The following is a 57671-nucleotide window of genomic DNA, read 5'->3' on the forward strand; positions in this document are numbered from 1 at the left end:
GTACGACGCCGCACTGCTGGAGGTAGGTTCCGGCGGGGCCGTCGCGTGTGATGGACCCGGCCGGGGAGATGTGGTCGGTGGTCACCGAGTCACCGAGCATTGCCAGTACCCGGGCGCCGGTGATGTCGGTGACCGGTTGTGGTTCGCGGGTTGTGTGCTCGAAGTAGGGTGGGCGCCGCACGTAGGTCGACTCGTCGTTCCAGGTGTAGATCTGCCCGGCCGCGACGTCGAGCCCGCGCCAGCGGTCGTCGCCGGTGAAGACGTCGGCGTAGCCGTCGGTGAACATTTCCGAACGCAGGTTCGCGGCGACGATCTCCTCGATTTCGGCGGTGGTGGGCCAGATGTCGCGCAGATACACCTGGGTGCCGTCAGGGGCCGTGGCGAGCGGGTCGCGCAGCAGGTTGATGCGCATCGTGCCGGCCAGCGCGTAGGCGATGACCAGCGGTGGCGAGGCGAGGAAATTCATCTTCGTTTCCGGGTGGATGCGGCCCTCGAAGTTGCGGTTGCCCGACAGCACCGAGCACACCGTGAGATCGCCCGCGGCGATGGCGGTGCTGACTTCGGGGATCAGCGGGCCGGAGTTGCCGATGCAGGTGGTGCACCCGTAGCCGACGAGCGAGAATCCCAGCTCGTCGAGGTAGGGCGTGAGCCCGGCGCGGGTGTAGTAGTCGGTGACCACCCGCGAACCCGGCGCGAGCGTGGTTTTGACCCACGGTTTGCGGGACAGGCCCTTCTCGATGGCTTTCTTCGCCAGTAGCGCCGCGCCGATCATGACCGACGGATTGGAGGTGTTGGTGCAGGAGGTGATCGCGGCGATCACCACGTGCCCGTGGTCGACGGTGGTGGTGGTCTCGTCGGTGAAGGTCACCGACTGCGGCGCCGAAAGCCACCGGTGCGGGTGCTCGCATCGACACCGATCACTCGGATCCCGCGGCCTGTCGACGGCGCGGTCGCGGTCGACGGCGATGGGGTCGCTGGCCGGGAACGACTCACCCGATGCCTGGTCCAGCCCTACTGTCGCGGGTGCGGCGGGCGGTCCGGTCAGCAAGGATGCGACCGCGTGTGGGGCATCGGCCAGCGCGATGCGGTCCTGCGGGCGTTTGGGTCCGGCGATGGAGGGCTCCACGGTCGTCAGGTCCAGTTCGATCCGCTGGCTGTAGTCGGGTTCGTGGCAGGGGTCGTGCCACAGCCCCTGCTCCTTGGCGTAGGCCTCGACGAGGCGGATCTGGTGTTCGGGGCGTCCGGTGAGCCGCAGATAGTCCACAGTCACAGCGTCGATCGGGAAGATCGCGCAGGTGGAGCCGTACTCGGGGCTCATATTGCCGATGGTGGCGCGGTTGGCCAGCGGCACGTTCGCCACCCCGGGGCCGTAGAACTCGACGAATTTGCCGACCACGCCGGTGCGGCGCAGCAGTTCGGCGATGGTGAGCACCAGATCGGTGGCGGTGGTGCCCTCGGGTAACTCGCCGGTCAGTTTGATTCCGAGGACTTGTGGGAGCAGCATGCTCATCGGCTGGCCGAGCATCGCGGCCTCGGCTTCGATGCCGCCGACTCCCCAGCCGAGTACGCCGAGTCCGTTGACCATCGGGGTGTGCGAGTCGGTACCCACGACAGTGTCCGGATAGGCCAGCGGCGGCCCGCCGCCCGGGTCGTCACGGGTGAACACCACTCGCGAGAGGTATTCGAGGTTGACCTGGTGGCAGATCCCGGTGTCCGGAGGTACCACGGAGAAGCCCTCGAACGCCTGCTGCGCCCACCGCAGTAGTTGGTAGCGCTCCATATTGCGGGTGAACTCCAACTCCGCGTTGATCGCGGACGCGTCCGGGCGGGCGAAGACGTCGGCGATCACCGAATGGTCGATGACCAACTCGGTCGGGATCAGCGGGTTGATCCGGCCCGGGTCGCCGCCGAGTGAGGTCATCGCGTCTCGCATGGCGACCAGATCCACCACACACGGCACCCCGGTGAAGTCCTGCATCAATACCCGCGCCGGTGTGAACGCGATTTCGGTAGTACCGACTGCGGCCGGATCCCACGCGGCGAGGGCACGTACCTGTTCGGCGGTGACCAGGTGCCCGTCCTCGCGGCGGGCAAGGTTTTCCAGCAGCACTTTGAGGCTGTAGGGCAGCCGGTGCGCGGTCGGGATACGGTCGAGCCGGTAGATGGTGAACTCCCGGTCCCCCGCCGTCCACACGTCGCGGGCCCCGAAGCTGTTGCCGCTCATCACTGCGGCCCGTCGCCGGAGCCGATGTGCGCATCGGCCCGGTCGATCGTGTGGAGCGCCGGTGTGATGTCGTCGCACATCGCTCGGTCGACGTTTCCGAAGGCCTCGCGCACCTTCGTAGCGAGAACCCGGCGATGCGCGAGGATCGGTGTGGTAGCAAACGGATGCAGCGATTCGGTCATGTGATGCGCCTCCTGATCAGGTGCGACCGGCCATCAGGCCGGTGCGCCGACAACGTGGCCCACTGATTTCACTGTATGCCCATCCACCCGAGTGGTAACGGCGCGAGCGCCATCCGCAGCCACCGTCGATCCGCCGTGCCGGCTCGATCGACTCAGCCGAGTCTGCGACGCAACTCGTCGGGGTAGTCGCGGTAGGCGGCGGCGACTTCGTCGAGGTAGACCACGGCGGGGAAATCGGTAACCGGTTGATGATCGGCCAGGAACCGTGCAGTGTGTTCGACGATGCGCCGCTCGTCGCCTGGATCGAGGCCCAGTTCGGTCAGCACGTCGGGATCGACGACGAACTCCGATTCCACGGTGTCGCCGCCGTCGCCGATGCGGACGCGATATTCGTGATCGATGACCAACTCGACACTCAGCTGTTCGGGCATGCGTTTCAGTGCTCCGTATCGGTGACGGGTGACGGGTGTGTCGCGGCTGGTGGGATCCTCACCGGGGGTGCCGTGAGGTCGGCCAGCGGCACGCTGGGGTCGGCGAGCCGGTCGAGATCGAGCGGGGTGCGGTCGCGGATGAGCTGGTTGATCGGGTCGGTGACGTCCCAGGTGTTGACGTTCATCCCGGCCAGCACGCGCCCCTCGCGCACCCAGAACGCGATGAACTCGAGCCGATCGACCTCACCGCGTACGACGACCCGATCGCTGCTACCGGGCGGGACGTACCCGGTGTATTCCATACTCAGCTCGTACTGGTCGGTGTAGAAGTACGGCAGCCGTTGATAGGAAGCGGGCCGGCCGAGGATAGCGTCGGCGACGGTGGCGGGCTGGTTCAGGGCGTTGGCCCAGTGCTCTACCCGCACCCTGGCCCCCAGCAGCGGATGCTCGGCACGAGCGATGTCACCGGCGGCGTAGACGGCGGGATCGCTGCTGCACAGCGAGGCATCGACCAGGACACCGTCGTCGACGGCGAGACCGGCGCGGGCGGCGAGCGCAGCGTCGGGGACAGCGCCGACCGCAATGAGGACGGCATCGGCGTCGATCTGGGTGCCGTCGTCGAGCCGCAGCCCCACCACGGTGCCTTTGTGGGTGAGGATTTCGGTCGGGGACCGGCGGGTACGCAGGTCGACGCCGTGGCTGCGGTGCAGCTCAGCGAACACCTGCCCCATCTGCGGCCCCAGCACGCCGGTCAGGGGCACCGGTGCGCGGGCCACGCCGGTGACCGCAACCCCGGCCGCGACCGCGGCGGCGGCGACCTCGAGCCCGATCCAACCGCCGCCGACGATCGCGATCGACGACGCGGTCGCCAAGGTGGCGCGCAGCCGGTCGCTGTCGTCGACGCTGCGCAGATACAGCACGCCGTCGGCGTCGGCGCCGGGTAGCGGCAACCGCCGCGGGGTGACGCCGGTGCACAGCACCAGCCGGTCATAACCCAGCCGGTGCCCATCATCGAACACGACCTGGCGGGCGTGTGAGTCGATGTCGGTGACAGCGTTACCGGGGCGCAGGTCGATGTCGTGGCGGGTGTAGTAGTCGGGTTCGTGCACGTCGATGCTGTCGCGGCCAGTCTTGCCCTGTAGGTAGTCCTTCGACAGCGGCGGCCGCTCGTAGGGGCGATGGGTTTCGTTGCCGGCCAGGATGACGGCCCCCTCGAACCCGCCCTCACGCAATGCTTGTGCGGTTTTCGCGCCGGCCAGACCGGCCCCGGCGATCACGACTGTTCCGACTGCAGCCATGGTGGTCACCGCCTGGACCCGGCGAGGGCGACCGACAGTTCACCGGAGAGATGGTCCCAGGCGTCGTCGAATTTTGCGACCCCGTCGGTTTCGAGGGTGGCCACGACGTCGTCGTAGTCGATGCCGAGCGCGGTCAGTTGCTCAAGGATTTGGTGCGCCTGTGGGTAGGTGCCGTGGATGCTGTCACGCGGGATATGGGCGTGGTCGGCGACCGCGTGCAGGGTGGCCTCGGGCATGGTGTTCACCACCCCGGGTGCGACGAGGTCGGTGACGTAGCGGGTGTCGTCGTAACACAGGTTCTTCACCCCGGTCGACGCCCACAACGGTCGTTGCGGGCGGGCCCCCGCGCCCGCCAGTGCCCGCCAGCGCTCGCCCTCGTGGTACTGCTCGTAGAGCCGATACGCCAGTCGTGCGTTGGCGATCGCCGCGCTCCCGTGCAAGGCCGCGGCCGCGTCGGTGCCGATTTTGTCGAGCCTGTGGTCGACCTCGGTATCCACGCGGGAGACGAAAAAAGACGCCACCGAATGGATTCGGGAGACGTCGTGGCCGTTCGCGCGAGCTTGTTCGAGCCCGTCGAGGAATGCGTCGATCACCTGCCGGTAGCGGTGCAGAGAGAACATGAGGGTGACGTTGATGTCGATTCCCTCGGCAAGGCAGGCGGTGATCGCTGGTAGTCCTTGTTTGGCGGCGGGGATCTTGACCAGCAGATTGGGCCGATCCACCAGCCACCACAGCGCCTTGGCTTCGGCGACGGTGCGGTCGGTGTCGTGCGCCCACCGGGGGTCGACCTCGATCGACACCCGACCGTCCACCCCGTCGGTGGCGTCGAAGACCGGGCGCAGCACATCACACGCCCACCGCACGTCGTAGGCGGTCAACTCCCGTAGCGCCGCCTCGACATCGACCCGGCGCAGCGTGAGACGACCGATCTGGCCGGTATAGGCGTCGCTGCCGGTGATGGCCTTGGCGAAGATGGCCGGGTTGGTGGTCACCCCCGTCACATGCCGGTCGGCGACCAGGCGGGCCAAGCTGCCCTCGATCAGCCGCCCGCGGTTGAGGTCATCGAGCCAGATCGATACCCCGGCCTGGGTCAATGCGGTCAAAGGGTCGGACATGAGCATCTCCTTCCATGCGTTTGGCGAGTGCAGCCGTTTACCAGGTGTCGAGTTCGGCGCCCGACCGAGCATTTCGGTGCCGGCAAACCAGTTCCGACTCTGGGCACGAGGGCGGCGACCTCGGCGTGGATGGCCCCGAGTTCGGCGGTTGGAGCCCGGGGGTCTGGACTCGGATCCGCAGCGCGCAGGACACCTCGGTGTCGCCTCGACGTGGTCGAGGGCCAGGCCGCAGGCGAGTGACGCCACCCCGGAGAAGCCGGACCGGCCTGCGGTGATGCTGGAAGATGGCGATCGATGCGATGCCGGACGGGAAGCGAGGAGCGGTGATGGAGAAGTTCTCGGTGGAAGCGATGGCACGAGAACTGCTGCAGCGGGCGAACGCGGTCCCCGCGCGGCGGGCGGCGGCCACGATGTATGGCGGGCATGAGCATCGGCTGCGACAGACCGTGGTCGCGTTGGCTGCCGGCGCCGCGCTGGGCGAGCACGAGAATCCGGGCGAGGCGACGCTGTTGGTGCTGCACGGCCGGGTCCAGCTACACACTGCAGGCGCCTCGTGGGCGGGCCGTCACGGTGACCTGCTGATAGTCCCGCAGGCCCGCCACAGCCTCGAAGCGATCGACGATGCCGTGGTGCTGCTGACAGTCGCCAAATAGCCGGGACGGGGACGGGCGCACTGTCGACCTCGGTCAGGGCCCGGCGGTGCCGGGAGTCGATGGTAGGCGCTGCAGTGTCCGGCGGCCCCGGCGCTCTAGTCGGCATCGGACTCATCGGCCCGGTTCGATGGATCGGTGCCGTCCGCCTCAGCCGCGGTAACCGTGGCGCGGCCGGCGGCACCCCAGCCGGCGTGGGATTCGGCGCGCATCCGCTCCACCATGTGTGGGTAATGCAATTCGAATGCGGGCCGCTCCGAACGGATGCGGGGTAGTTCGTAGAAGTTGTGCCGTGGTGGCGGGCAGGTCGTCGCCCATTCCAGGGAGTTGCCGTATCCCCAGGGGTCGTCCACGGTGACGACTTGACCGTATCGATAGCTTTTGAACACGTTCCATACGAAGGTGATCATCGAGAACCCGAGAACGAACGACCCGAGGGTGGATACCGTATTGAGGATCGTGAAACCGTCGGCGGGCAGGTAGTCGGCGTAGCGCCGCGGCATGCCTTCGGCGCCGAGCCAGTGCTGCACCAGGAATGTCGCGTGAAAGCCGAGGAAGGTGGTCCAGAAGTGCAGGCGGCCCAGGCGTTCGTCGAGGAAGCGGCCGGTGAATTTCGGGAACCAGAAGTAGATGCCGGCGAAGGTGGCGAACACGATGGTGCCGAACAGCACGTAATGGAAGTGCGCGACGACGAAGTAGCTGTCGTGCACATGCCAGTCCAGGGGTGGGCTGGCCAGGATCACCCCGGACAGGCCGCCGAACAGAAACGTGGTGATGAACCCCAGCGACCACAGCATGGGTGTTTCGAACGTCAATTGCCCCTTCCACATGGTGCCGATCCAGTTGAAGAACTTCACCCCGGTCGGTACCGCGATCAGAAACGACATCAGGGAGAAGAACGGCAGCAGCACCGCGCCGGTGGCGAACATGTGGTGCGCCCACACCGCCGACGACAATGCCGCGATACCGAGAGTCGCGAACACCAGTGCGGTGTAGCCGAAGACAGGTTTTCGGCTGAACACCGGCAAGATCTCGGTGATGATCCCGAAGAACGGGATCGCGACGATGTAGACCTCGGGATGGCCGAAGAACCAGAACAGATGCTGGTAGAGGATCGGGCCGCCGGTAGCGGGGTCGTAGATGTGCCCGCCGAGGTGCCGATCCACCTCCAGGGCCATCAAGGCGGCGGTCAGGATCGGGAACGCCAGCAACACGAGAAAGCTCGTCACCAGAATATTCCAGGTGAAGATCGGCATCCGGAACATCGTCATCCCGGGTGCCCGCAGGCACACCACGGTGGTGACCATGTTCACCGCGCCCAGGATGGTGCCCACGCCGGATAATCCCACCCCCATGATCCACAGGTCGGCACCGACGCCGGGGGAATGGATGGCCGAGCTCAACGGTATGTATGCCGTCCACCCGAAATCGGCGGCACCGCCGGGGGTGACGAATCCCGCGGTCGCGATCGTCGCGCCGAACAGATACAGCCAGTAACTGAGCGCATTCAGCCGTGGAAACGCCACGTCGGGGGCGCCGATCTGCAGTGGCAGTACGCAGTTGGCGAATCCGAACACGATCGGGGTCGCATAGAACAGCAGCATGAGTGTGCCGTGCATGGTGAACAACTGGTTGTACTGCTCGTTGGACAGGAACTGCAGGCCCGGCCGCGCCAGCTCGGTGCGCATCAGCAGCGCCATCAACCCGCCGATCAGGAAGAACGATATCGCGGTGAAGATGTACATGACGCCGAGAAGTTTCGGGTCGGTGGTGGTGACGATCTTCCGGATCGCCGCGCCCTGGGGGCCCATCCGCGCGGGGAACGGGCGCTCGGCCTCGACGGCGGGCATGGTGTGCCCCGGTGCTGCAGACAACGGTGAATCCCCTCTCGGTTCGACATCCTCGACGGGTACACATGGCGGGTGGCGGACCCGGCCGTCACAGCATCGGGATCAGCCGACCCCTCGCCGCATGCGGCGGCGAGTGAGACACCGCGGTGAGACAACCGGTCCCTGTGTTGATGGTCGGCACCGAGAGATCCGGTGGGGTAGGTCACCCGCCGCTTAGTTTATACAAGATTTCGATGTATAAATAGAGGTATGGCGTATGTGATCGGCGAGCCCTGTGTGGACGTGATGGACCGGGCGTGTGTGGAGGAATGCCCGGTCGATTGCATCTACGAGGGCGGCCGGTCGTTGTACATCCACCCCGACGAGTGCGTGGACTGCGGAGCGTGTGTACCGGTGTGCCCGGTGGATGCGATCTACTACGAGCAGGACCTTCCCGCCGAACTCGAGCCCTATCTCGACGACAACGCCGCCTTCTTCACCGAAACCCTGCCCGGACGCGACCAACCGCTCGGATTTCCCGGCGGCGCAGCGAAACTCGGCCCGGTTGGGGTCGATACTCCGCTGGTCACCGCGCTGCCGACACGGAGTAGCCAGCCATGACACGCGAAAAAGCATCCGCCACCACACTGCCGCGCTCCCGTGCCACGCCGACCGGAGCCGGTGGTGGGCGTCGCGGCGACGTGCTCGCGGCATTGCGCGGTTCCCATGATGCGTTGAGCATCGTCGATATCGCCACGCAGCTGCGGCTGCACCCGAATACGGTGCGCTTCCATCTCGAGGCGCTGGTCGAGGCCGGGCAAGCCGAGCGGGTCGAACCCCCGCGCACCGGGCCGGGGCGCCCGCCGCAGATGTTCCGCGCTCATCGTGGGATGGACCCGGCCGGGCCACGTAACTACCGACTGCTCGCCGAGATCCTCACCGCTGGGCTGGCCGCCGACCCCGACCCGTCGGCCCGCGCCGCCGAGGCCGGGCGACGCTGGGGCCGCGAGATGGCCCGCGACATGGACACCGCGTCGCCGACCGCCGAGCAGGCGGTGGATGAACTGGTGCGGGTGCTCGACGAGATCGGCTTCGATCCCGAACCCGACACCGACGATGATCAGCCGAAGATCCGGTTGCAGCACTGCCCGTTCCTTGACCTGGCCGAAACTCGTGCGAGCGTGGTATGCCCGATCCATCTGGGCTTGATGCAGGGGGTGCTCGAAGGCCGGGCTGCACCGGTCGCCGTGCAACGGCTCGACCCGTTCGTCACCCCCGACCTGTGCCTGGCTCACCTCACCACGACCAGCACCGCCACGCCCGCGCAGGCACCGACCGGATCCGCGGCATGACCACCGCCGGGGCCGTTGTCACCGCGGTCGGTTTCTGCTGGCTCGGCATGGTGCTGGCGATCTCGTTCCTGGAGGCGCCGCTGAAATTCCGGGCGCCCGGCGTCACCGTGCCGATCGGGCTCGGAATCGGACGGCTGGTGTTCCGCGCCCTCAACGGCATCGAAATCGTTTTCGCGGCAGCGATTCTCGTCGCTATCGTCATCGACCCGCCCGCTACGGGCACCATGACCGCGCTGATCGTGGCTATTGCGGCGCTGCTCGTGCAGCTCACGTTGGTCCGGCCGCGGCTGACCCGCCGCAGCAATGCCGTGCTCGCCGGCCACGACGCGCCCCGATCGCGCGGCCACTACGAGTACGTGGTGCTGGAAATCCTGAAAATAGCCGCACTTCTCGTCGGCGCCACCCTGCTACTGGCCCACAGCGTGTCATGAACAACTCCCGGACCGCAGCCGGTCCCGCAGGAAAGACGCACCAGCCGTCCCCAGCGCGGCGGCCGCACCACGGTTCACCTTCACACACACCCGGGAGGAATCGACCGACAGAACAATCCAGCGACACAGCAGAGGAGGAGTAGCAGATGAGCGATCCCGTTTATCCCGCCGCGACCCACGACGTCGGCGCGCGGCGCCGCGAATTGGCCCCCGACATCCATCAGGCGTTCGACGAATTCAGCCGGCAGGTGTTCGCCGACGGGGCGCTGCCGCAAAAGACCAAGCAGCTCATCGCCGTCGCGGTCGCGCACGTCACCCAATGCCCGTATTGCATCGCCGGCCACACGAGGCTCGCGCACCATGCCGGTGCCGGCGACGCCGAGATCATGGAAGCGATCTGGGTGGCCGCCGAGATGCGTGCCGGTGGCGCGTTCGCGCACTCCACCATCGCCCTGCACACCCTCGCCGGATACGACCATGACCACGCCGGCTGAATCCCGCCCCGAACACCCGCGCCCATCCCGCGACCAGCACGACGCGGTGACCGAGCAGACCACACACCGCCGCGATCACCGCGGCCGGGCCCGCGCTCCGCTTATCGTCGTCGGCATCGACACCTCCGAGGCGTCCCAGCATGCGCTCGCCTATGCCGCCGGCGCCGCACGCCGCATGCATGCCACCGTGCTGGTTGCCTACATCAGCACGCTCGCCACGAGCGCCTACCCGACCAGCCTGGCGCCGATGGGCGCCGACCTCACCACCGCGCAGGTCACCGCCACCCGCGAGCTGGCCACCGAGATCCTCCACGACCTGCCCCTGCCCTGGTCGTTCACCGTCCGCTGCGGCGACCCCGCGGTCGAACTGGCGCGGCTGGCCGAGGACAACAACGCCGACAGCCTCGTCGTCGGCCGGTCGAGCAGCCGGCTGCACCGCCTCACCGGATCCACCGCCGCCCGGCTGCTGCGCCGGACCCACTGCCCGGTCACCGTGGTGCCATAACAGCGGGCCCGGCTCCACGACACCGATCCGGCTCAGCCGACCGGGTCCAGCACCAGAGCCTGGCGGCGTTGATGCACGGTCAGATACCGCAGACCATGCGCTCCCGCGGTGAACGCGCGCCGTGACCGGCGCGGCAGCCATACCAGCGCACCCGCCGCCAACTCGAGCTCACCCAGCTCGGTGGTAAGGGTGCCCGCGCCGTCGAGCACGTGGATCAGCACATCCAGATCCGGCCCGGTATGCGCCTCGATGCGCCCGTGCGGAGCAATGCGAATGATGTTGGCATCCAGATCGCGGCGGCGCACCAGCAACGTCCACACCGCCCCTGTCGTATCCGGATGTCCAGGCTCGAACATGGTGGTATCGGTCAATATCCGCGGCGGCGATGTCGAAGCCAGCTTCCCGATCCGCACCCGCCACACACGCGGCCCGTCCTCGACAACCTCCCAGCCGTACCCACCGGGATGCTCCACATCGAACTCGGCACGCAGATGCCGCGGATAGTGATTGTTCACCAACACGAACGACTCCCCGGCAGCCAGGGCATCGAACCGCGCGAAGATCGCCGGATGCTTGTCCGGTTTGCGCACCTCCCGCACATCCAATTCCGCCGGTCCCGTTTGTGCCAGGTCCGTGTCGGGCATGTGGCCCACCTCCTAGTTTTTACAATCTCTTATTGTATAAACTAATCCTGCGCGGCTCGCCAGCCAAGCCATCCCGGTTATGACGCCCGTCATCCACGGCCCGCTCGGCCGGGCCAGGCGGCGACTCGCAACTGTCCGTACCGGAGGAATTCGAGGAGAACGCGATGACCACCTCAATCCTGCCCCCGCCCCCCAGCCACCACCCGGTCGAGACTCCGACGCGTGCGATCAGCGTGATCCGGCGGGTGCAGGATGCGGTGTGCGCATTGCCCGCTCCCACATTCCCGCAGGACACGCTCAGGGCAACGACGGTGAACGACCTCGTTTCCACCCACGTCATCGACGCCCGCACCCTCGCCGTCGTCGCCCGTAGAGACCGCCACATCCAGCCGATCGCCGCGATGATCACCGAGCACCTGCTCGGCGTCACCGCCACCGTCGTCGGCAGCGCCATCACCGTCACCTTGGGCTGACCCATTCCGTCACCGCCCGCCGGCGCAGCACACCGCGTATCTTCTCCCGGCGGGGTCTCTCCGGCCGAAGCCAAGCAGGTATCGGACCGGGATCCGATTCGCACCGCTCGCCCGGTCCCTGTGTGCCGCCTCGCGGATTCAGTTCCCGCAACGAATCGAACGGTGCTCCACCTCATACACATCGGGAAAGCCGCAACAGCAGGGCAGGCACTCGACGACATCGTCGGGAGCCGAAGCCATCTCGGCGATCGAGTCCCGCGCTCGTGCCATCGATTCTCGCTACACCGACCGGTTGTCGATGCTGACCCCGAACAGCTGGAACGACATTGCTCCGAGCCTGCAGCAGCTGGCCGGACCGTGTGATGTCGAACTCGACTTTCTCGACCGTGTCCGAAGCCCTGGCAACTCGACGATGTTGCTGCCGTCGGGGTCACCCCTCCAATTCCGGATACCCGACACCTCAGTCGGTACACGACATCCCGACATCACGTCGGCTGCGGCGATCAGAGTCGGTCAGACAAGCAGCCGCAGCGCAACCTTCACGCGTTCTCTAGCCGCTGTCTGCGTGAGATTCCTTGCCAGACAACGAATCTTCGGAATCGAACAGAGCGACAGAGGGGCTTCCCAGGCTCGGACGCCCACGGCGATCGTCCGGCGATGCGACGTCACCGGCGGGCTGGGAATGGACAGCGAGGACGGGAAGGCCACAGTCGCCGGCCATGCGGTCGACCCAGCGGATGAACTCCAGTGCCGAGCCAGCGAACATGCGCCGTACCCGGTCCTGGAAGGCGCGCACGTCGTGGCCAGGCAGGAAGTCGCGGGTGCTGATCTCCCCGCACCCGCAGCCACAGGGCCGTTCGCGGAACTCGGCCTCTTCCGGGAGGTCGCAGTAGCCGACCGGGTTCTGCGAGGCGTTAACCACCGGATCCGGTTTTCCGATCCAGGCGTCGCGGACCGGGTGGCCTTCCGCCAGCGCCTCACCGTCGAGGGCGACCCGATCCTCATGGACAGACACGCCGCGGATCTCGGCGACGGCGCACACCCGGCCGTCACCGATGATCAGGGCGAACTTCTCCCGAGACAACCGTTCCTTGTTCACCTTCCATATGCCTCGGCCCGCTGTCCATGCCTCCCTTTCGGTCATGCGCGGAAAGTAACCGACGTAATCCCGATGCAGCGGGTCGTTAGTAATGGGTGAGTAGTAACCAAGCTTGAACCGAACAGCCATACAGGCCACTCCTCGTGTAGACCTGGCGCGGTCTCCATAGTGTTGCATCAGTTCAAATCAGATTGCAAACGATGAATCGCAACAGCTAAAACCGGGTGCGTGCCGTTACGGTTGATTCGGCGAGAACCGGGTTTGAGAGCGTGTTCGAACCGAACGACAGTTGTCGGAAAACGATCGTTTGCCGACAACCTGGCGTGAGCGGGTGAAACCCCAGGACGTGAGTGTCGGAAACCCGTGCCGGAAAACAATGTCGGCAAACCCGATTTCGGCTATTTTCGACACCATGTTGATCGGCTACGGGCGGGTGTCAACCGCCGAACAGAATCCTGCCCACCAGATCGACGCCTTGCGTCGCGCCGGTGTCGAACCTGCCGATGTCCATATCGATACTGCCAGTGGCGCGAAGGCATCGCGACCGAAACTCGATCTCGTGCTCACTCTCGCGCGCCGTGGCGACACCATCGTCATCACCCGCCTCGACCGGCTCGGCCGGTCGGTGCTGCACCTGATCACCCTCGGCGCGCAGCTGCGCGAGCGCGGGATCGGGTTGAAGGTGGTCGAGCAGGGCATCGACACCGACACCGCCGAAGGCCGCGCCATGTTCGGCATGCTGAGTGTGCTGGCGGAGTTGCAGCGGGAACTGATACTTGCCAACACCCACGACGGTCTCGAAGCCGCCCGCGCCCGCGGCCGCAAAGGCGGCCGACGGCCGAAACTCACCGCGCACCAGGTCGAACAGGCCCAACGCCTCTACGACGAGGGCCGCCACACCGTGCAGCAGATCGCCGATATCCTCGGCGTCAAACGCGGCACCCTCTACGGACACCTCGACAAAACCAAGATCGGCGCACGGCCCCACTCCGGTCCAGCCGGAACACCAGATGCCGAGGTGGCGGTGAGCTCCGCAGGGAACCCCACCGATGCCGTATCAGTACTCGCTGACGCTCCGGCTCCGGTATCGGTGATCGCAGAACAGGAAACCCGCAGGGCTACCGGCGATCCGGCCGACCTGTTCGATATCGCCAAGGCCGACCACGAACCGGCGTCGGCCCAGCCGAAACCTGCGGCCGTCACGACCGTCGACGACGACGATGAGCGGGACGAAACCAGCAACACCGCATTCGATTTCGCTCGCGAGCGGCCGAATCTGACGTGGCGGCTCAAGCAGACTGCTCAGCGGAACCTGCCCGAGGCTCCCGCGGTATGCCCGAACCCGATGTGCGGCTACAACAGCAGCGACACCTCCGAGCGGGGGCGGTTGCTCGAAGACATCCAGGTCGTCTGGCTCGAACCGGCCGACGACGGCGGCCTGGTCGAGCGGCGACACTGCCAACGGTGCCGTCCTCGCGACGTACCGATCACCGACATCGAATGTGCAGCCTGCGACTGCGGCGGCCCCCTGCTGACCGGTCCCTACGCCACCGAGCTGCTCGACACCGGGGAACTACCGATGCTGGTGCGCCGATGGCTCGCGGTCCGCCGGTGGCGCAGCACCGACGCGGGCTTGGTCTGCCCGGACCACCCGGCCCCGCAGTGAGCTCCGCCGTAGATTTCGGTACGTGATCGAAGACCGGCTCGACCAGCCCGGGGCCTGATCAAACCCGCCCACCTCCACATTCTGAGGTTCCCCGCTTCCTTGGAGGTGAGGTTCCCCTGTCCCGGGCCTCCAACAATGTGGCCGGCCGGACTCGACGGAATCTTGAACGGCTCGGCTCGATGGCACCCTCTGCCCTGAGGATGTGCCCTTGGCCGTACTGCTCAGCTGAGTCCCCCGATTTGTTGGGCGATGGTGGTGAGTCGGGTGTGGGCGGCCGAGATGACACCGCTGCGGTTTTTGTGCGTTTCCTCGTAGGTGATGATCGTTCGGATGTCGGTGGGTTCGGTCAGCTCCTTGACCGCGGTGACGGTCTGGTTGACGTTCAGCTCCTCGTAGTCGCCGATGGGTAGCTCGTCCGGGTCGAGGGGGCCGGTGGCGGTGCGGATCGAATGTAGGGCGTCGGCGGCGGTGGTGGCGCCTTCGCGACGGGTGACCTGCTCGGCGGTCTCGAGCGCGGCGTCGCGGGAGGCGGTGAGGGTTTTGACGGCGACATCACCGGCCTGGGCGCCTTGGGTGAGGAGTTCCCCGACCGCGGGTGGGGTGGCCCGGATGGTGTCGAGCAGTCGGTCCAGGCCGCGGGCGGACCAGGTGATCGGGAGGTTGGCCAGCTTCACCGTGGTCCCGGCGGCCGCCTGCAGGGGTGTGCGGCGCAGTGCGGCCGGCCCGCCGAGGGCGTCCTCGGCCAAGACGGTGGTCAACCAGTCCACGGTCGCGGTGTGCGCGGTGATCAACCGTTGCGCCAAGGCCACCACATCCGGTTGCCGGGCGGCGGTCGCCAACACCTTGAGGTAGCGGGCTCGGTCGAGGAGTTGGTGTTCGAGGGCGAGGTCGCCGAGCAGGGCCTCATCGAACGGCTGGGCCTGTTCGGCTATCGCCTTGACCACGGCGGAGACTCTCCCGAGGAGAGGGCCGGCCAGCGTCGGCACACCGCCGAGTTCTCGCAGGACGGTCTCGATGGCCTCGGCGCGGGCACGGGCGTTGTCGGCGTTCTCGGACAGTTCCCGGCGCACCGCATCGGTGCGGGCCTGCGCCATCCGGGTTTCGGCGATCTGGATCTCGGTACTGGTCAGGTCGAGGACGACGCGCAGTTGCGTTCGCAGGGTCGTGGTGTCGAGGGTACTCATACAGAACTTGTCCTTTCGTACGGTGAACGGCATCGAGGCGGCGCAGGGCACGCCGGTACCGCGACTACCCTCACCACCCACCGGTAACCCGATCCATGACATGTCTCCCCCGGCCGACATCGAGTCCGGCGTGTCAGCGGACGGTCGGCCAGCGGGGCTGCGAGCATGAGCGTCCATGACCAGGGTGAAGAGGAGGACCGCCATCCAGCGCATCTGGACTTCCATTCGTGCGGTCGGTGCGCAAACCTCGAGGCGAGATGGTGATCTCGTCACGGCGGTGCAAGTCGAGATCTGGCATCGCCGGTACCCACCGACGAGCGTGATGCAGGCCCTGAGTACTGAATGCGGATACCCGGTGCGTGGAGACGATAGGCGGGTATTCGTCGGGCTGGACATCTTGATGCGTGTCCGCGGCTGGCGTTTCATTCGGGAATATTCCGGTCCGGAAGTGCTCACCTTCGGTTACGGGCCATCTCAGGCCGGGTTCGATCACGCCGGCCACGGCCTCGGGCCTGCTACCACGGTCGTGGTGGTTCTGGATCGCTCATATCCGCGCCACATCGCCGCGGGGTGTGAGGTCGAAATTCTGCTCGCCGGCGCCCCGCACGGACACGCTCACCTCACCGACCTGCACGGCCTCACCACGCACCTGGATGTCCTCGAAACCCACCGCCCTGGCACCCCGTTCTCGGCCCCGTTCCCGATCGGCCGGGCCCGCGCCGGGAAACGTGCACACCGAACCGGTCCCGGAATCCTGAAGCTGTCAGGAAGTGCACCGTAGCTTCGGCAGGGGCGGATTCGGTTCAGCGGAGATGCCATGGGTTCAGGCGTGTAGCGCCTCCTCGACGCTGTGGTAGAGCGCGAGAAAATCCTCCAGCCCGGTGATCTCGATCGGATGAATCACGGGCCGGTTGTGGTCGACAGCGATACGCAGCGGCCGTCGACGGTTCTCGGCAGCCCTGGAAGCTTTGAGTAAGGCGCTGAGGCCGTGGCCGCCCAGGAATTGCACCGCGGTCAGATCCAGGACGCAGAACCCGCCGCGCGTCTGGTTCAACCCCGTGCGCACCGCCTGCATCAGCTGGTGGGCGGTTGTGTGGTCGACCGCCCCGCTCACCGCCACCACCGCGACCTCGCCGGCCATCCGATGCTCGATCGCCAGTCGGGCACCCGCCGACGCATCGTCGTCTTCAGGCACGTTACCGACTTTAGTCCTTGGGCAATCACCCGCGGGGCCGGCTGCGCCGAGACAAGCCACATGACCGAACCTGTCACAGGATCGTGCAGCAGCCCCGCAGTCCTCTCGCGGTTGGTGCCAGGGTTCTTCAACGCGGAGCCGTCGATGTTGCATGCGCTCCGGCCCGGGGCCGGTGAGCCGGGAGCGTCGACCCGTTCGGGCGGTTGTGGCGAGGGGATCCGAATCGGGCTTTACTCGGGTGTAACGATCGATGCCGCATTATGCACATGCGCGGTCATCACTGGCGATGGGCAATGTCACCGGAACGGTCACGCTGCGACTTCGTGCACCGCGGCATGGGCTCGCACCTCGAGAACGGCCTGCAGGACCGTTCGGGACACGGCTTCCAGGATGCGATGGTCGCTCGGATGTCGGCGTTCTCGGGCAGCTCCCGGCGCACCTGCATCGGTGCGAGGCCACCGCATCTTGGCAGTGGCCACCCGACATGTTTCGCCCGTCCCGGCTATGAATTGGGGCGTGGTGGTGGCTGTGTCGGTGCCGGGCGGTCGGCGAGGCCGAGTGCGAACATCACGTCGGGGTGGATCTCCAACGTATTCGCTGCGGTGCTGCGTTGGAGGGTGGGGCTGGTGCGGTGGATCGCGATGCGCTGTCGGGCCAGCATGCCGGAGGGGTCGACGGTGTAGGCGTTGGTGGATTCCTCGTGCAGGCCGAGGGAGTCCGGGAAGGGTTCCAAGACCTTGTTGCGGACGAGTTTGACCAGCTCAACCGCCTCATGCGGGCCCATGGGTATCCGGCGCATGCGCTGGTCGGTGAAGGCCGTGCGCAGGTCGTCGGGTAACACTGCGGTGCGGATGAGCACGGTGAGCCGGTCGTCGGTGGCCACCACCCGCAATGCGGTCGCTTCGAGCTGGTGGCCGAGAACGGTCAGCGCCTGATCGAGGCGCCGCCGCGACCAGCCGCTACGAGCCAGGAAATCCGCGATGCCGAGCCCGTCGTGGATCACCAGCAGCGCCAGCACACACCCCGCGTCCTCGGCTTCACCGCACCCGCTGCCGGGCGGCGGCCGGATATCGGCCGGGCCGCCGTAGATGACCAGGTCGTCCAGCGGCATGTCCAGTAACCGGCGCAGCCGGTCGAGAACGATCAGGCTCACCCCGCGCTGATCGGGGTCTTCTTCGAGTGTGCCGAGTCGGACCCCGAGGGCGGTATCGAGTTCTTTCGCGGTCAATCCCAGGTGCGCGGCCTTGCTGCGGATGGCGTCGTAGTGCAGCCGCGGCCCACTCGCCGGAACGCGGTGTTGTCCAGGTGCGGCCGCCGTCCGGCCCGGGCGGGTCACTGGGGGTTCACCCATGGCTGCGGCCAACGGGTCTTCACGGTCCAGTCGGTCTCGCGGTGCAGGCTCGGCCCGACCCACCAGCCCGCGATTGTGAGGTGCCAGTGGCGGTCGGCCGGCGCCGGTGGCGGCAGCGCGGTCCCGCATGCTGCCGCGGTTCCGTTCAGGTGCCGCGCCGCCGCGCCGACACCGGCGGTGAGCAGAGCACGATCCGGTGCGCCACCGCGCAGTTGGAGAAAGGCGCGGGCCGCGACCAGCAGCGGCCGGGCCGGCGCGGGGACGGCGAAGGCATGGCGTGTGCGGGCGCTGTCACCCCACTTCCGTGGTGCGCTGTCTGTGCCCAGGGCAAGTAGTGCGCCGTCGTCGGACAGGGCACCGATCGGGATCTGGGACAGATAGGCGGCCGGGAACCCGGTGAACAAGGCGGTCGCCAGTGCGGCAGCATGTACCGGGCTGGCAGTGCCCGACCGGATGCGGTCGATGACCGATTGCGTGACCGGTGCGCCGGTGAGCCCGGGGCCGGCGGCGGTGAACAGGTCGCGGGGTAATTCGATCAGTAGTCCGTGCAGTAGGCATCCGGCTTGGGCTCCGCGCAGTAGCGTGATGGTATGGCGGCGGGTGGGGCTATCGCTCACCAGTTCGGTGAGAAATCGCTGCAACTCGAAGGTGTCGTCGAAACGTTGCGGTAGTCTCACCCGGTCTCGTCGCCGGCCCACGCACAGCAGCCCAGCGGCCAGTGTGCGCAGGTCATGAGCGGAATAGCCGTTGACCAGCAACTGTGTGCCCACCGTGGTTTCGGTCGCGGACAATCCGATGGGCAGCAGAGACCGCAGATACTCCGCCGGTTCCTCGTCCGCGGTGATCGGCCCGGGATCGGGCATCGCGTGCATCCACCGGCACGTGGCAGCCATCCCGGTCGTATAGACCGCATCCACGCGGGCGAACTCCGCGGCCGGCAGACTCCGATACGCCTCGGCTCGGAAACCGGTGACCTCACCATCAGGAATCGGCGGGAACTCGGTCGGTGGGAACTCGGTCGGCGAATCCGGCGCCGCCCGTACAGGCTCAGTGCGGCGCGTGGTGCCGATCACCTCACCGACATCTCCGACCACCTGATGCGCGGTCCCGGCCGGTAACCGCTGGACCAGCCGATACGGGCCCTCACCGTGAATGACCAGCACCAGCCGGATTCCCGCGTACAGTCGCAGATCGACCAAGCGCTCCAGACCCGCCGCCGAGAGCCGGTGCGCGCGCAGCACGATCACCTGATCGATATTCAGCGCGGCGACCCAGGCTTTGACCGCCTGCCACGACGGAATCACTCCGGAAACCCGCTCCTGCGACGGCCGCGCCACCGCACACCCCAGCGCCGCCAGCAGATCATGGGCCAACGGCGCGGCACCGGTGGTGGCCGGGGTCGGATGCACCGTAACCCGGCCCGCCACCGGGTCACTGAACTCCAGCAGGACCCGGGTCACCGCGGCATCGTCGTCGTGGTCGGCCACGATCATCACCGGCGGCACCAGCCGGTCGGCCGCATATCCCACCGGATGGTCTTCCCAATCGTCGACCGGCACACCCGCGTCCGCCTCCGGTGCCCCGGTCATCCGGTGCGTCCGCTGAGCTTGGTGAACACCCAACCGAGCACATCATGGTCGACGGTGTCACGCTCCAGCCGCTGCAATGCCCGGTCCGCGTGCGCGGTGATCTTGGCCCACGACCGGAAATTGCCGTGTCCGGCGTGCGCGTCGGCGAACTCGATCACCTCCGGGTCGGCGTTCTCCCAGATCGGGTGATACGCCGGAATCACCCGCGCCACCTGCTCCCGGGTCATCCGCCGGAACTCCTGCCACACATACACCCGCGACGACAGCATCGGTTCACGACGCAGCACCTGATAGCAGTCCCCGCCGCCGACGAACACGATCGCGATATCGGTGCGCCGGTCATCCCACAAATGCCGCCAATACTCGAAACACTCCCGCGACAGCCACTGCGCCTCATCACACACCAGCACCCGGAACCGCTCGGACAGCACGTCTTTGAGGACGTGGTCGAACTCGATCGGCTTGCCCGGCGGACAACCGCTGATCGCCAGCGCGTCGAACAACACATGCCGGATATCGCGTGGTGTCGGCCGCGCCCGGAACTGCACCCGGCACACCATCCCCGGCGCCAGCCGCCGCAGCGACGCATTCACCGACAGCGTCTTGCCCAGCCCGGCATCCCCATGCACACACATCATCGCCTTCGCCGCGATCACATCGGCCAGATTGTCCTGCGTGAGTAGCAGCGAGTCGGTGGCCACGATATTCGCCCGCGGCAACCCGAGGAAATGATCGGCCTGCTCGTCACCGACGTCCAGGCCGGGATTGCGTGCACTCACCGGGTGCGGGTCCTTCCCTCGTCGTTGTCGCGATCCAGACCGACCGGCAGCACCCAGCCCGGCGCCGGCGGTGAGAGCGGGATCAGGTCCGGGCGCGACCAGCGCACCAGATCCTGGTCCCGCTCATCGGCGAGTTCGCGTTCGGCCTCGGCCACCGTCACCGTGTCCAACCTTTTCGCAGGTGTCGGGGTTGTGGTTGCGGCATACCGGGCACGGCGGGCCTTCTCCGCCGCGGCCAGGTCCGCGCGCAACTGCCGGGCCTTGCGGTTGCGGGCACGCCGTACCGCGGCCACCGTCTCCGGCGGCGCCTGATCAGCCAGCACCGCGGTCCCCAGGTACACACCGGATTTCGCGTCGAACACCTCCACCTCATGGGCGTGATGCGGCATATACCGCAACCGCACCGCCGTGCCGACCCGGCCCACCATCCACTCCGCCACATAGCGGCGGCCCCGCCCGAAACCGATCCCCTTCGTGGTGATCTTGCGCTGGCGGCGGTCATCTTCCAGAGTGAACATCCACAACTTCGCCGCATCCACGTCATGAACCGGTGTCGGATCATCCAGCCACGACTGCAACGGAGTCCGGTCCCCCAGCTCCCGGATCGTGTGCTCACCGTTCCACCACTCCACCCACCCCAGCAGCTCCGCGGTGAACGCCTCGAACGTCAACGCGGGCTGATCAGGATCCACCGGGACACCGTTGACCTGGGTCTGGCGGTGGGTATAGCGCGGCATCCCCGCGAACAGCATCTTCTTCACCGCCCCGTTCACCATCTCCACCGACCCCTTCCCGAACGGGGTATACGGCGCCAAGTCATTCACTCGCACCGCGAACGCCCCCAACGCCTCACGCACCGTCCGCGACAAGAAATCTTTGCCCTGATCGACACGCACCGCCCCGGGCAACCCCCCCGCCGGACCATACGGCGCAGACCGCAGCACCGCCGCCCGCAACGCCGCCAGGATCGGCTCCCGGCTCGGCGCCTGCGGCGTCACCGCCGTCCCCAAGATCACGTCATGCGCCGCGTCGACGAACCACGTCACCCACGGCTTCACCCACCGGCCATCCACCTCCACCTGCACCGACGCCTCGACATGATCGGCCTCCCACACGTCGTTCCGGAACGACGCCGGCCGAGTCAAGAACACATCGAAACGCCGCCGAGCCCGCTCACCGGCCCGAAGACCCGCCAGCTCCCCAGCCGTCAAATCGCGTTTGATCGCACGCTGCACCGTCCGCAGATCCGGCGCGGCGCGACCACCAGCCTTCTCGGCCTCGACCAGCTCACGATGCAACGCCGCGGCGTTTCCCCGCCAATACGCCAACCGCACCCGCAACCGCTCGTCGATACCGAACCGCTCACGCCGCACAGGAACAGCCTGCGACCGGCGCGCCCGCAGCCACCGCCACACCGTACGCTCGGCAACCCCCAGCGCCTGCGCCGTAAGCCCCACCAACTCACTGGTCAACTGCCCATGCTCATCCAACTGAACCAGCCGATCTATCGCCGCCTGGCAAAGCACGCGCATATGTTCCTCGACCACCAGCCCAGCCGCCCAATCCGCAAAGACTCGCGCCAGCCCAGCACGAGCATCCATCGCCGACTACCAGGCGATATTCGATCACGAATCAGATAGCCGGGAGACCGGATTCACTGACAAAATGGTGTCGCCTACATACTGACAATTGAGCGTCGTATCGCACGGAGCCCGGAGGGCCCCGAGTCGATCGAGGTGATCGATCGCCCGATCACCGGGCCCGGGCCCGGGCAGATCCGGGTTCGGGTCGCCGCCGCTGCCGTCAATCCCGTCGATCTCGGCGTCGCGAGTGGCTTCTTCCACGGGTTGGGCCTGGTTCATCAGCCGGAGTACACCGGGCTCGGCTGGGACTTCGCCGGTACCATCGCCGCCGCGGGTCCGGGGGTGAACCTGGCTGTCGGCACCCGGGTCGCCGGGATGATCGACGGCTTCGATCGGGACTACGGCACCTACGCGGAGCAGGTGACAGTAACCGCCGCGGATGTGGCGGTCGTACCGGATGAACTGGACCTGATCACCGCGTCCACCGTTCCGCTCAACGGACTGGCCGCGGCCCAGCTTCTCGATCTGCTGGGTGACGCGCCGGCCGGCCGGAACAGGCTGCTGGTCACGGGCGCGGCCGGGGCGGTGGGCGGATATGTCGCGGCGCTCGCGCCCGACCGTGGCTGGCGGGTCACCGGTCTGGCGCGACCGGAGGACGAGACGTTCGTCCGTGGCCTCGGCGCCGAATTCACCACACACGCCGGAGGGGGCTGGGACGCCGTTGCCGACGGTGCGGCCATGCAGGACCAGGCCCTGGCTCTGGTCCGCGACGGTGGTGTGTTCGTGGGTGTGCGACCGAATGCGGTCCCGGCTCCCGAGCGGGGAATCGCGACCACTGCCGTGGTGTCGCACCCCGACGGAGCGCGCCTGAGTGATCTGCTCGCCCTTGCCGCGAACGGCCTCCTGCCCACCCGGGTGGCCGCGGTGCTGCCGCTGGATCAGGTCGCCGATGCCCACCGGGCGGTCGCCGCGGGCGGTATCCGCGGCCGTCACGTTCTCACGCCCTGAGCGGCAACCCGGCAAGAAACCGGCCATCCATCGGACGCCGGCCCCGGCCTCGGGCACCCCTTCGGCACCGCCGACGCGCTGTGTTCCGGACCGTGCGGACGTAGACGCACGCTTATGGAGTCGAGACTGTGAATGCTGGATGGTGGGCGTCGTCTCCAGTTGACTTCTGATCATGAATACAAGCCCGTTTGTGATCTCGACTTCTCTCGCGGCCCTCGCGAGTGCCGGTGTCGGCGGAATGAACTACGTGTTCTCCACATCTGTGATGCGCGGACTGGACAGTACCGGCCCCATCACCGCCATCACCGCAATGCGCGGTATCAACGCGGACGCGAACACGAACCCGGCCTTCCTCCTCGGGTACTTCAGCGCGACAATCCTGGCATTGGTGGTCGGCGTGATCACGGTGGCGCGGCTGAATCAGGCCGGCAGCTGGTGGGTGCCGGCCGGTGTGATCTTCGTGCTCCTCGGTGCGGTCATCACGATGGTTTTCAACGTTCCGCTCAACAACCACCTGGACACCGTGAACCCCGATGGCCTGTCGGTGGCCGATGCCGCGCGCGAATGGCAGGCGTACTTCTCGACCTGGACAGCATGGAATCACGCGCGCACCGTCACCGGCTTCGTCGGCGCCGTGCTGCTACTGGCCGGCCTGCAGAACCGGTGACGCGCGCCGGCCCGAGTTCCGGCCTCGCGGGCGGCGGCGGGGTTGCGCCTGTACGGGGCCTTCGATCGGTACCGCCGCGGGTGCGAAGCAGCTATGGGGAATCGCAGGAACCTGCCTCGGCCGCCCATACCTATGGGAAATCGGCGATTGCCGATGTGTTGCGGCTACCTATCCGGCGATCGTCGACATGTTGGTGGTCAGCGGCCTCGGTGTAGCGGGATCGAGGGGTTCTTGCTCGTCGTGGTCACAAGCCACGCCGTGGCGCGAGACGGTGGCACCGACGAGGAGGCCGGTCGGTCGCTTCGAGCCGTACAGCCGTCCTCGAAGACCGGCCTCCGCACAGCCCGGCACACCGCCGCAACGAGTTCGCCGGCCACGACAGAAACTGCCCCGGTGGCCGGCGCATACAGGAATGGTTCTGCGATGACGGAAGTACTGCCGCCTACAGTGTCGACGGCGCAGATCGATGTCGTACACAGCACATGTGCCCGGCACCGGCTCGGCAACGACCTCCCCGCTGTCGAAGCCGGTCCGCGCGGTCATACCACCCTTCCCGCCGACCGGATCCCGGTCGAGGCGGTCCCGCGGCGCGACGTAGCGGGTCGTGTCCGGGGACAAGGGGTGCGGATGATCATGATCCGCCACGGGGCGACAGGCGATCACGCTCGTGACGATATACAAGGGCCCGGCGGCGGGCCGGGACTCTCGCCTCGCGGCTACCGTCAAGCCCTGGGCGTGGCCAACAGGCTCGTGATCGGACAGGAAGCGATCGGCGCGGTGTATTCGACGCCTCTCACCTCCGCGGTGCAGACCGCGCGACTCATCGCGACAGCACTGCACCTGCCCCTCTCCTACGACCTGCCCGCACCCGACCGCACGTCGCACTCGGACAGCGTCGAATCCCGGTCGGCGGAGGTTCGGCAGATGGGTGAGTGCCTGGAGCGCATCATCGAACGTCATCCGGGTGAAACGGTGATCCTGGTTTGTCACCGCGCCTCCATCATCGCAGCCGAGCTGTACTTCCGGCTTGCACCGCTCGAATCCGCGATCGGCGCGGTCGACCACGCCGGCATCACCGAATGGGAGTGCGTTCCCGTAGAAAACCCGGAGTCCCGGCTGCGGCGATGGCAGCGTCTGCGGCACAACGACATCGCCCACAGGATGTTCGAAGCGCTCGGGGAATGAATCCGCGGGCGCGGGTTCCGCCGGCCGACCACACCATCGACTGTCTCCCGAGCCGGAGCTCTCGACCGGCCGCCGGCGCTTCTCGATGCCGTGGGGCCTGGCGTGGAGCCGAGTCACCCGGTCCGTACCACCGGCGCCGCAGCCGGGAGTTCGGGGGCTGCGTCCGGAGACTCGGTCGATGCCGCTGGAGGGTGCGCCGTCGAGCAAGGGAATCCCGCCCTCGGCCACGGGAAGAAATCGAGAGCACCGAATTCGGGGCTCATGAGGATCTGCGCGCCGTGCGGGCTATCCAGTCGGCATTGGGCTCGATTGCGTAGGGGCGCGTCGAGTCCCGGTCGGTCCAGCTCGGCTCGAGGAAACCCACCGGGTCTGTGCACGAACGCCGGTAGAACCAGCAGTGATCCGCGCTGGTATCCACATCGGATCGCCGGACGATCACCCATCCGCTGCCGTCGCTGCGCAAACAGGTGTCGGCCCCCTCGTCGCATTCGCCCGGCGCGAAACCGGCGGCCTTGTCCAGTACCTGGCCGGTGCCGTTGTCCTCGTTCTCGCCGGCGACGACCCGCAGGCGGTCCTTCGGAAGTGTCGACGGCATCTCACCCGCGTAGCCGGTGGTCCACACCGCACGCACCCTCGGGTCGTGGTTCGGGGCGAGGTGGGCGACGGCGCCGCCCTGACTGTGCCCCCAGGCCGCGATACCCAGATCGCAGTCGACAGTGTCGAGCGCGCAGGCGACGGTGAGCAGACTGCGTGGCTCGGATGCGGAGAACAGGCACCGGGTCTGGTTGCGATGGTCGCTGAACAGCGCCGCGAGGCTGTTGTCGTAGTCGACTGTGAGCGCGACGAAGCCGCGGCGCGCCATCGCCTCGGTCACCGCCTCGGCCGCGGGTGCGTTATCGGCCGCATCGCCTCCGGCGGCCCTGCCGATATTGGTGCCCACGAAGTACAGGAACAATGGGCGCCGCGCGGTCCCGGCCGATTCCGGTTCGAAGCCGCGGGTGCGGAACTCCTGAGTGCAGGCAGCCCCGTTGTCCACGGTTCCGGTGTAGATGGGCGGTGCCGCGACCTCTCGGATCGCGTCCGACTCCTGTGCGAGAGACACGCCGGCGTGGCCGACGATGCCGACCAGCAGCACCGCTGCCAGCGAAAGAAGCCTCGTCCACGACGGGCGCCGGAAGCGGCTGCCTTGGGAGGAGAGCGCGGAAGTGCGGGGGAGGGAAATCGTGATGGCGGAACGCGGAACCCCGGGGATGGTGTGCTCCTCTACATCGGATTCGCCGATATCCGCTCGTACGCTGCGCGGCACCGGCCCGGAAATGAACGGGGCCGAATCATGACCCACCGCTGCGATAGTACGGAACAGCGGCGCCGGTGTTTCCCGGTCCGGTGGCGAACGGGCGATGACCGCCCGTGGTCGTCGCTAGGGTGAGGGCATGGGTGCGTGGGGCGTCAAGGCGCTGGAGAGCGACGAGGGTCTGGAAGTGCTGGCGCTGGTGGAGCGGATAACCGCCGGCCGGGAACGTGTGACGGCCGATGAGCTGGTGCACGCCGCTCACGGGGAGGGGTTGCTCGGTGGCGATCCCGCCGTGGACGAGTATCTGTACGACGTGACCGCCTTGGCGCTCGCCGAGATCCTCACCGGGGACACCGCACAGCTCGCGGAGCCGACATTCGGCGGGACCGTCTTCGTCCCGACTCCCGAGGGCAGTGCCGCGCTGATCACGTGGCTGACACAGCTGTGTGATGCGGGCGAGGATCGGGAGTTCCGCGAGCTGCGATCGAGCGACCCACACCACTTCACCCATCTCACCGCGGTGCTCGCGGCACTGAGTCGCACACAGGATGCTCGATAGCCCGCTTTCTGCCGTCGGCTGCTTCCCACGGGTGCCCGGAGTCCCTCTGTCCGCCGATCACGGCCGGCCGGTGGCGAAAGCCTGGACGGCGTCGAGGAACTCCGGTCCGCCCTGGACGTATCCGCCGATGGTTCCACCGACGAGCACGCCCACGGGGATGCTGACTCCCCAGATCAGGAAGAGGCATGCCCCGAGGAGGCCGCCGACGATGGCACCGCCGACGACGCCGGGCAGGTTCTTGTCGATCTGCTCCACGAGCCGGCTGTAGGAGCTGATGTCCTGCGCTTGCGCGCTGTCCACGGCCGTCGTGGCCGGGGTGAGCGTCAGGGTGTGGCCGTCCGCGCCGATGTGCTGCGCAATCGGGATCGAACGGCCGTCGGCGGCGAACCATTGCGGCATTTCGACGGCTGCCGCCGCGGCGCCGGTGCCGAGCACCACCGCGCCGTCGGGCGTGAGCTCGAACCTACCGTTCTCGACGGTGGCGACAACGACCCTGTCGACCGGCGAAATGGTTATCCGGTAGTCGATCCCGTGGTCGTTACCGGAAGTCGTAGCCCCCGCGGGCATTGCGGCCGGCTGCTCCGCGACGGCCGGCTCTGCGTGGGCGGTTGCCGCAGTGATGCCCACGGCCGAGATGGTCAAGAAAACGGAAGCAGTGGTTTTACCGAACTTCATTCTTCGAACCCCTCCACTCAGCAGCCCCGGATGGGCGGACCGGGTCAGACTCTAGGCGGTGCCGAATTCGATGGTGTGTACGCCACACAGCTCGAACGCCACACTCCGGTTTCCCAGGTGATCGGCGGAAGCGTAGTACACGCGCACGCGGTGCGAGACCTTCTGCAGGACAATGTCGTACGGGTGCATCCGGGGTCAGAAGTCGCAGGGCGTGCGGCCACAACTTCCCGGATCAGCGCCGCAGGAGGTCGCGAAGTGCCGCGGCGATATCGGCCGGCGCTTCTTCGGCCATGAAATGGCCCGAGGTGACCGTCCGGTGGTCCAAGTCGGGTGCCCAGTTCGCCCAGAGTGCGGCGGCCTCGTAGCCCAGCGCCGCACCCCAATCCTGCTGCAGTACGGAGACGGGCATGGCCAGCCTGTTCCCCGCGGCGCGGTCGGCGCGGTCGTGATCGACGTCGACGGTGGCCGAGGCACGGTAGTCGGCGACGATCGAGGTGACGGCGGCGCGGTCGGCGTCCAGGTAGGCCGCGCGAATATCGGCGGGGATCGCGGCCGGATCGTTGGTCCACCGATCGAGGGAATAGGAGAAGAACTCGTCGGCACTCGCCGAGATCATCTGCTCGGGCAGGCCGGGCGGCTGGGCCATCAGGTAGAGGTGGAAACCGACGGCCGCGTCGGCCCCGTGCATCACCTCCCACATATCCACGGTGGGCAATACGTCGAGGCAGGCCAGATGGGTGATCGTTTCGGGATGGTCGAGCCCGGCACGGAAGGCGACCAGGGCGCCGCGGTCGTGTCCGGCGAGTGCGAACCGGTCGTGCCCGAGGGCTTCGGCCATGGTGACGATATCGGCGGCCATCGTGCGCTTGGAATAGGTATCGGCCGACACCGCGGCAGGCTTGTCGCTGGCGCCGTAGCCGCGCAGATCGGGACACAGCACGGTGTGTTCGGCCGCGAGGTCGGCGGCGACATGACGCCACATCAGGTGGGTCTGCGGAAAGCCGTGGAGCAGGACGATCGGGGACCCCGATCCGGCCACGGCCGCCTCGAGGGCGACGCCGTCGGCGACGGCGACACGGTGGTAGTCGAATCCGGTCAGTGCGGGTTTCATCGGTGCGGTTCTTTCTTTCGAGGGTGTCCGCGAAGTACTCGGCGGATCGATGGCCAGACTGTGACGCGGCGATGAGCAACCGATGAACACGCACTACAGTGGGCTGATGCGGTTTCAGGTGCTGGGACCGGTGACCGTGCGCGACGATGACGGCGCCCCGGTCGTACTGCGCGGGCCGCGCTATCGCGCCGTGCTGGCCCGGTTGCTCGTGGCCCGTCGCCGCGTCGTTCCCGTCGGCCGGTTGGTGGACGATCTGTGGACCGATCCGCCCGCCGATCCGGTCGGCGCGATCCGGACCTTCGTCGCCCATCTGGACCCGCTCCGACGACCCCGCCCAGGCCGCACGGCTGGTCGCCACGGCCGAGCGGACACTGCGACGCCTCCCCGAACAGGACGATTCGAACCGGGCCCGGTTGTTGGCCACGATCGCGCTCGAGTCGCGCGGAACACTTCCACGCGACGCACCGGACGAACCCGGTCTGCGGCCCCTGCGAGCGGCCCGCCGAGCCGAGCAGATCGCCCGCCGCCTCAACGACCCGGCACTGCCGGCCTTCGCCCTCAACGGCGTGTTCATGCAAACGTTCCAGCGGGCAGGCCTGGCCCCGCGACGAGACGCCCTCGCCTCGGAAGTGCTGTCTGTCTCGACCCGCAACAACCTGACCACCTACGAAGTACTGGGCCACCTCATTCGCCTGCAGTCCCGCTGTGCGCTGGCCGACCTCGTCGGCGCAGACCGGCACGCCGCGGCCGCCGATCTGCTCGCCGCCCGGCACGGACTCCCACTGGTTACCGTGTTCACCACCTGGTATTGCGCCCTTCGGACGGCGACAACCGACACTCTCCCCGCCGCCGAACGCGCATACGAGTCGGCCGCCGCCACGTTGAACGGTGCGGGAATGCCCGGTCTCGAACACGGATTGGTGGCGTTGGCGCGACTGTGCCTGTACCTCTCCCATCGGGACACCGAACGAATCGCGACAATGGCGCCCGACACCGACTGGGGCCCGTACACGCCGTGGGTGCGCCCGACCCTCCTGGTCGCCCGCGGGCAGCTCGACAGTGCCCGAACCGCATTGCGCCGTCTCGAATCCCCACCCCGGGACCTGCTGTTCGAAGCCCTGTGGGCGGTCATCGCACACGCCGCGATCGCCGTCGACGACGTGGATGTCATGCGCCGGGCCCACAGCCGGCTCTCACCAGCGGCCACCGAGACCACCGCGCAGAGCGGATTGCTCGGATTCACCTCAGTAAAGACCCATCTCGACGAACTCGCTTCCCGACTGGCTCGGCACCAGGAAGCGCGGCAAGATTCGCCACGCCCTGCCTAGGAATCGACGTGGTGCCGGTTCGGCATCCTTCGCGCCGACGCGGCCACCACCGCCGATGACGCCCCCGGTGCGGACCCCGGCCCGCACGGCGAGACCGGTGGTGGTCCGTAGCTCCGACGGGACAGCGATACCCGCGCATCGGTCGATGCGTGCCGCACCCGATCCGAACGGTCGATTGTAGGGACTTCCCGACTGTTCATCCGCCCACGGAATCAACACACTTGGACTTCGACCCATTCGGGGCCGGCCGAATTCTATTGATGAACGTAGGTGGAACATGTCCCGTCACGACCCCGGCGCGCTGCCGAAAGAGACCGAGCCCGGACAAGCGAACAGACAGATCTCGTCCGGCGCATTCGGCGCAGCGGTGGCCGTCGAATCGCGCACTCGGGTACAGCACGCGGCCGACCTCGGGGAACACCGGGTACGAGAGGTGCGTGGCACGATATTCCCGGCCTCCACCGAGGAGGTGCGGCAGGCAGTCGTCTCGGCGGCTCGCACGAATACCCCGATTTTTCCCCTGAGTACGGGGCGGAATTGGGGAATGGGATCGCGGTCGCCGGTGAGCGACGGGTGTTCGATTCTGGACGCCGGCCGGATGACCGCGGTCCGGACCCTGGATCTGGACCGCGGGTACGCGGTGATCGAGCCGGGTGTGACGCAGCGACAGCTGGCCGGACTCCTCGAGGACACACCGTGGATGCTGAACGTGACCGCGGGCTGCGCCGATGCGAGCATCGTCGGAAATACGCTCGAGCGCGGCGACGGCACCCTGCGTCCCCGGATCGACGATCTCCTCGGAGTCGAAGTCGTGCTCGGTACCGGGCAGGTCATGACCACCGGCGGTCTGGACCGCAACGGCCGGTACGCCGGGACCGTGGCGGGCCCCGACCTGACCCGCGCCTTCGTCCAGAGCAACCTCGGTGTGGTCACCGCGATGGCGATCGGCCTCGTACCGCGGCCGCAGACGATCACCCTGGTACACGCCACCTTCGCCAAGGCCGCGCTCGCCGAGGTGGTGGAGGCGATGATCCGGGTCGGCCGAACGCGCAACGCGACCGACGGCATGCTGCGATTGAAGGACCTCTTCGTGGTGCCCGCGACCGGGCGCGCCGCGCTGCCCGCCACCGCCGATATCGATGCCGTCACTGTGCAGTTACCGCTGCTGGGCTCCCGCGCGGCCGTCGAGGATTCCGAGCGGACCGTGCGCGACATATTCTCCCGCGTCCGCGGACTCGTTTCCTACCGCTCGCTGGATACCTCGCAGACCGCCATCGACGACCCGCTCCATCCCCGCACTCTGTTCGCGCGCGGGATCCCGTCGTGCATCAATGTCCAAGACGGTCTCGGCGTCACCTCCTGCGCGCAGGTCGACCGGTCGACGATCGGCCGGTTGATGTTCCTGCCGGTGGTGCCGTTCGAGCGAGGGGATCTGAGCAGAGCGATCGAGCTGTTCGAGGCCGAGGCCCGGCGGTACGGCACCGCGGGCATGCTCGAATTCAATGTGGTCTCGCAGCGGTCCACGAATATGGTGGCCCAGATACCGTTCCTGCGAGACCCGGGCAGTATCGATCGCGCACACGAATTGCGCCGCGCGGCCCGCCGGTCCTTTCTGCGGGCCGGCTTTCCGCCGTATCGCTCCGATATCGATCACGAGCCGTCGGAACTGCCGGATCGGGCCGCCGATTACCTCGATGAGCCGCTGCACATGCTCAAGCGGATGTACGACCCGGCCGCGATCATCGCGCCCGGCCGTTTCCTGGCGTCGGACCGATGACCGCGTCCCGAATCTTCCCGGCCCCCACCGGCCCGGTGCTGGACTGCGTCGTCCGCGGTGCCGGAGTGGGCGGTGCGCTGCTGGCACTGTTGCTGGGCCGCCGCGGTCGTCGGGTACTGGTGATCGAACCCGGCCCCGAGGTGTCCCGGCGGGGCGCCGACATCCTCAAACCGCGCGGTATTCGCATCCTCGATCAGCACGGCCTGCTCGACCGGTTGATGCGCCGAGCGGCGCTACGGCGCAGGGTCATCGATTTCCACCACGACGGAACCCTGTTGTTCTCCTACGATTTCGCCGAGCACACCGACACCGGCTACTTCCTGACCATCCCGTACGCCGAAACAGTGGGAACGATCCTCGCCGCGTGTGGTGAGCTGCCGAGTATCGATATCCGGTTCGGAAGGCGGATGGTCGATGTGCGCGTCGCGGATTCCCGGGTCACGGAGGTGACACTCGATGACGGCACGGCGGTGCGCGCGCATATGTATATCGACTCGGCGGGAACTCGTTCACCACTGAGCGATTTCGTCGCCGCACCCCGGGAGGTGAGTTGCCACGATCACGTACTGCGGATGGCCACCGTGCCGGCCACACCCGGTGTCCTCGAACGCAATCGGCTCTATTTCGATTCCGGCGGCTGGTTCGCCTACTTCTATCCGGTGGGTAACGACCTGGCCAGAGTGTTCGTCGGACTACCGGAAGACCAGGACGGCGCGGTGTTTCGCGAGCGCAGTATCGATATGAAGGCGCGGCTGGCCGGCTTCGTCCCCCACCACCGGGACGCGCTCGACCGGCTCGACCCGACGCAGTTCTCCCGCGCAACCCTGTCCGTGTACCGCAGCACCCGGTATCACCGGGGAAATGTCGTCCTGCTCGGCGGCGCGGCCTTCTCACCACATCCGATGACCGGCCAGGGAATGAGTTACACCATGGAGGACGCCAGCGTACTGGCCGAAATCCTCGCCGAGGCATGTGACAGCCCGAAATCGGAGCGACTGATCCAGGAACGCTACCTACCCCGAGGTGCCGCGCACGCCGAGCTCATCGCCTACGGTGATGCCCTGGCCGGCTCTTTCCGCGATCGCGCCGCCTACCTCGACGCGCACCGGCCCGGCCTCCACGGTGGGGATCGCTGACGCCGCAGACCACCGGCCGGTCCGCCGGCACCGGGTCTCATCCATCCGATCCTCGGGCGTCCCGATAACCGGCGCTACCGAATTCCGTCCAGACCCCGCCACCTGCGTCACAGATCGAGGCCGGTGTGGTCAGCTTCCGCTGCCACCTCCGGTGTAGGCGCCGCCCAGGAGGCGACGTCGCCGGCGGCGGACTTCTCGGTCCGGCCGGGCCTGCCCGGCTTCGGGTTGCGCCTCGGACTGTGGCTCGGCCGGCGGTTCGGGGTTACGCGAGGTCTTGCGGAAGATTCCCATGTCGGGCTCCTGTTCGGTGGACGATTCGAGTGATATCCGGCGGCGGAACCCCGGCCGCCGGCGCGGGTTCCGGATCACGACGGTGTGTCCGGGTCCGCCGGTGACGCGGCGGCGACGATTTCCTGCAGGGCGGCGATATGGCCGGTGAAGGCGTCGCGTCCGCGCTCGGTCAGGTGGGCGCGGACCTTGCGGCGATTGCCGTCCAGGCGGCGTTCGGTGGTGACGTAGCCGGCGCTCTCCAGAGTGGCGAGCTGTTTGGACAGGGCCGAATCCGACAGCCCCAGACGGTCTTTGAGGAACGCGAACTCGGCCCAGTCGGCGGCTGCCAGCGTCGCGACCAGCGTGAGCCGGGTACTGGGGTGGATGAGTTCGTCGAAGCGGGCCTGCGTCACGCGCGGAACCACTGCCGCAGGACACGCAGGATTTCCGGGCCGCCGAAGCCGATGGTCGCCGCCACCGGCACCCCCGCCCATATCCCGGGGTGGCGGGCGCCGTCCGCGTGCAGGACCATCGCCACGCCGATGGTGAGTGCGACGAGCGCGCACAGCATGCCGATGACCACGAACGGCGTGCGGCGTCCGGCCACGGGCGCACTGACCTGCACCTGGCCGGTGCGGTGACGCCCGTCGAGCAGCCGCGAGGCGATGAACGAGTGCCCGGCGCCGAAGATCAGCGTCGCGCCGACGGCCGGCCACTGCGGCCCGAGATCCCCGATCGCGCAGAGACCGACCCAGCCCGCGGCCATTGCCCACCAGTATCCGCGCGGCAGGCCCACCTCCCGGGCCACTCCGCGACGCGCTTGCTCCACTGCGTCCAGCGCGGCGCGTGCCTGATCCGGAGCGACGTCGTCCATGGCCACCTCACTTTCCTGCCTGGAAAGTAAGAGTCCACTTTCCGGGCGGGAAAGTCAATAGGGGAACCGCTGGATCGTGTGTGGCGAAGTGGGCAGGTAAGGTGATCCAGATCACACGGAAGTTCTGTCACGTTCGCCGCGGCTGTTCTGTCCAATCCTCGACCGCGAAGCCGAGAGCGCTGGAGAACGCCATGAACACCACCGAAACCCACCACATCGTCGTCCTGGGCGCCGGCTACACCGGAATGCTCGCGACCCAGCGGCTGGCCCACCGGACCCGCGCCCTGGACGTGCGGATCACGCTGGTCAACCCGTCGGACCGGTTCACCGAACGGCTGCGGATGCATCAGATCGCCGCCGGGCAGTCACTGGCCGACCACCGGATCCCCGACCTGCTCGACGGGACCGGAGTCGAGTTCCACCGGGCGGCGGCGACCGCGATCGACCCGGTCGCCCACCGGGTGACCCTCGACAACGGCATCGTCCTGACCTACGACACCCTGGTCTACGCGCTCGGCAGCGCCACCGACACCTCGCGGGTGCCGGGCACCGCCGACCACGCCTGGACGCTGAACGATCCGCGGCGCGCCCGCGACTTCTCCCGCCGCCTGGCCGAACTCGCGCACTCCGGCGGCGCTGTCACCGTGGTCGGCGGTGGCCTCACCGGTATCGAGGCGGCCACCGAGATCGCGGAAAGTCATCCGGAGCTGACCGTCACACTGATCGCCTCGGCCGAGCCGGGTTCGATGATGGGTGCGCGTGCCCGCGCCCACCTGAATCGGGCGCTGGACCGGCTGGGTATCCGGAGGAAGGTCGGCGTGCAGGTGACCAAGGTATTGCCCGCCGGGGTCCGGCTGGCCGACGGGGACGTGCTGCCGTCGGATCTCACTCTGTGGACAGCAGGTGTCCGGGTGCCCGCCCTGGCCCGCGAGTCCGGAATCGCGACCGACGCACGGGGATCGGTGCGCACCGATGCCACGCTGCGTTCGGTATCGCACCCCGATATCTACGCGATCGGCGATGCGGCGGCGGTGGAGATGGCATGGGGCCGGATCCACGGCACCTGCCAGAGCGGCCTGCCCACCGCCGCCTACGTCGCCGATACCGTCACCCGGCGGCTACGGGACAAGAAGGTCACGCCTTTCCGGTTCGGCTACTTCCACCAGCCGGTGAGTCTGGGGCGCCGCGACGCCGTCATCCAGTTCACCCACGCCGACGACACCCCGCGGCGCTGGTACCTGAAAGGTCGCGCGGCCGTGTTCTACAAGGAGAGCGTGAGCGGCAGCCCGGTACCGATGTTCGCGCTGAGCAAGAAGATGAACGTCTCGGTGACGCTGTCCAAGGGCGGTCGCGCGACCAAGAGGAAAGCGTGAGGTCATGTCACATGACAAGGATGCGCCGGGACTGCCGATGCCGCCCGGTGCGGACCCCTTCCTCGAGCATCGGCGCCTGCTGTTCGGCACCGCCTATCAGATGCTGGGCAGCGTCGCCGACGCCGAGGACGTCCTCCAGGATGCCTGGCTGAAATGGCACGATATCGACCGCGACACGGTGACCCACCCGAAGGCCTATCTGGTGCGCACGGTGACCAACCTGTCGCTGAATCGACTCACCCGCGCCGCCGCCACTCGCGAAACCTATCTCGGCCCGTGGCTTCCCGAACCCGTGCTCACCGCACCGAACGCTGCCGAGGAGTCCGAAATGGCCGACGCGATCTCGACCGCGATGCTGGTCGTGATGGAAACTCTGAGCCCCGTCGAACGTGCGGTCTTCGTCCTCCGCGAAGTATTCGGGTATTCCCATGCCGAGATCGCCGGATTCATCGACAAACCCGAGGCCACCGTCCGCCAGATCGCCCACCGTGCCCGCAACCACGTCCAGTCCCGGCGGCCCCGCCACGATTCGGACTCCGACCGGCGCCGGCAGATCACCCGGCAGTTCCTGGACGCGGCCCACGGAGGCGATGTGAACGCACTGATGGAACTGCTCGCCCCGGACGTGACCCTCTGGAACGACGGCGGCGGCAAGGTCACCGCTGCTCGCCGGCCGCTGCACGGACCGGACCACGTGGCACGCTGGATGCTCGGCGTCATGGCCAAACCCACGTCGGTGGGAGCGCGGCTGGAACCGGCCACGATCAACGGCGAGCTCGGCCTGCTGGTCGTCCTCGGCGAACACCCCGTGGGCGCCATGACCTACGACCTGCTCGACGGTCGTATCCACCACCTCCGCTTCCAGGTCAATCCCGAGAAGCTCGGTGGTCTGAGCGGGTGGGCCGGCGAGGGGGAGTGAGCAGGACAGGTGCCGGGGCACCTGTCGAACGTGGACGAGCAGGCTCGGGCGACGGCGCTCGGCTGCCACTTCTCCGATATCGGGGCAGAATCGAGGGATGACAAAAGCAGTCGTGAACGGCGTCGTCATAGCCTCCAGCGACGACACCGTCATCGTCGAAGGCAATCATTACTTCCCGCCGGACTCGGTACGGCACGAGTTCTTCGTGCCCACCGACACGCATACGTTCTGTCCGTGGAAGGGCCGGGCCGGGTATTACACCGTGGAAGCCGGCGGCGGCCCGCCGCTGACCGACGCTGCCTGGTACTACCCCGAGCCGAAGACCAGAGCAGCCGAGATCAAGGACTACGTCGCCTTCTACGCGGACCGGGTCGACATTCTCGACGACTGACACCCCGGAGATACCGGCCACCCTCCGGAGCCGCAGCGCCGATCCTGCGCGAACCCGATGAGCCGATGTCCCAGGTGTCCGCCCGGCAGGGCGAGCGCGAAACGGAACGCCCGGGCACCGGGGAGGCGGCAGAGCCGCAGCGGCAGGTGGCTCGGATCGGCGCCGTATGCACCCGGGTGAAGCCGGGATGTGCTCAGCCCGGATCCCGGACGGCGGCTCCGGCCTCGCGCAACAATCGCTCCATCCCGAATATGCCGTAGGCGGCCGCGAGACCCCGAGGCGTCCTGCCCGTGCTGGTTTCGGATTCGATATCAGCACCCGCCGCGAGCAGTGCCCGGGCGATATCGGAATGCCGGTGCGGGACCGCGATGTGCAGTGCTGTCCAGCCATCGGGTGTCCGCGTGCCGGGGTCGGCGCCCGCGTCGAGCAGCATCCGTGTGATCGCCACGCGACCGCGGTCGGCAGCGATCAGCAGGGGAGTCCACCCGGTGCGGGTCCGTGCCCGGACATCCGCTCCGGAGTTCAGCAGGTCTCGGACGAGGTCCGCGTCGCCTCGGTCCACCGCCACGTGCAGGATGGTGGCATCCTCGCCGGTCGCGGCGTCGGCGCCTTTCGTCACGAGCAGACTCACGATCTCGTGACGTCGGCGGGTCATCGCGATCGTTTGCGGTGTCTCACCGACGGCATTCTTCCGCTCCGGGTCCTCGCCGGCCTCGACGAGAAGCCGTACGACCTCCAGTGACCGGTTTCGGGCAGCGGTATGCAGGGCGGTGTCACCGTCGGTGCCTGAGCGCGCTGCTTCCATCACCGAGCCGATCATCGTCGGATCACCGCCGGTGAAGACCCGCTCCAAGTAGGAGAATTCGTACAAGCCCTCGGGGTACGGCCGGGCGCCGGCGTCGAGCAGCAACCGGATGATCGGTAGATGGCCCGCGGCGTCGGCCAGTTCCAGTGGTATTCCATTCCGCGTCCTGGGGCGAGCGCCTGCGGCGAGCAGTGCCCGGACGATCTCGGGGTGCCCCCGCCGGGCGGCCGACTCCAACGGTGTGATCGACCTGTTCGCCCGGCCCCGGGGATCCGCGCCCGCGGCCAGCAACTCGTGAACGACGTCGGTTCGCCCCGCCTCGATCGCTACCAGCAACGCGGTACGACCGGCCTTCGTCGCCGTGTCCGGGTCCGCTCCCCGCCGCACCCACATGAGGATCTCGTCGAGAAACCCGCCCCCGATCGCATTGCGCAAAGGCTGGTCCGGCCGCTCCCGGCAACCGTCGGCCAGTATCGCGAAACAGCCGTCGAGTGGCGCACCCGACGCGCCCCGGGTGAAGTTCCCGTTCGGATCTTCTCGGAAGTGTGCGCGGGCGCCACCACGGTGCCGTCCGACAGTCCCACCACGTGCTCCTCGCCGCGGCACCGCACGCGCGCGGATTTTCGTAGCGCGGGAGCTACTCGGTCGCCCGGTGTCATGGACTCCACCTCGGTCTTCGGCGGTATGGGCGCGAACCACACACCCGTTCGTACTGCGGTGATGATCATCGAGCCGCAGGCCCGCGGTCAACTCGTTTCCCGCCGGTTGCGCGCGAAACCTGCGCACATACCCTCGATGGACAGCAGGTACTTGTCGGTGATCGGTTCCGGGACCGCGCTGTCGAATTCGGTCAGCCGAGCGGGTCGGGGCCGCCGGATTCCCTGTCCTGCAGTCCGAGCAGGCCGAGGGCGAAATCGGCGTAGTGGGCGGCGATCTGCTCAGGTGTCGCGGGACCGTCGGGACGGAACCACTGGGGCAGCGAGGTGCACATCGTGGCGATGGCGCGGCCGGCGATCCTCTCCCGGCCGGTGATCGGATTTCCCGCGCGTACGGCGGCGTCGATGTCCTCGTCGAGGAGGTACTGGATTCTGTCGCGGGAGGAGGTGATCCGGAGCCGGTTCTCCTCGGTGAGGCTGCGCATCTCGCTGGCGCCGATGAAGGCCAGTTCGCGGCGGTGGGTGTGGAAGAGGGCGAGCGCTTCGACGACATATGCGACGCGCGCCCGGCCGGGCCCGGCCTCGCGCCGCGCCGCGCGTACCCGCCAGTGCAATTCGTCCATGGTGAGGTCGAGTGCGCGGACCAGCAGTTGCTGCTTGTCGGGGTAGTGGTGATAGACGCCGGGCACGCTCATGCCGGCGCGGCGGGCGATGGAACGCATGGTGGCGCCGTGGTAGCCGGTTTCGACGAACGAGTCGATGGCGGCGGCGAGTACGGGGTCGATATCCAGCGGCGGGAATTCGCGCCAGGCGCGGCGTGGATCGACGTCCGGTCCGGAGGCGTTGTCACGGCGGACATCCGATCGCGCAGCGCCGGATGCGGGCGCATCCTGCTCTCCGATGAGCCAGGACACCGTGGTGCCGAGAAGTGCGGCCAGCTGCTGCACCCGGGGGATGGATATGCCGGTCTTGCCGTTCTCGACGGCGCTGAGTGTGGCGGGGCTGACGGCAAGGTGCCGCGCCGCCGCACGCAGCGAGAGACCGGCCGCGATCCGGGCCTGCCGCGCGCGTGCGCCCACCGCCTGCTGATGATCGGAGGCGTCCATGATGTTCAGGATAGCTGAACATGACTGCGGGTGTCGTATGGCGAATTGACAGCGATTATGGTCGCATGCGACTCTGCCTGGGAGTCAAAAGCCGAGCGATCGTTCGGCATACTGGATGGAGGAGTGGGCCTGTGGCGATCGATCTCTCCCTGCCGCCCGAGGTGCAAGCTCTGGTCGACCGGACCCGTGGCTTCATCCGTGAACACGTGCTGCCGCTCGAGGACGCGCACGACGGTGACATCACCGCGGCCGGTGGTGACCGGTTCCGTGTGGAACTGCAGCAGGCTGCCCGCGACGCGGGCGTGTTCGCGCCGCATGCGCCGGTCGAATACGGCGGTCACGGCCTGGGTATGTGCGACCGGGCGCCCGTCTTCGAGGAAGCGGGATACTCCCTGTTCGGGCCGACGGCCCTGAATATCGCCGCGCCCGACGAGGGCAATGTGCACATGCTCGCCCATATCGCGAACCCGGAGCAGAAACAGCGGTACCTCGCTCCGCTCGCGCACGGCGAGGTCCGCTCGGCGTTCGCGATGACCGAGCCCGCACCCGGCGCGGGGTCGGATCCTTCCGCGCTGGCCACCCGCGCGGTCCGCGCCGAGGGCGGATGGCGGATCAACGGCACCAAATACTTCATCACCGGCGCCGACGGCGCGGGATTCTTCATCATCATGGCGCGCACCTCGGGCGAGCCCGGTCAGCGTGGTGGGGCGACGATGTTCCTGGCACCGGCGGATACCCCGGGTATCCGGGTGGGACGCCACCTCGACACCCTGGATCGTTCGATGGTCGGCGGCCACTGTGAGGTGTTCTTCGAGGATCTGCTGGTCCCGGAGTCGGCGGTGCTGGGGGAGGTGGACCGCGGCTTCGAATACGCGCAGGTACGTCTCGGTCCCGCCCGGATGACCCATGTCATGCGATGGCTCGGCGCGGCCCGGCGCGGACACGATGTGGCAGTGGCCCATGTGGCGCAGCGGGAGGGTTTCGGCTCGCGGCTGGGAGACCTCGGCATGATCCAGAAGATGGTCGCCGACAACGAGATCGATATCGCCGCGACCCGCGCCCTGCTGACCCGTGCCTGCTGGGAACTCGACCGGGGCGAACCGGCCGCGAACGCCACCTCGATCGCGAAGACCTTCGCCGCGGAGGCGATCTTCCGCATCGTCGACCGCAGTATGCAGATGTGCGGTGGCCTGGGGGTCTCCGGTGACCTCCCGCTGGCACGGCTCTCGCGCGAGGTTCGCCCCTTCCGGATCTACGACGGTCCTTCGGAGGTGCATCGGTGGGCGATCGCCAAACGCGCGGTGGGCGCCGCCAAACGCGCGCTGCGGGAGCAGTGAATGAACCTGCCGGGAATGGATGTCGCGGCGCTGGAACGGTTCCTGCGCAAGCAGGGCGTCGAAGTGCGCGGTGCGCTGCGCGTGGAATTGATCAGCGGGGGCCGGTCGAATCTGACCTTCACCGCGTCCGACGACGTCTCGCGGTGGGTGGTCCGCCGCCCGCCGGTCGCCGGGCTCACCCCCTCCGCGCATGATATGGCCCGCGAGTTCACGGTGACCGACGCGCTCCAGCGTTCCGCGGTGCCCGTGGCGAAAACGGTCGCGTTCGACGCGGCGGGGACGGTTCTCGGCGCGCCGATGACGGTCGTCGAATTCGTCGACGGAGCCGTGATCCGGGACCGGGACGATCTCGCCGCCCTCGGTGACGAGAGTGTGGAGGCCGCCGCCACCGAATTGGTGCGGGTGCTCGCCGAATTGCACGCGGTGGATCCCGCGGCCGTGGGCCTGGCGGAGTTCGGCCGCCCGGAAGGGTTTCTCACCCGCCAGGTGAAACTCTGGGCGTCCCAATGGGAGCGGGTCAAGACCCGGGAGGTCGCCGACGTCGCGACTCTGCACGCGGCCTTGTCGGAGGCGGTGCCGCGGGAGTCGGCCGCTGCCATCGTGCACGGCGACTACCGCATCGACAACACCATCCTCGACTCGGCCGACCCCGGCCGGGTGCGCGCAGTCGTCGACTGGGAACTGTCCACACTCGGCGATCCGCTCACCGACGCCGCGCTGATGTGTGTCTACCGGACGCCGGTCTTCGACCTGGTCCTGGGCACCCGGGCCGCGTGGACCAGCGACCGGATGCCCACACCCGACGCGCTCGCGCACTCCTATGCCACCGCATCGGGACGCGATCTCGGCAACTGGGGTTTCTACCTCGCCCTGGCCAATTTCAAACTCGGCGTGATCGGCGAGGGCATTGCGCACCGGGCGCGCCACGGATCCGACGCCGGTTCCGCCGCCGAGCGCGCGGCCGAGGCGACCCCGGAATTCATGGCGGCCGGATTGCGCGCGTTGAAAGAAGGCGGGAAGTGAACGACAAGCACCCGAAGTCGGCCCTTGTCAGTGGTGCCAGCCGGGGGATCGGCCTGGGAATCGCCCAGCGACTGGCCCGGCGGGGATATGCCCTGACGATCACCGCGCGCGACGCCGACCGGCTCGATGTCGTCGCCGCCGACCTGCGCGCGGCCGGCGCTGCCGAAACGGTCTCCGTCGCCGCGGATATGGCCGATCCGCAGGGTGTGGAGCGGGTTCTCGCCCGGCACGCCGATCACTTCGGATCGATGTCCGCGCTGATCCTCAATGCCGGCGTCGGTACGGCCGGCGCGCTCGCCGATTCGTCGATGCGCCGATTCGACAAGACCCTCGCGGTGAATCTGCGCGCGCCTGTGCAACTCATCCAGGGCGCGCTGCCGATGCTGCGCGCGGGTGCGGCCACCGAGCCCGCGCACGGGGCGAAGGTTATCGCGCTCTCGTCGATCAGCGGTGTGTACGCCGAGGCCGGACTGGCGGTGTACGGTGCCGCGAAAGCGGCGCTCATCTCACTGATCGCGACCCTCAATGCCGAGGAATCGGGCAACGGCGTCACGGGTACCACGATCGCGCCGGGCTACGTCGACACCGAGATGAGCGAATGGATCCACGACCGGATCCCGCCCGAGCAGATGCTCACGGTGAACGACGTGGTGGAGATGGTCGACTCGTTGCTGCGGCTGTCGTCGCGGGCCGTGGTGCCGAATATCGTGATGTCGCGAGCCGGTACCGACGGCTATCGCGCGTAGCGCCGCCGGCCACTCGTTCCCGCTGCGGAGCGGATCGCTCGATCGACGGACGCCGACCCGGCGTAGTTCTGCTCATCGGGCCGCGGGCGGACCGGTGGGCAGAACGCGGCCCGACGGAGGAGGTGGACCTATTCGTCCGGTCGGGCGTTATCCGGCATCGTTGTACTCTGCGACGCTCTCGGCGAGGATCTCCCCGACCCCGTTGCTCTTTCCGGCAAGAACGTCTCGCCGCTGTCCCGAGGGCGACACCCCACCCAATTCGGGGTACGAGGCGGAGGGGATATCGAGACACGCAATATGGGGCACTAGCGGAAAACGTCTCATTTGTAGCAGACTGGGCGGACACCCGGCGCCCCGCGGAGCGCCCCGGTGGCAGAGCTCGAGGAGATGGCGAAACGATGAGCGACGACAGTGACCTACCGGCAGTCCCGCATGCCGTCGGTATCGATATCGAGCGGGTCACCGTCTGGTTCGCCGAGCACATTCCCGCGGCCACGCCACCCCTGCGGTTCGAGCTGATCACCGGTGGCCGGTCCAATCTCACCTACCGTGTCCACGACGAGTCCGGCGCCCGCTGGGTGCTGCGCCGACCGCCCACCGGACACGTGCTCGCGTCGGCGCACGACGTCGTCCGGGAATTCCGGATCCTCGACCTGCTCGCCGATAGTCCGGTTCCCGTCCCCCCGGTGCTGGGCTGCTGCACCGACCACGCCGTGACCGGCGCCGATTTCTATGTCATGGAAAACGTGGACGGTATCGTTCCCGACGATGCCGCGGCCGCCGCGGCGATCCCGCGGGAGAGCCGGGCCGCCGCCTCCCGCGATATCGTCGATACGCTCGCGGCCGTTCACGCCGTCGACACCGCCACGGGGCCCCTGGCCGAGTTGCGCAGACCCGGTGGCTACCTGGAACGCCAGCTGCGCCGCTGGCACCGTCAGCTCACCGCCGGCGGTGTCGGGCCCGGCCCGCTCTGGGAGGTCCACGACCTGCTCGCCCGGCGGATACCGGCGCAGCGGTGGACCGGGATCACCCACGGTGATTTCCGCCCGGGCAATCTGCTGATCGGTCCCGACGGAACCGTCCGGGCCGTGCTGGACTGGGAGCTGTGGACAGTCGGCGATGTGATGGCCGATATCGGCTGGCTGGCCGCCTCCTGGGCATCGGCCGAGCCGTTCGGCTGGGCACCCGACCCCGCCGAGGGCTACCTCGATATCGACACGGTGCTCTCCCGCTACGCCGACACCACCGGCCGGTCCCTCGATGATCTGCCCTACTACCGGGCATTCGCCCTGTGGCGGCTGGCGGCCATCGCGGAGGGAGTAGCGGCCCGTTTCCGCGCCGGAGTGATGGGTGACCAGGATATCGACGTGCGGGAGATGTCGGAGCGACCCGCTCGCCTCGCCGAATCCGCGCGCGCGGTACTCCTCGGCTGAACGACCCGGGGGTCCGCGCTCGCCGCGACGCCGGTAAATCGTCTGCGCCGCCGGCGGACCCGCCCCGTGCCCAACGACCGGACCCGCCACCCCGGGACGATCCACCACAGGTGGCCGTTCACCCGGTGGATGGCAGAGTTGTGGGATGACAGCTGCCACGAGCGCCCGTCACCGGAGGTTCTCGGCTTTCCTGGCTTCGCGCAGTGATGTCGAGCTCGTCATGCTCATGGACGCGGGCCGGTCCGAGACCGTGGGAGTGGGCGGCGGCTCGGTGGTACTCGACATCTCCGGTGTGCCGGTGTTCGCCAAGCGGATCCCGCTGACCGATCGGGAACTCGCCCACCCGGGCGTCACCGCCAATCTGTTCGACCTGCCGGTGTACTGCCAATACGGCATCGGCGGACCGAGTTTCAACGCATGGCGCGAGCTGGCCGCGAATATCGCCGTCACCGACGGCGTGCTGACCGGCCGAACGCAGGCCTTCCCGATGCTGTACCACTGGCGGGTCCTGCCCGGCCGGTCGCCGATCGCCGCCGAACACGCCGATATCGACAGAGTGGTCGCTGCCTACGGTGGCTGCCCGGCCGTGCGGGCCCGTCTCGAAGCACTGGCCGTCGCGGCATCCAGTCTCGTGCTGTTCTGCGAGTACATCCCGCATGCATTATCGGACTGGCTGCGCCACGACCCGTCCGGTAAGGCCGCGACGGTCGAACGGCAGCTCTCGGAGATCGTACGGTTCCTGGGGGATCGGCGGCTGTTGCATATGGACGGACATTTCGGCAACCTGCGCACCGATGGGCAGCGCATCCATCTCACCGATTTCGGGCTCGCCACCTCACCGCTGTTCGACCTGTCACCCGCCGAGCGTGAGTTCGCCGAACTCCACGTCACGCATGACGCCCGCTACGCCGCCATGCGGCTGGTCAACTGGCTGGTGACCGATGTCTGCGGCGTACCGATGCCGGCCGACGGTGGTCCCGTCGCCCGCAACGAGTACGTCCTCCGGTGCGCCGCCGGCCATATCCCCGACGACGTGTCGCCGGTCGTGGCGGCGATCCTGACCCGGCACGCTCCCGCCGCCGCGCAGATGAATGCCTTCTACTGGAAATTGTTCGGCGGCGACTACCAGGCGAAATACCCGGAGCGGTAGTCCGATTCGGCCCGGTGGCCTCGGCGTACCGCCCCGGTCGAGGGCCGCGCGTGCACGGCACCCGGCCGTGGAGAAAACCGACGGCAACCGGTTCACCGACGCTCGGGCGTGTACCGCCACGCCGACTGGCAGGAGCATCCGTGCACGGTTTTCGGCCGAGGTCCCCCGTTGCTCTGGTCGGCCGTCCGCCGGCGTACGGCGGCGGGAGCGCCCACGCCGCCGCGGCCACCGACACACCAAGGGCCGGCCCCGGGCACGTATCCGAGCAGCGACCGGTGGCAGGCAGGCCCATCGTGAAATCCACCCGTTCGTCCAGGAGGGCAGCCGCGGCATGGGCCCGTTCCGAAGCGGATGGGGGGAGCGCACTCCGGCCGACGATTCGGAGCGCGCACCGTGCCGTGGTGCGCGCCCCGTGGTCGGCCGAGATCAGCGGGTGGTGCGGCGGCGGAACTCGAGCGCGGTGGCGACCGCGTAACCGCTGCCGCCCGCGACGGCGAGCATCCAGAAGGGGCCGGATGCGCTGAAGCAGAGTGCGCCGGCCGCGACCAGAGCGAGCCATGCGCCGAGGCCGTAGTGCAGGACATTGCGGCGGACAGCGCCTTCACCGAGGTAGATCAGGCCGACGATCAGGCCGGAGCCGGCGGGCCAGAGTACGGATTGCAGATGGGGCAGGTTCAAGGTGGCGGTGAGGCCGGTGATGGCGACGGCGAGTGCGGCGAAACCCACGATCCAGGAGAGGCCGAGGAGTTTACCGCCGAGTGCCTCGGATTCGGGCGCGGCGCGTTGCGCGTTCAAGGCGGCGATGGTGGCGAAGACCGTGCCGCATGCGAGACCGATTCCGAGCAGGCCCATCGGTAGCCATTCGGGAAGGACGACGAGAGGGTCGGCGCCTCCGGAAATCGCCGCGGCTCCGTGGCCGAGGATGTAGGCGAGGCCGAAGCCGATGTAGGTGGCGCGGTTGTCTATCTCACCCGGGCGGGTCGCGGCGGGTGCGGTGGCGAGTGGGACGGTGACGGCGGCGGTCATGATGCTCTCCTGGGCTCGGTCTGGGTTCGGTGGCGGGGTGGGGCGGAGCGCTCGGCTCAGGCGCGGTCCGCGTCGGGTACGAGTACGACCTTCCCGGCGACGGTGCGGGATTCCGCCAGTGCCAGTGCCGCACTCGCCTCCGACAGCGGGAATTCCGCGGCGATCTGCGGGACGAGTACGCCGTCCGCGACCAGCCCCAGCACCCGCGTGAGATCCTCGCGCAGCCGGCTCCGGAAAGTATCGAGGTGGCGTTTGCCGGCCCAGAAGTTGTAGAAACGCGCGCTTTTGCCGTTGGGCAGGTAGTTCCACAGCGTCAGCCGGGCGAACAGTTTCAGCACCGGCAGCCGCGAATCGCCGTCGGTGTCCTTGGTCGCCGCGGTGCCGTAGGACACCAGCGTGCCGCCGCGGCGTAGCAGCCGCCACGATTCGACCACTCCGGCGCCACCGACGTGGTCGAATACCGCGTCCACGCCGTCGGGTGCGAGTTCCCTTATCCGCCGGTACATCCGGGGATCGCGGTAGTCGACCGGAATGGCGCCCAGGTCGCGGACGACCGCATGGTGGCGCGGGGAGGCCGTACCGATCACCGTGACGCCGTGGTGGCGGGCCAGCTGTACGAGCGTCGAGCCCACACCGCCGTTGGCGCCGAGTACCACGATTGTCCCGCCGGACCGCACTCCGGCGGTGCGATGCAGCATCTGCCAGGCGGTGATGCCGTTGACCACGACGGTTTCGGCGGCGGCCGCGGATACGCCGTCCGGTACCGCGACCAGATCGGCGGCGTCCAGGAGCAGAGCGTCGGCCCAGCCGCCGACCTTGGTGACGGCGGCGAAACGCCGGCCGATGAGGCCGGAATCCACCCCCGACCCGGTGGCGGTGACGGTGCCGACCACGTCGTAGCCGGGCACGAAGGGGAAGGGCGGCTGGTCGAAATATTTGCCGCGGCGCATCTGCTGCTCGGCGAACGAGACGCCTGTGGCGGCGAGGGTCAGTACGACCTGCCCCGCGGCGGGGGCCGGGAGTTCGCGACGGGTGACCCGGAGACCTTCCGGTGCGACCTTGCCCGGGAGGACTATCTCGGTGACGTGGGTGGTGACGGTATTGCCGGTCATTGCTGGGATCCGATCCGCTCAGTTGGGTTAACGTCCGTAAGGTTACGACCGTTAATTCGAAGGCGCAAGAGCTAACACGCGTAAGTTTTGTTCTGTAAGGTGACGGTATGCGAGACGAACGGACGGCCACCCGCACCCGCAACCGCCGTGGGGAGGGTGCCCGGCTGCGTGACGAGATCGTGGCGGCAGCGGTCGACCTACTCGACGAAACCGGCGAGGAAAGTGCCATCACCCTGCGCTCGGTGGCCCGCCGCGCCGGGATCGCGGCGCCCTCCATCTACCGGCACTTCCCCGACCAGCCCGCCATCATGCTCGCCGTCGTACGCAATGCCTTCGCCGAACTGGATCACCGGCTCCGCGCCGCCCGGGACGACGCGGCGGATTCACCGCGAGCTCGCCTGCTGGCCGTGTGCTACGGCTACCTGGAGTTCGCGCGCACCCGGCCCGGGCGCTACCGGGCCATGTTCGCCGGGGTCTGGATACCCGATCTGACCGCGGCGTCGGTGACGGCAGCGGATATGGCCACCCTCGGCCAGGAAACGCTGGGGTTGCTGACCGGGGCGGTCGAGGATTGTGTCGCCGCCGGCTGTGCGACCAGCAGTGATGTCGCGGCCGACGCCGTGGCGTTGTGGCTCGGCCTGCACGGGCTCGCCCATCAGCGCATGGTCTCCCCGTCGTTTCCCTGGCCACCGGATATCGCCGATCGTGTCATCGTCACGCTCGCGCACCTCACCGGCGAATGAGGCCCACCCTCCCGCGACGTGCGAAAGGGGCAAACGATCGGTCGCGCAGAGCAATCCCGACTTCGTTCTTGCTAGTTTGTCGGCGTAACGAATCCGGTCCGCGCCGCGGGCCGTTCCCACAGGACGGAAGAAGAGGTCGATGCCGGGAACGAACTATGCGACCGACCGCCATCTGGTCGGGCGCGGGATTGCCGACATCACCGGGGAGCCGGTCGAGGTCGGCATGCTCGGCTACGGCAAGGCCGATCAGCAGGCCACCGGGATACACCTCCGATTGCGCTCTCGCGCTTTTATTTTCGCCGACCCGCTCGTCGATCGGCGAGTGCTCCTCGTCGTGAACGATCTGCCGCTGATCTTCTCCAGCATCACCCAGGAGGTGTTGCGCCGCCTGGCCGAGCGTTTCGGCGACACCTACACCGAGTCCAATGTGATGCTCACCGCGACGCACACCCATTGCGGGCCCGGCGGCTATTCGCACCACCGCTTGTACAACGGGTCGAGCGGGTTCCGTCCCAAGACCTTCGCGGCGATCGTGGACGGCATCGTGGAAGCGGTGGAGCGGGCACACGAGGATCTCGCCCCGGCCACTCTGCGTCTCATACACGGTGAGTTGCGCGAGGCCAGTGTCAACCGCTCACGAGCGGCATTCGACCGGAACCCACAGGAGGACAGGGAGTTCTTCCCCGACGCCGTCGACCCGCAGACCACCCTGTTGCGCATCGATCGCGAGGGCGAACCGATCGGGGTCGTGAACTGGTTCGCCACGCACGGCACGTCGATGACCAACGGGAACACGCTGATCAGCGGCGACAACAAGGGGTACGCCGCCTATCACTGGGAGCATGTGGTCGAAGGTGTGAACTATCTGGCGGATCCGGACCCCGACTTCGTCGCGGCTTTCGCGCAGACCAACACCGGTGATATGTCGCCCAACCTGGACGGTGGGCCCGGTGCCGGTCCCACCGACGACGAGTTCGAGAACACCCGGATCCTCGGTATGCGCCAGTACGAGGCCGCGGCGAAACTCGCCGCGGGGTACATGCCGAGAATGGCCGGCAGCATCGATCACCGCCTCGTCCACGTCGATCTGTCCACGGTGACGGTGTCCGCGGAGTTCACCGGAGACGAGCGCGAACATCGCACCGGCCGGCCGGCGGGGGGCGCGGCCGCTTTCGCCGGCGCGGGGTACGACGGGCCCACCCATTGGAAGACCTTTCACGAGGGCCGTAATCCGGGCTGGGATCTGCTGTCGCGATGGGTGTACCGGTTCGCGCCCGCACTGCGGGATACCCAGGCGCCCAAGGCGATCGTCGCCCCGGGCGGACTGCTCAATCGGTTCGGGCCCTACGTGCAGGAGATCGCTCCGATCCAACTCCTCCAGATCGGCGAGCTGTACCTGATCGGTATCCCGGGTGAGGTGACGATCACCGCCGGTCTGCGATTGCGGCGCACGGTGGCGGCCGCCCTCGGCGCCGAATTGGCCAATGTCCTGGTCGCCGGATACAGCAACGCCTATATCCACTACGTCACCACCCCCGAGGAGTACGACGCGCAGCACTACGAGGGCGCGAGTACCTTGTTCGGTCGATGGGAGCTGCCCGCCCTGCAGCAGATCGCGGCGCAACTCGCGACCGCGATGCACAACGGCGACCCGGTGCCTTCCGGGACCGCGGCGCCCGATCTGACGGAGTCGCAGAAGCCGGTGAAAACCGCTTCGCCGGTGGACTTCCCGCCGGTGGGGCACGACTTCGGCGACGTGCTGGGCGAGCTCGAGCCGGCATATCGCGCGGGGGAGCGGGTGACCGTCGAATTCGCCGGCGCACACCCCGGCCACGACCTCCATCGCGGCAGCACCTACCTCATGGTGCAGCGGCGCGACGGCGAGCGCTGGCGCACGATCGCCGACGACGGCGACTGGTCGACCACCTTCAGCTGGTCGCGGGGCCCCGCCTCGAGCTCGCGAGTCACCATCACCTGGCACAGCCCCGCCGACGCGACACCGGGCAGCTACCGGATCCGGTACTTCGGCGACGCCGTGAAATCCGGTAGCGACCGCACCCCGATCAGTGGCACGTCGCCCGAGTTCCGGATCGACGCCGACGACCAGGACGACTGAGCCCGCGTTCCGGGCGTCGCCGGCGTGCGCTTCCCGGATGGACGGGGCTTCCGGGCGGCCGCGGGGAACTGGTCGGCGCCCCCGTGCCGGTCCCGATCTCGCGCCGCGCCCTGGATTCCGCCATCGGAGCGCGGCTGCGGGAGCTGCCGCGGAAATGGACGCGCGTGGAATTCCGGATCCCCGCCGGCGGGCCCGGCACGACGGTCGAGGACCGGACGAAGAACTAGCCGGCGAGGTGCCGGGCGATGACCAGGCGCTGGATCTGATTGGTGCCCTCGAAGATCTGGGTGATCTTGGCTTCGCGCATCAGCCGCTCGACCCGGAAGTCCACGGTGTAACCGTATCCGCCGAGTACCTGGACCGCGTCGGTGGTCACCTTCATCGCGGCGTCGGTGGCGACGAGCTTGGCGACCGAGGCCTGGCGCGAGTACGGCAGTCCGGCGTCGCGGCGGCGGGCGGCATCCAGATAGGTGGCGCGAGCAGACTCGACGGCGGCGGCCATATCGGCGAGCAGGAAGCCGAGGCCCTGGTGGTCGATGATCCGGCGGCCGAACGCGGTGCGTTCCTTCGCGTAGGCGACCGCCTCGTCGAGTGCCGCCTGCGCGAGCCCCACTGCGACCGCGGCGATACCGAGCCGACCGGAATCCAGAGCACTGAAGGCGATCTGCAGACCCTGCCCCTCGGCGCCGATCCGGCGTTCGGCGGGGACGAAGGCGTTGTCGTAGTGGGCGGAGGTGGTCGGCACGGCGTGCAGGCCCATTTTCTCCTCGGGTTTGCCGAAGCCGAGACCCTCCGTCTCCTTCGGCACCAAGAAGCAGGAGATTCCCTTGGAACCCTCGCCGGTGCGGGCGAACAGGTTGTAGAAGTCCGCGATTCCGCCGTGGGTGATCCACGCCTTGGTGCCGTTGATCCGGTACCCACCGTCGGCCGGTGCCGCCTTGCACGCGAGCGCGGCCGCGTCGGAACCCGCCTGCGGTTCGGACAGGCTGTAGGCGCCGATCGTGGTGCCACCCAGCATGTCCGGCAGCCACTGCTTTTTCTGCTCGTCGGTACCGAAGGCCAGCAGCGGATGACAGGCCAGACTGTGCACGCTGACCGCCACCGCGACCGCCGCCCAGCGTGCCGCCAGCTCCTCGAGGACCTGCAGGTACACCTCATAGGGCTGACCGCCGCCGCCCCACTCCTCCGGATACGGCAGGCTCAGCAGTCCGGCCTCGCCGAGTGTGGTGAAGACGCCCGCCGGATAGGTATGGGTCTTCTCGTGCTCGTCGACGATCGGCGCCAGGGTTTTGTCGGCGATCTCACGGGTGAGCTGGATGAGCTCCCGCGCCTCCTCGGTGGGCAGAAGACGTTCGACGGCCACAGGGCTCTCCTCGGGCGATACGGGTATCAGTACTCTGTTCCGACTCACAGTACTGAATGCCTACACGGTACTGCAAGGCATCCTTCAGTATCATCCGCGGTATGGAGCAGCGCCCGTCCTTCGCCACCGCCCGCCGTATCGAACTGTTCGACTCACTGGTCGCCCTGTTCCTGGCGGAGGGCTTCGCCCATCTCACCCTGGACGCCATCGCCGCCCGGCTCAAATGCTCCAAATCCACCCTCTACACACTGGCGGGCAGCAAAGAACAGTTGGTGACCGCCGCGACGGTGCACTTCTTCAAACGGGCCACCGAGCGGGTGGAGGCGACCGTCGCCGCCACCACCGGCCCGCGCGAACGGATCGCCGCCTATCTGGCCGCCGTCGGTGACGCGCTCGCCGGGGCCTCGGACCGGTTCATGGCCGATCTGGACGCCTTCGCGCCCGCTCGCGAGGTATACGAGCGCAATACCCGGATCGCCGCCGGCCGGGTCCAGGAGTTGATCACCGATGGCGTCACCAGTGGTGATTTCCGCGGCGTACACGCCGCCTTCGCCGCCGATCTGGTGGCCACGATGATGGTCCGGATCCAGCAGGGCGGGGTGCGTACGGTGACCGGCCTCGACGATGCGAGCGCCTACCGTGAACTGGCCGCCATTCTCACCACCGGTATCAGCCGGTGAAACCGTCGCCGCCGTGACCGGCGCGCCACGCGGAGCTCGGCCGTTTGAGATCCCGATTCCTTCGAGCAGGTCAGTGCGCTCCTGTATGCCGATCTCCATTCCGGATCGGCGGCTCGTGTCGCGGAGTTTCTTGCCGGCACACCCGCACGGTATTTCCGAATGAGCGCGCCCGTCTCGTCCGGTCCGGCCGTCCGGTCGCGCGGTCATCGCGCGACCGGACGGATTCTCGGTCAGGGCATTTCGTCGTATCAGACGCCGAACGCCGTGGGGTAGGTGATGGTTCCGCCGGGAACGGGGCGGGTGGCGTCGAGCGCGAGTGCCATCATCGCCTCGTCGGGGGCGTCGAAGGGTGCGTGGATGCCGAAGCGTGCGGCCGGGGTGAAGCCGAAGCGCGGGTAGTAGGCGGGGTGCCCCAGTACGACCACGATGTGCTCGCCCATCGATCGTGCGGCGTCCAGCGCTGCGCGGATCGCCGCGGACCCCGCCCCCGTACGTTGGGCTTCCGGTCGCACCGCACAGGGGGCCAGCGCCAGAGCGGGCACACCGTCGATATGGCAGCGGGTGAGCAGAGCATGGCCGACGACCTCGCCGGTGGAGGTGGCGGCGACCATGGACAGCCCCTCGATCCATGCCGCGGGATCGGCCCGCAGCGCGTCGACCAGGTCGGCTTCCTCGGCGGTGGGGAAGGCGGCGAGTACGACGTCCCGGATTGCCGGAATATCGCCGATGGTTTCGGGACGGGTGGACCAGGTGCTCATGGTTGTTCCGTTCTCGGTCGTTGTGGTGGGGTGGTCGCCGGGGCGCAGGATGTAGGCGGCGTAGTGGTAGTCGCGGCCGTGGCGCCGGCGCATGGTGATCTCTGTGCGCAGTGCGGCCAGCGCCTCGCCCATGCCCGGGCGGTCCGGGTCCATGTGGCGCATCCGGCGGGTGAGCGGGGTGTAGTACTCCTGCCACCAATCGGTTTCCGGTAGCGGCCAGTGCGCGTGCACCCGATAGCCGGCCGATCGTGCGGCCGCGGTGTTCGCGGCGTGGGTGCGCACCGGGTACACGGCGTCCCAGTAGTCACGGGCCGCGGCCGCGGGTTCGGGGGTGGACCATTCGATCTCGGTGATCGCCAGTACCCCGCCGGGGGCCAGCAGCCGCCGCCACGCGCGCAGCGCGGTGTCGAAGCCGATGGTGTAGACGGAGCCTTCGGCCCAGATCGCGTCGAAGCTGTGATCGGGAAACGGTAGTCGGTCCATCGAATGGTTCACCATCGAGACCTGTCCGATCAGCCCGCGGCGGGCCGCCGCTGCGGCCAATTCGTCGAGGAAGGGCTGGTGGATATCGACGGCGGTGACTCTCGCGCCGGTCTCGGCGGCGAGCAGCAGGCCGGCGCGGCCCGGGCCGCAGCCGGCGTCCAGGACGCGTGGGTGTGCGGGAAGCGGTCCGGCGGCCGCGAGCAGACGCCGCGTCGTCGCGTCCGAACCCGGCCCTTGTCTGGGCAGGCCGGCGTGCACGGCGAAGAGCGCTTCGGTGACCGCGTCCGGGCCGTGGCCCTTGCCGGACGCGTCGAACTCGGAAGAGTGAGAAGACAACGTGGAAACCCTTGAACGGGGGCCGGAAACGGTCCGTCCGCCGCACCGGTGAGCACATGCCCTAGGTGCGGGGCCGATCGGATCGGTCTGCGGCCCGGAAGATGGGGTGACCTTGCGGGCAGGCCGAGCGGCTTCGCGATCCAGGGCACGGGTACGGGCGGCCGGGGCCGTGCTCGGCCGCGGACCTCCCGATATCCCGGGAATGCCACAGGAACGCGGGCATCGGCATGCCGTCCCCCGTGAAGCGCCGTGCAGCCACGGCACTGGAGACGACTACGCGATGCGGGCGGGCGCGCTCGGCGCGGGCCGGATCACAAAACACCTCTTCCCAGGGCGAGAGCCCGATACAGCCGACTGGACGCGGAAGAATAAACCATATCCGCGCCGTCGAGTCCAACGGTTTTCACCGGGGCGCCCGATGCGTCGTCACGGTCTTTCCGCCGGGTCGCCGTCCGGGTCGGCCTCGGAGACCCGCGGGCCGGGGCCTGCCGACCCGGCGGGGTACTCGTCGAGGGGGACGAGGTCGCGGGACCAGGCCGAGATGACCGGATCGACAACGCGCCACGCTTCTTCGGCTTCGTCGCCACGCAGCGACAGTGCCGGATTCCCGTTCAGCACATCCAGGAGGAGCCGCCCGTAGGCGGGCAGGTCGGGAGGCTGGGTCTGTGCGGACATGGTGAGTGGTACCAGCGACTCCCCATCGCCGCCGATGGCGGTCAGCGCGAGGGTCATGGTCTCGGGGTCGAGCCCGAAGCGCAGGACATTGGGTTGCGCCGTCCCGTAGCGGCCGAAAGGCAGATAGGGCACCGGCCGGAAGTGGACCGCGACCTCTTTGCGATCGGCGGCGAGCGCCTTGCCGCTGCGGAGCACGAATCGCGTTCCCGACCACCGCCAATTGTCGAGTGTCAGTTCGATTTCGGCGAATGTTTCGGTGCGGTGCCGCGGGTCGACCCCGTCCTCGTCGATATAGGACGGTACGCGGCGCTCTCCGATCGTCCCCGCCGTATACCGGGCGCGCCGGGTGCGGCGTGGGATCTCCGCGTCGGTCAGTGGCCGGAGGGTTCGCAGCACATCGACCTTGCGGTCGCGCAGGTCGCGCTCGGACAGGGTGATGGGCGGTTCCATGGCGATCAGGCAGAGCAATTGCAGGAGATGGTTCTGCACCATGTCCTCGAGCGCGCCGACATGGTCGTAGTAGCCGGCTCGGCCTTCGAGGGTGAGGGTTTCCTCCCAGATGATCTCGATCCTGGCGATATGCGCGCTGTTCCAGATCGGCTCGAGTACCCGGTTGGACAGCCGGCTCCCGAGCAGGTTCTGCACAGTCGTCATGGCGAGGAAGTGGTCCACCCGGAAGACGGCCTCTTCGGGGACCAGATCCGTGAGCAGCCGGTTGAGTTCCATCGCGCTCGTCAGGTCCTCGCCGAACGGTTTCTCGAGCACGATCGTGCTGCCCGGGGGCAGACCGACCTGATCGAGAGTCTGCACCGCGGTGGGAAACAGAGCCGGTGGGAGTGCGAGATAGACCGCGACGGGCCCTTCTCCGGCGACGGCCGCCGCCACCGTATCCGGATCGCCGATATCCGCGCGCCAGAACCGGGCCGCGGCGATGATCGCGTTTCTGGCGTCGGCGGGCAGTTCTCCGGCATAGCGGTCGAGTTGGGTTTCGACCCAACTTGCGAAATCGGCCGCGTCGCGGTCCTTGCGATCCGCGCAGACGACGCCGAAGCCGTCGTCGAGCCGGCCGGCGGCCCGCAGCGCGGCCAGACCGGGCAGCAGGTAGCGGCCCGACAGGTCGCCGGTGCCGCCGAAAATCACCAATCGTGCGATCATGTCGTCGCTCCCGCCGCACGTGCGAGGTTCACGCCGCTGGCGATGACCCCGATATGACTGAATGCCTGGGGGAAGTTGCCCATGAACGCTCCGCTCGACGGATCGATCTGCTCGGAGAACAGCCCCAGTGTGCTCGCCCTCGCGCACAGCGAAGCGTAGAGTTCCCCCGCTTCGGCGAGCCGCCCCTGCAGGGTCAGGTTGTCGACCAGCCAGAAGCTGCAGAGGAGAAAGGCTCCCTCACCACCGGGCAGGCCATCGGGTGACTCGTCGTGGAGGTAGCGATACAACAATCCGCCGCCCGCGTCGAGCCGGTCCGCGACGGCCGCGGTGGTCGCCACCATGCGGGGATGGTCGGGGGGTATCACACCGCGCAACGGCAGGGCCAGCAGGCTCGCGTCGAGGGTCCCACCGCCGTCCAGATGGGCGCTGAATGTCTTGTGCTCTTCGTCCCAGGACTCCTCGACGATGCTTTCGCGCACCCGATCGGCCGCGGTGCGCCACCTGGAGAGGGGGCCGGGGGCCAGACCGAGGCGCTCCCCGATCGACGCGGCGCGACTCAGCGCGACGTGGCACATTCCGGCCGAATAGGTGAACACGCGGCCCTGACTGCGTATCTCCCAGATCCCCTGGTCGGGAACCCGCCACGACCTGGCGGCCGCCTCGGCCGATCCGGCCAGACTCGACCACAGCGGTGTCTGTAGTTCCCCGCCCGCGCGCAACCACTGATCGGCGCAATCGAGGATTTCCCCGTAGACATCGTGCTGGCGCTGATCGGCCGCCCCGTTTCCCCAGCGCACGGGTCCAGAGTTCCGGTAGCCCGCCAGGCCGCTGTCGATCACCTCCGCGGGCACGGGATCGCCGTCGAGGTCGTACATGATCCGTGGGGTACCGCTGCGTTCGAACGCGTCCAGTACCCAGCCGAGGAACGCGTCGGCTTCACCGCGGAAACCGATGCGGCGCAGCGCGAACACCGCGTATGCCGCGTCACGTATCCATACATAGCGGTAGTCCCAGTTACGGCTGCCGCCGATGGGCGCGGGCACCGACGAGGTCGGTGCCGCGATCACCGAGCCGTGGGCCCAGTGATCACACAGTTTGAGTGTGATCGCGGCGCGCCGCACCAGCGGCTGCTCGGGACCGTGATATGAGAATCCCTCCATCCAGGTGCGCCACGCGCGGGCGGTGTCTTGCAGCATGGCCGGTGGGTCGAAGCGGTGATGGCGCTGGAACCGTCCCCAGGACAACACGAGATCGAGCCGTTCTCCCTGTGCCAACCGGACCGTACTGTGCAGACCCCGCAGTGCGTGGTTTGCGCGCAGGTGCAGCCGCAGTTCCGGGCGGGCCGGTATCCGGATCTCGATTCCGCTCGCCACCTCCCGCGGATTCGCGCCACCGCGCGGGGCGACGATCACCTCCAGCTCGACGTACCCGTCGACGACCACGGCGGAGCGCACCAGTTCGGACCGGCCGGCCGGGGCATCCTCGGTGAGATCCGCGCCGGCGCGCAGAACCAGCGCGTCGGTCAGCCGTACCGTTCCCGTCCGGCACCGCAACTCGGTCTCGAGGACGCCGGTATTGTGCTGATATCGCTGCCGGGCCGCCAGCAGATCCACCGGAGCCACCGTGAAATGCCCGCCCCGGTCCCGGTCGAGCAGTCCGCAGAAGACTGGTTCGGAGTCGAACCGGGGCAGGCACATCCAGGAGATCGAACCGTCCACGCCGACGAGCGCGGCCGTGGCGCCGTCGCCGATCAGGCCGTGATCCTCGAGCCGGAGATACCCCGCTATCCGGGGTACGGGCCGGAATGGTGGGTCGATATCGAGCATGCCACCTCGCTTGCGCAGATATGTATCGCGACCGATGGAACGAGCCGATGGAGTACCTGATCAACACCTCGAACGGAGTTCCGGTATCGGCTTATCGGTGCATCTCACCGACCCGATCTCTTTCATGACGAAAACTTTCATCGTTCACCTCTCGAGGACCCGATGGGCGGATCGGATATCGGTCCGATACGCCGAGCGCGTGCGGGGCAGTCAGGGTGCGGGGTCGTCCCCGAAGGCATCGGGGGCGATGGTGCAGAAGTCGGCGACCGGCCTGCGCGGGGTCCGTGCGCCCATTTCGCCGTCCGGGGCGCGACCGACACGCAGCACCACCTGAGCCGTGGACTTGCTCGCGGTCAGGTCCGAGGCGATGCGCCGGGTCTCGGGTAGTTCGGTGATATGGGTCAGTGGGCAGGTCGCCAATCCGGCCGCGGTGCATTCGAGCAGCACCGCCGACAGCGCTTCGCCGGTCCGGAGCCAGGAGAGGGGAGAATCGTCCGGTGT

The 57671-nt window shown here is 68.1% G+C and carries 55 protein-coding genes (2 of these 55 cut by a window edge); 26 read left to right on the forward strand and 29 right to left on the reverse strand.

Going from position 1 to position 57671, the window contains the following annotated elements:
* The 5 genes from ON38_RS33530 to tal form a co-directional block, all read right to left on the reverse strand.
* On the reverse strand, positions 1-2224 hold the 5' portion of the coding sequence (locus ON38_RS33530; RefSeq protein ID WP_039829378.1) for an aconitate hydratase. Its footprint begins 593 nt before the window's first position; only the first 2224 of its 2817 coding nucleotides appear in the window; it begins with the start codon at positions 2222-2224; the stop codon falls past the left edge of the window.
* Positions 2224-2406 carry a hypothetical protein gene (locus tag ON38_RS33535; protein WP_039829379.1) on the reverse strand — a complete coding sequence of 61 codons (183 nt, stop codon included), beginning with the start codon at positions 2404-2406 and terminating at the stop codon, positions 2224-2226. The genes ON38_RS33530 and ON38_RS33535 overlap by 1 nt, the downstream gene beginning before the upstream one ends.
* A 152-nt stretch (positions 2407-2558) precedes the next feature.
* Positions 2559-2837 (reverse strand): hypothetical protein, encoded by a 279-nt coding sequence (locus tag ON38_RS33540; protein ID WP_039829381.1) that lies wholly within the window; start codon positions 2835-2837, stop codon positions 2559-2561.
* A gap of 5 nt (positions 2838-2842) precedes the next feature.
* On the reverse strand, positions 2843-4135 hold the full coding sequence (locus ON38_RS33545; RefSeq protein ID WP_051165628.1) for an NAD(P)/FAD-dependent oxidoreductase: 1293 nt from the start codon (positions 4133-4135) through the stop codon (positions 2843-2845).
* 5 nt (positions 4136-4140) lie between these two features.
* Positions 4141-5256 (reverse strand): transaldolase, encoded by a 1116-nt coding sequence (tal, locus tag ON38_RS33550; RefSeq protein WP_218000896.1) that lies wholly within the window; start codon positions 5254-5256, stop codon positions 4141-4143.
* A gap of 320 nt (positions 5257-5576) precedes the next feature.
* Between tal and ON38_RS33555 the strand changes: the two genes are divergently transcribed.
* Positions 5577-5903: a cupin domain-containing protein gene (locus tag ON38_RS33555; RefSeq protein WP_039829469.1), complete on the forward strand. Its 327-nt coding sequence runs from the start codon at positions 5577-5579 to the stop codon at positions 5901-5903.
* Positions 5904-5998: 95 nt separating this feature from the next.
* Here the strand turns inward: ON38_RS33555 and ctaD are convergent, their stop codons facing one another.
* The gene (gene ctaD, locus ON38_RS33560; protein WP_083873309.1) at positions 5999-7750 is read right to left on the reverse strand and encodes an aa3-type cytochrome oxidase subunit I; all 1752 of its coding nucleotides are present in this window, start codon (positions 7748-7750) and stop codon (positions 5999-6001) included.
* Positions 7751-7999: 249 nt separating this feature from the next.
* Between ctaD and fdxA the strand changes: the two genes are divergently transcribed.
* From fdxA to ON38_RS33585, 5 genes are all read left to right on the forward strand, one after another.
* Positions 8000-8350 carry a ferredoxin gene (gene fdxA, locus ON38_RS33565; RefSeq protein ID WP_039829382.1) on the forward strand — a complete coding sequence of 117 codons (351 nt, stop codon included), beginning with the start codon at positions 8000-8002 and terminating at the stop codon, positions 8348-8350.
* Positions 8347-9081, forward strand: a complete 735-nt coding sequence (locus ON38_RS33570) for a helix-turn-helix transcriptional regulator (RefSeq protein WP_157101557.1) — start codon at positions 8347-8349, stop codon at positions 9079-9081. The genes fdxA and ON38_RS33570 overlap by 4 nt, the downstream gene beginning before the upstream one ends.
* The gene (locus ON38_RS33575) at positions 9078-9512 is read left to right on the forward strand and encodes a hypothetical protein (RefSeq protein ID WP_039829383.1); all 435 of its coding nucleotides are present in this window, start codon (positions 9078-9080) and stop codon (positions 9510-9512) included. Before ON38_RS33570 ends, ON38_RS33575 begins: the two co-directional genes overlap by 4 nt.
* 146 nt (positions 9513-9658) lie before the next feature.
* Positions 9659-10006 carry a carboxymuconolactone decarboxylase family protein gene (locus tag ON38_RS33580; RefSeq protein WP_039829385.1) on the forward strand — a complete coding sequence of 116 codons (348 nt, stop codon included), beginning with the start codon at positions 9659-9661 and terminating at the stop codon, positions 10004-10006.
* Complete coding sequence (locus tag ON38_RS33585) at positions 9990-10511, forward strand: universal stress protein (RefSeq protein WP_051165611.1); 522 nt, start codon at positions 9990-9992, stop codon at positions 10509-10511. The genes ON38_RS33580 and ON38_RS33585 overlap by 17 nt, the downstream gene beginning before the upstream one ends.
* Positions 10512-10543: 32 nt before the next feature.
* Here ON38_RS33585 and ON38_RS33590 read toward each other — a convergent pair whose 3' ends face one another.
* Entirely contained in the window at positions 10544-11155 is a 612-nt protein-coding gene (locus ON38_RS33590) for a DUF2249 domain-containing protein (RefSeq protein WP_051165612.1), read from the reverse strand.
* 164 nt (positions 11156-11319) lie between these two features.
* On the opposite strand from ON38_RS33590, the gene ON38_RS33595 reads away from it, so the two are divergent.
* A complete protein-coding gene (locus ON38_RS33595) occupies positions 11320-11628 on the forward strand; it encodes a hypothetical protein (RefSeq protein WP_039829386.1) in 309 nt (102 codons plus the stop codon).
* A gap of 550 nt (positions 11629-12178) precedes the next feature.
* On the opposite strand, the gene ON38_RS33600 is transcribed toward ON38_RS33595, so the two are convergent.
* Positions 12179-12856: a hypothetical protein gene (locus tag ON38_RS33600; protein WP_039829387.1), complete on the reverse strand. Its 678-nt coding sequence runs from the start codon at positions 12854-12856 to the stop codon at positions 12179-12181.
* A 283-nt stretch (positions 12857-13139) separates the two neighbouring features.
* Here ON38_RS33600 and ON38_RS35485 point away from each other — a divergent pair, with 283 nt between their 5' ends.
* Positions 13140-14393 (forward strand): recombinase family protein, encoded by a 1254-nt coding sequence (locus ON38_RS35485; RefSeq protein WP_083873310.1) that lies wholly within the window; start codon positions 13140-13142, stop codon positions 14391-14393.
* Between the two features lie 221 nt (positions 14394-14614).
* Here ON38_RS35485 and ON38_RS33610 read toward each other — a convergent pair whose 3' ends face one another.
* The 7 genes from ON38_RS33610 to ON38_RS33640 all read right to left on the reverse strand — a co-directional run bounded on the left by ON38_RS33610 (position 14615) and on the right by ON38_RS33640 (position 21999).
* Entirely contained in the window at positions 14615-15577 is a 963-nt protein-coding gene (locus ON38_RS33610; protein WP_039829477.1) for a hypothetical protein, read from the reverse strand.
* Positions 15578-16121: 544 nt separating this feature from the next.
* Positions 16122-16247: a hypothetical protein gene (locus ON38_RS38005; protein WP_281004661.1), complete on the reverse strand. Its 126-nt coding sequence runs from the start codon at positions 16245-16247 to the stop codon at positions 16122-16124.
* A gap of 153 nt (positions 16248-16400) precedes the next feature.
* Positions 16401-16772, reverse strand: coding sequence for an anti-sigma factor antagonist (locus ON38_RS33620; RefSeq protein WP_051165613.1), 372 nt, complete (start codon positions 16770-16772; stop codon positions 16401-16403).
* A 502-nt stretch (positions 16773-17274) separates the two neighbouring features.
* Positions 17275-18123, reverse strand: a complete 849-nt coding sequence (locus tag ON38_RS33625) for a hypothetical protein (RefSeq protein ID WP_039829391.1) — start codon at positions 18121-18123, stop codon at positions 17275-17277.
* Positions 18105-19712 carry a hypothetical protein gene (locus ON38_RS34560; protein ID WP_051165614.1) on the reverse strand — a complete coding sequence of 536 codons (1608 nt, stop codon included), beginning with the start codon at positions 19710-19712 and terminating at the stop codon, positions 18105-18107. The genes ON38_RS33625 and ON38_RS34560 overlap by 19 nt, the downstream gene beginning before the upstream one ends.
* Positions 19709-20491, reverse strand: coding sequence for an AAA family ATPase (locus ON38_RS33635; protein ID WP_083873312.1), 783 nt, complete (start codon positions 20489-20491; stop codon positions 19709-19711). Before ON38_RS33635 ends, ON38_RS34560 begins: the two co-directional genes overlap by 4 nt.
* A complete protein-coding gene (locus ON38_RS33640; protein WP_306306713.1) occupies positions 20488-21999 on the reverse strand; it encodes a TnsB C-terminal domain-containing protein in 1512 nt (503 codons plus the stop codon). The genes ON38_RS33635 and ON38_RS33640 overlap by 4 nt, the downstream gene beginning before the upstream one ends.
* Before the next feature lie 228 nt (positions 22000-22227).
* Here ON38_RS33640 and ON38_RS33645 point away from each other — a divergent pair, with 228 nt between their 5' ends.
* From ON38_RS33645 to ON38_RS33655, 3 genes are all read left to right on the forward strand, one after another.
* The gene (locus tag ON38_RS33645; RefSeq protein WP_245564519.1) at positions 22228-23082 is read left to right on the forward strand and encodes an NADP-dependent oxidoreductase; all 855 of its coding nucleotides are present in this window, start codon (positions 22228-22230) and stop codon (positions 23080-23082) included.
* 190 nt (positions 23083-23272) lie between these two features.
* Positions 23273-23749 carry an anthrone oxygenase family protein gene (locus ON38_RS33650; protein WP_245564527.1) on the forward strand — a complete coding sequence of 159 codons (477 nt, stop codon included), beginning with the start codon at positions 23273-23275 and terminating at the stop codon, positions 23747-23749.
* 423 nt (positions 23750-24172) lie between these two features.
* On the forward strand, positions 24173-24934 hold the full coding sequence (locus ON38_RS33655; protein WP_157182053.1) for a histidine phosphatase family protein: 762 nt from the start codon (positions 24173-24175) through the stop codon (positions 24932-24934).
* Positions 24935-25193: 259 nt separating this feature from the next.
* Here ON38_RS33655 and ON38_RS33665 read toward each other — a convergent pair whose 3' ends face one another.
* On the reverse strand, positions 25194-26276 hold the full coding sequence (locus tag ON38_RS33665; protein WP_157182054.1) for an alpha/beta hydrolase family protein: 1083 nt from the start codon (positions 26274-26276) through the stop codon (positions 25194-25196).
* A 91-nt stretch (positions 26277-26367) separates the two neighbouring features.
* Between ON38_RS33665 and ON38_RS34565 the strand changes: the two genes are divergently transcribed.
* Positions 26368-26787, forward strand: coding sequence for a hypothetical protein (locus tag ON38_RS34565; protein ID WP_051165615.1), 420 nt, complete (start codon positions 26368-26370; stop codon positions 26785-26787).
* A 57-nt stretch (positions 26788-26844) separates the two neighbouring features.
* Here ON38_RS34565 and ON38_RS33675 read toward each other — a convergent pair whose 3' ends face one another.
* A complete protein-coding gene (locus ON38_RS33675; protein ID WP_245564535.1) occupies positions 26845-27414 on the reverse strand; it encodes a DUF8020 domain-containing protein in 570 nt (189 codons plus the stop codon).
* 280 nt (positions 27415-27694) lie between these two features.
* Complete coding sequence (locus tag ON38_RS33680) at positions 27695-28573, reverse strand: alpha/beta fold hydrolase (protein ID WP_039829402.1); 879 nt, start codon at positions 28571-28573, stop codon at positions 27695-27697.
* 146 nt (positions 28574-28719) lie between these two features.
* Here ON38_RS33680 and ON38_RS33685 point away from each other — a divergent pair, with 146 nt between their 5' ends.
* The 3 genes from ON38_RS33685 (at position 28720) to ON38_RS33695 (ending at position 32814) form a co-directional block, all read left to right on the forward strand.
* On the forward strand, positions 28720-29901 hold the full coding sequence (locus tag ON38_RS33685) for a hypothetical protein (RefSeq protein ID WP_051165616.1): 1182 nt from the start codon (positions 28720-28722) through the stop codon (positions 29899-29901).
* 277 nt (positions 29902-30178) lie between these two features.
* Positions 30179-31678 (forward strand): FAD-binding oxidoreductase, encoded by a 1500-nt coding sequence (locus ON38_RS34570; protein WP_051165617.1) that lies wholly within the window; start codon positions 30179-30181, stop codon positions 31676-31678.
* Positions 31675-32814, forward strand: a complete 1140-nt coding sequence (locus ON38_RS33695; protein ID WP_039829403.1) for an FAD-dependent monooxygenase — start codon at positions 31675-31677, stop codon at positions 32812-32814. Before ON38_RS34570 ends, ON38_RS33695 begins: the two co-directional genes overlap by 4 nt.
* 365 nt (positions 32815-33179) lie before the next feature.
* Here the strand turns inward: ON38_RS33695 and ON38_RS33705 are convergent, their stop codons facing one another.
* A complete protein-coding gene (locus ON38_RS33705) occupies positions 33180-33497 on the reverse strand; it encodes a transcriptional regulator (protein ID WP_039829488.1) in 318 nt (105 codons plus the stop codon).
* On the reverse strand, positions 33494-33958 hold the full coding sequence (locus ON38_RS33710; RefSeq protein ID WP_039829489.1) for a hypothetical protein: 465 nt from the start codon (positions 33956-33958) through the stop codon (positions 33494-33496). Before ON38_RS33710 ends, ON38_RS33705 begins: the two co-directional genes overlap by 4 nt.
* Before the next feature lie 191 nt (positions 33959-34149).
* Between ON38_RS33710 and ON38_RS33715 the strand changes: the two genes are divergently transcribed.
* The 3 genes from ON38_RS33715 to ON38_RS33725 all read left to right on the forward strand — a co-directional run bounded on the left by ON38_RS33715 (position 34150) and on the right by ON38_RS33725 (position 36641).
* Complete coding sequence (locus tag ON38_RS33715) at positions 34150-35331, forward strand: NAD(P)/FAD-dependent oxidoreductase (protein ID WP_039829405.1); 1182 nt, start codon at positions 34150-34152, stop codon at positions 35329-35331.
* 4 nt (positions 35332-35335) lie between these two features.
* The gene (locus tag ON38_RS33720) at positions 35336-36250 is read left to right on the forward strand and encodes an RNA polymerase sigma-70 factor (protein WP_245564537.1); all 915 of its coding nucleotides are present in this window, start codon (positions 35336-35338) and stop codon (positions 36248-36250) included.
* 97 nt (positions 36251-36347) lie between these two features.
* Complete coding sequence (locus ON38_RS33725; protein ID WP_039829406.1) at positions 36348-36641, forward strand: DUF427 domain-containing protein; 294 nt, start codon at positions 36348-36350, stop codon at positions 36639-36641.
* Between the two features lie 193 nt (positions 36642-36834).
* Here the strand turns inward: ON38_RS33725 and ON38_RS33730 are convergent, their stop codons facing one another.
* A complete protein-coding gene (locus ON38_RS33730; RefSeq protein WP_039829407.1) occupies positions 36835-37881 on the reverse strand; it encodes an ankyrin repeat domain-containing protein in 1047 nt (348 codons plus the stop codon).
* Positions 37882-38296: 415 nt separating this feature from the next.
* Entirely contained in the window at positions 38297-39208 is a 912-nt protein-coding gene (locus ON38_RS33735) for a TetR-type transcription factor C-terminal domain-containing protein (RefSeq protein ID WP_051165618.1), read from the reverse strand.
* A 131-nt stretch (positions 39209-39339) separates the two neighbouring features.
* Between ON38_RS33735 and ON38_RS33740 the strand changes: the two genes are divergently transcribed.
* From ON38_RS33740 to ON38_RS33760, 5 genes are all read left to right on the forward strand, one after another.
* Positions 39340-40545, forward strand: a complete 1206-nt coding sequence (locus ON38_RS33740) for an acyl-CoA dehydrogenase family protein (protein WP_039829408.1) — start codon at positions 39340-39342, stop codon at positions 40543-40545.
* Positions 40546-41568: a phosphotransferase family protein gene (locus ON38_RS33745; RefSeq protein WP_039829410.1), complete on the forward strand. Its 1023-nt coding sequence runs from the start codon at positions 40546-40548 to the stop codon at positions 41566-41568. It begins immediately after the preceding gene.
* On the forward strand, positions 41565-42314 hold the full coding sequence (locus tag ON38_RS33750) for an SDR family NAD(P)-dependent oxidoreductase (protein ID WP_039829412.1): 750 nt from the start codon (positions 41565-41567) through the stop codon (positions 42312-42314). The genes ON38_RS33745 and ON38_RS33750 overlap by 4 nt, the downstream gene beginning before the upstream one ends.
* Before the next feature lie 398 nt (positions 42315-42712).
* Complete coding sequence (locus ON38_RS33755) at positions 42713-43747, forward strand: phosphotransferase family protein (RefSeq protein ID WP_039829414.1); 1035 nt, start codon at positions 42713-42715, stop codon at positions 43745-43747.
* 145 nt (positions 43748-43892) lie between these two features.
* Complete coding sequence (locus ON38_RS33760; RefSeq protein WP_039829415.1) at positions 43893-44897, forward strand: serine/threonine-protein kinase; 1005 nt, start codon at positions 43893-43895, stop codon at positions 44895-44897.
* Positions 44898-45323: 426 nt separating this feature from the next.
* Here the strand turns inward: ON38_RS33760 and ON38_RS33765 are convergent, their stop codons facing one another.
* Both ON38_RS33765 and ON38_RS33770 read right to left on the reverse strand, forming a co-directional pair.
* Complete coding sequence (locus ON38_RS33765) at positions 45324-45923, reverse strand: hypothetical protein (protein WP_039829417.1); 600 nt, start codon at positions 45921-45923, stop codon at positions 45324-45326.
* Between the two features lie 56 nt (positions 45924-45979).
* Positions 45980-47035, reverse strand: coding sequence for a medium chain dehydrogenase/reductase family protein (locus ON38_RS33770; protein ID WP_039829419.1), 1056 nt, complete (start codon positions 47033-47035; stop codon positions 45980-45982).
* A 107-nt stretch (positions 47036-47142) separates the two neighbouring features.
* Here ON38_RS33770 and ON38_RS33775 point away from each other — a divergent pair, with 107 nt between their 5' ends.
* Both ON38_RS33775 and ON38_RS33780 read left to right on the forward strand, forming a co-directional pair.
* Complete coding sequence (locus ON38_RS33775) at positions 47143-47778, forward strand: TetR/AcrR family transcriptional regulator (protein WP_039829421.1); 636 nt, start codon at positions 47143-47145, stop codon at positions 47776-47778.
* Between the two features lie 139 nt (positions 47779-47917).
* The gene (locus ON38_RS33780) at positions 47918-49894 is read left to right on the forward strand and encodes a neutral/alkaline ceramidase (RefSeq protein ID WP_051165619.1); all 1977 of its coding nucleotides are present in this window, start codon (positions 47918-47920) and stop codon (positions 49892-49894) included.
* A gap of 223 nt (positions 49895-50117) precedes the next feature.
* Here ON38_RS33780 and ON38_RS33785 read toward each other — a convergent pair whose 3' ends face one another.
* Positions 50118-51257, reverse strand: a complete 1140-nt coding sequence (locus tag ON38_RS33785) for an acyl-CoA dehydrogenase family protein (RefSeq protein ID WP_039829422.1) — start codon at positions 51255-51257, stop codon at positions 50118-50120.
* 101 nt (positions 51258-51358) lie between these two features.
* Between ON38_RS33785 and ON38_RS33790 the strand changes: the two genes are divergently transcribed.
* Complete coding sequence (locus ON38_RS33790; protein ID WP_039829495.1) at positions 51359-51937, forward strand: TetR/AcrR family transcriptional regulator; 579 nt, start codon at positions 51359-51361, stop codon at positions 51935-51937.
* A gap of 248 nt (positions 51938-52185) precedes the next feature.
* Here ON38_RS33790 and ON38_RS38355 read toward each other — a convergent pair whose 3' ends face one another.
* The 4 genes from ON38_RS38355 to ON38_RS33810 form a co-directional block, all read right to left on the reverse strand.
* A complete protein-coding gene (locus ON38_RS38355) occupies positions 52186-53514 on the reverse strand; it encodes a bifunctional class I SAM-dependent methyltransferase/N-acetyltransferase (RefSeq protein ID WP_083873314.1) in 1329 nt (442 codons plus the stop codon).
* A gap of 426 nt (positions 53515-53940) precedes the next feature.
* Positions 53941-55344, reverse strand: coding sequence for a glucose-6-phosphate dehydrogenase (locus ON38_RS33800; RefSeq protein WP_039829423.1), 1404 nt, complete (start codon positions 55342-55344; stop codon positions 53941-53943).
* Positions 55341-57170 carry a glycoside hydrolase family 15 protein gene (locus ON38_RS33805; protein ID WP_039829424.1) on the reverse strand — a complete coding sequence of 610 codons (1830 nt, stop codon included), beginning with the start codon at positions 57168-57170 and terminating at the stop codon, positions 55341-55343. Before ON38_RS33805 ends, ON38_RS33800 begins: the two co-directional genes overlap by 4 nt.
* A gap of 210 nt (positions 57171-57380) precedes the next feature.
* A protein-coding gene (locus ON38_RS33810) for an Acg family FMN-binding oxidoreductase (protein WP_051165620.1) crosses the window boundary here: on the reverse strand, positions 57381-57671 show its 3' end. Its footprint extends 744 nt past the window's final position; the window shows 291 of its 1035 coding nt (coding positions 745-1035); its start codon lies off the right edge, out of view; its stop codon occupies positions 57381-57383.

This window comes from Nocardia testacea NBRC 100365 (assembly GCF_000308775.1).
Lineage (GTDB): Bacteria > Actinomycetota > Actinomycetes > Mycobacteriales > Mycobacteriaceae > Nocardia > Nocardia testacea.

Coding starts and splice junctions, on each gene's coding strand:
- ON38_RS33755 (WP_039829414.1), top strand. CDS start 42,713: ATGAGCGACGACAGTGACCTACCGGCAGTCCCGCATGCCGTCGGTATC.
- ON38_RS33710 (WP_039829489.1), bottom strand. CDS start 33,958: ATGGACGACGTCGCTCCGGATCAGGCACGCGCCGCGCTGGACGCAGTG.
- ON38_RS33725 (WP_039829406.1), top strand. CDS start 36,348: ATGACAAAAGCAGTCGTGAACGGCGTCGTCATAGCCTCCAGCGACGAC.
- ON38_RS33800 (WP_039829423.1), bottom strand. CDS start 55,344: ATGATCGCACGATTGGTGATTTTCGGCGGCACCGGCGACCTGTCGGGC.
- ON38_RS33680 (WP_039829402.1), bottom strand. CDS start 28,573: ATGAAACCCGCACTGACCGGATTCGACTACCACCGTGTCGCCGTCGCC.
- ON38_RS34565 (WP_051165615.1), top strand. CDS start 26,368: ATGGGTGCGTGGGGCGTCAAGGCGCTGGAGAGCGACGAGGGTCTGGAA.
- ON38_RS33780 (WP_051165619.1), top strand. CDS start 47,918: ATGCCGGGAACGAACTATGCGACCGACCGCCATCTGGTCGGGCGCGGG.
- ON38_RS33765 (WP_039829417.1), bottom strand. CDS start 45,923: ATGACCGCCGCCGTCACCGTCCCACTCGCCACCGCACCCGCCGCGACC.
- ON38_RS33580 (WP_039829385.1), top strand. CDS start 9,659: ATGAGCGATCCCGTTTATCCCGCCGCGACCCACGACGTCGGCGCGCGG.
- ON38_RS33570 (WP_157101557.1), top strand. CDS start 8,347: ATGACACGCGAAAAAGCATCCGCCACCACACTGCCGCGCTCCCGTGCC.
- ON38_RS33715 (WP_039829405.1), top strand. CDS start 34,150: ATGAACACCACCGAAACCCACCACATCGTCGTCCTGGGCGCCGGCTAC.
- ON38_RS33610 (WP_039829477.1), bottom strand. CDS start 15,577: ATGAGTACCCTCGACACCACGACCCTGCGAACGCAACTGCGCGTCGTC.
- ctaD (WP_083873309.1), bottom strand. CDS start 7,750: ATGCCCGCCGTCGAGGCCGAGCGCCCGTTCCCCGCGCGGATGGGCCCC.
- ON38_RS33575 (WP_039829383.1), top strand. CDS start 9,078: ATGACCACCGCCGGGGCCGTTGTCACCGCGGTCGGTTTCTGCTGGCTC.
- ON38_RS33600 (WP_039829387.1), bottom strand. CDS start 12,856: ATGGCTGTTCGGTTCAAGCTTGGTTACTACTCACCCATTACTAACGAC.
- ON38_RS33540 (WP_039829381.1), bottom strand. CDS start 2,837: ATGCCCGAACAGCTGAGTGTCGAGTTGGTCATCGATCACGAATATCGC.
- ON38_RS33695 (WP_039829403.1), top strand. CDS start 31,675: ATGACCGCGTCCCGAATCTTCCCGGCCCCCACCGGCCCGGTGCTGGAC.
- tal (WP_218000896.1), bottom strand. CDS start 5,256: ATGCTCATGTCCGACCCTTTGACCGCATTGACCCAGGCCGGGGTATCG.
- ON38_RS33760 (WP_039829415.1), top strand. CDS start 43,893: ATGACAGCTGCCACGAGCGCCCGTCACCGGAGGTTCTCGGCTTTCCTG.
- ON38_RS35485 (WP_083873310.1), top strand. CDS start 13,140: ATGTTGATCGGCTACGGGCGGGTGTCAACCGCCGAACAGAATCCTGCC.
- ON38_RS34560 (WP_051165614.1), bottom strand. CDS start 19,712: ATGACCGGGGCACCGGAGGCGGACGCGGGTGTGCCGGTCGACGATTGG.
- ON38_RS33655 (WP_157182053.1), top strand. CDS start 24,173: ATGACGGAAGTACTGCCGCCTACAGTGTCGACGGCGCAGATCGATGTC.
- ON38_RS34570 (WP_051165617.1), top strand. CDS start 30,179: ATGTCCCGTCACGACCCCGGCGCGCTGCCGAAAGAGACCGAGCCCGGA.
- ON38_RS33625 (WP_039829391.1), bottom strand. CDS start 18,123: ATGGGTGAACCCCCAGTGACCCGCCCGGGCCGGACGGCGGCCGCACCT.
- ON38_RS33745 (WP_039829410.1), top strand. CDS start 40,546: ATGAACCTGCCGGGAATGGATGTCGCGGCGCTGGAACGGTTCCTGCGC.
- ON38_RS33545 (WP_051165628.1), bottom strand. CDS start 4,135: ATGGCTGCAGTCGGAACAGTCGTGATCGCCGGGGCCGGTCTGGCCGGC.
- ON38_RS33770 (WP_039829419.1), bottom strand. CDS start 47,035: ATGACCGGCAATACCGTCACCACCCACGTCACCGAGATAGTCCTCCCG.
- ON38_RS33595 (WP_039829386.1), top strand. CDS start 11,320: ATGACCACCTCAATCCTGCCCCCGCCCCCCAGCCACCACCCGGTCGAG.
- ON38_RS33790 (WP_039829495.1), top strand. CDS start 51,359: ATGGAGCAGCGCCCGTCCTTCGCCACCGCCCGCCGTATCGAACTGTTC.
- ON38_RS33775 (WP_039829421.1), top strand. CDS start 47,143: ATGCGAGACGAACGGACGGCCACCCGCACCCGCAACCGCCGTGGGGAG.
- ON38_RS33590 (WP_051165612.1), bottom strand. CDS start 11,155: ATGCCCGACACGGACCTGGCACAAACGGGACCGGCGGAATTGGATGTG.
- ON38_RS33585 (WP_051165611.1), top strand. CDS start 9,990: ATGACCACGCCGGCTGAATCCCGCCCCGAACACCCGCGCCCATCCCGC.
- ON38_RS33805 (WP_039829424.1), bottom strand. CDS start 57,170: ATGCTCGATATCGACCCACCATTCCGGCCCGTACCCCGGATAGCGGGG.
- ON38_RS33535 (WP_039829379.1), bottom strand. CDS start 2,406: ATGACCGAATCGCTGCATCCGTTTGCTACCACACCGATCCTCGCGCAT.
- ON38_RS33685 (WP_051165616.1), top strand. CDS start 28,720: ATGACGGCGCCCCGGTCGTACTGCGCGGGCCGCGCTATCGCGCCGTGC.
- ON38_RS33555 (WP_039829469.1), top strand. CDS start 5,577: ATGGAGAAGTTCTCGGTGGAAGCGATGGCACGAGAACTGCTGCAGCGG.
- ON38_RS33735 (WP_051165618.1), bottom strand. CDS start 39,208: ATGGACGCCTCCGATCATCAGCAGGCGGTGGGCGCACGCGCGCGGCAG.
- ON38_RS33720 (WP_245564537.1), top strand. CDS start 35,336: ATGTCACATGACAAGGATGCGCCGGGACTGCCGATGCCGCCCGGTGCG.
- fdxA (WP_039829382.1), top strand. CDS start 8,000: ATGGCGTATGTGATCGGCGAGCCCTGTGTGGACGTGATGGACCGGGCG.